Here is a 56980-nt window from a genome sequence, read left to right on the forward strand (position 1 = left end):
AAGGAGACCATATAATGCGTATCGATCAACAACTCGCTGAAAAGTGGATCAAGCCGGGTTCTAGCGTACTCGACCTTGGTTGTGGTGACGGTGAACTGCTGGCACAAATGAGCAAAAAGCACGATATTCGTGCATACGGATTAGAAATTGATCAGGAAAAGATTGCAATTGCAGTCAGTCGCGGGTTAAATATCATCCAGCAAGACTTAAACCTCGGCTTAAGCCGCTTTGCTGACCAGTCTTTTGACAATGTGGTCATGGCACAAGCTTTGCAAGCTGTAGATGCGCCTGACGTATTATTACGTGATATGGTGCGTGTGGGGAAACAGGCCATTATTACCTTCCCGAACTTTGCGCATTGGAAGACTCGTTCTTTCTTGGCAATCAAAGGGAGAATGCCGGTTTCTGAAGCCTTGCCGTATATGTGGTATAACACCCCGAATATCCACTTATGTACATTTCGTGATTTTGAAGCACTTTGTGCGGAAAATAATATCAAAATTATTAATCGACTCGCTGTGAATGGGAATCAAGAAGATAGTTTGCTGAGCAAGCATCTCCCTAATCTATTTGGTGAAGTCGCAATTTATCGAGTGAGCGCGCTATGAAAAAATTATTATTAAGTACGACGCTACTGGCGGGACTTTTTGGCATGCAAGCCCATGCAGATTATGTTGCACCTAGTCCATCTGTTGCCAGTCAAGCGGCTCAGTATTCCATCATGGATATCAACAGTCTGACCAAAGCAGCGAAAGCTGGTCAGGCCGGTGCACAGTTTTATCTGGCCACCAAATACCAGTATGGTAAAGACATTCAAAAAGATGAACGACAGGCTTTTGCCTGGTATAAAGCTGCTGCGGATCAAGGTCTGGCAGTTGCACAGCTGAATGTTGGCCGTATGCTGGCCGATGGTATTGGCACCAGAAAAGATGAAACGCTGGCACGTCAGTATTTTGAAAAAGCCGCTAGCCGTGGCGATAACCGTGCCAGCTTTAACCTGGCAATGATGGAAGAGAAAAAGAAAAACTATATGGGTGCTTACCAATGGTATGAACTGTCTACCCGTGATGGCATGCTCGACAATAAGGTGATTACGCTATCGGAAGGCAGAAAAACTGCCTTGGCGGCGAATTTAACCCAAGAGCAGATCCGTCAGGCACGTGACCGTGCCGACAGATGGATTCAGGCACAATAAGCTGAATGGTATAAATAGCACCTTCGGGTGCTTTTTTATTGCCGCAAATTCTTCATCCATTGCTAAAATAGCACCCATTCTTTATCTAATAATGAGTTTTTGACATGGCTGCAACTGACTGGTTATCCCAAGGTACACTGGTATTGGCGAGTAATAACAAAGGTAAAATTGCCGAGTTTGAAAAACTGTTTGCCGAGCTGCAACTGCCGGTTGAAGTCGTGGCCCAGGGAAAATTGAATATCGAAGATGCGATCGAAGATGGTCTAAGCTTTGTCGAAAATGCGATTATTAAGGCACGTCATGCTTCTAAAATTTCCGGAAAACCTGCTATTGCAGATGATTCAGGCATTTGTGTGCCGGTTCTCGGAGGCGCTCCCGGCATTTACTCGGCTCGTTATGCCGGTGAGCATGGCAACGATGCCGCCAATAATGAAAAACTGCTGGCCGATCTCAAATCCTTACGCCAAGAGGGTGAAGCAATTGAGGGTATGTTTGTTTGTGTACTGGCACTGGTCCAACATGCCGAAGATCCCTTACCGCAAGTCTTTCAGGGTATCTGGCACGGGGAAATTCTGGAAGCTGCGCGTGGTGAAAATGGTTTTGGCTATGACCCCTTGTTCTGGTTACCAGAACTGGGAATTTCCAGTGCAGAAATGAGCAAAGAAGAAAAGAATAAAATCAGTCATCGTGGTCAGGCGATGCAGTTGTTCAAGGCAAGTTTGGCGAAGTAAGTTCCGCCTCTCATTACCCCCTCTCCCTTTGGGAGAGGGCTGGGGTGAGGGATTTTTAAAATACACCTCTCCCTAACCCTCTCCTTAAAGGAGAGGGAAAATCATCCTTCTAAAGCTTTTACATCCTCTCTAACTCTCTCTAGGGGTGAGAGAACCTTTTTATGTTTTTATAATCCCGGCATCAATACATGCACGACTGCCCCATATAAGGCAATCAAGATCGCGCTGGCCAAAGTCCCCGAAGCAATATATTTGGCGGAATGGCCTGTTCCCTGATAATGGGTTTCCAGTGCCACAATATTGGCCGCAGGCGGCAATAAAAAGAACATCAGCATTACCGCATAAGTCAGCGTCTGCTGCGGAATAGGTAAATAATAAGCGGCAACACACAGCAAAACCGCAAACAGCCCTCTATAAAAAATCAGTTGCAGACTACGCATTAAATCGAAGCGGCTGATCCGCACATTGCTCAGCCACATTCCCAGCACACACATGCCGCTAAAAGTCACCAGCACTTTATTGGCCTGATACAGTATCTCTATCCAAGGCACTTGCTGCCAGTGACTCAAATCCCAAAATGATAATAGAGCTGCCACCGACAGTGCCACCACAGGTGGTGAGAGCAGTACATTTTTTAAAATATAGCCACTATCTTGTCTGGCTTCACTGACTGCCATTACCGCACAGACATTGCCAAACAAGGAACCACCGATGTATAGGGCCACCACGGTACTGGTCGCTTGCGGGCCAAAAACTGCCAGTGCAAAAGGAATCCCCAGCCACGCCCCGTTTAAATAGCTCAAACATAAGGCACGCAGTTTATTTTTCAGGGTGAAATAAAACAAGGCAAAGAATACGCAGGAACAGAAAAAGCTGAAGGCAATCAGCCACAAACTGCCCTCTTGGTAAAACACCATATTGTAGATAATCAGTACTGGAATCAGTACTCGCGCCAATAAAGCAGCCAAAAAAGGTCGAATCGGTTTTAAATATTGCACCCCCCAATAACCAGTCAAAAAAGACAGGAGGGGAAGAATCAAGGCCATGACAATGCTGCTGAGATTTTCATATCAGGCTGTATGCTAGCACAGTATGTTTTTCATTGAATTACGAAATTTTTTATATGAGTGATTCATTCCCCTGCTGCCGTGTCGGCAAACTGTCATCAAAGCGTCACTCCACTGTCATACAAGCCTGCTGAGATAGGTGCATGAAATATAGAGGATAAACTAATGGCAGGATTATCAATTTGGCATGTGCTGATTTTTGCAATTGTGGTGATTTTATTATTTGGCACATCCAAGCTTAAAAATCTGGGTAAAGACGTGGGCGGCGCGATTAAAGACTTTAAAAAATCAGTCAAGGATGAAGAGGCTGAACAGGCCAAGCTTGCAGAGCCACGTACCATTGATGCCCAGGTCAAAACCTCTGAACATTCAACTAAAAGTTAAGAGTTCGTTATGCTCAATATTGGAATGACCGAGCTGCTGATTTTCGGAATTATTGTACTTTTGGTTCTTGGGCCAGACAAGCTTCCGGAAGCAGTACGTTTTGTCGGAACATGGTACGGCAAGATCAAGCGTATGGTGAGCAATGTTCAGAATGACCTTGATCGTGAATTACGCCTGTCCGAATTGCGTGAACAGATGCAAGCTGAAATGCAACGGATTCAGGAGCTGGAAGCCAGGATGCAGGCACAAATGGCAGATTTACAGCAGCCGATTGCAGCTGATCAACTAAAAATAAAACCTCAGTCTGCTCAGCCCTTGCTCAGCTATCAGCCGGTGCAACAGCCCGTATCCTTCGTGTATTTACCTCAAACTCAAAACGTAATGTCTAAACCTTGCTATACAGATATAAAGGTGGCCGTATGACAACCTTGCCAACTACACCAGCTTCCAATGATGCTGCAGCGCTGAATCTGGAACAGATGCCAATCACCCAGCATTTGGTGGTATTAAGAAAGCATCTTTTTAAAGTGGTTGTGATCCTGATTGGCCTGTTTTTCTGTCTACTGCCCTTTGCCAATCAGACTTATCAAAGGCTGTCTGAACCACTACGGGCACAATTACCCGCCAGCTCGACCATGATTGCCACGGATGTCACCGCAACCTTCATGGCACCGTTTAAGCTGAACTTCTTTGTCGCGCTGATGATCGCGATGCCGTTTATTTTGTATCAGCTCTGGAGCTTTATTAAGCCTGCACTGTATGCCAGGGAAAAGAGTCTGGCCTTGCCACTTTTGGTCGGCAGTATCGTACTGTTTTATACCGGCATCAGCTTCGCCTATTTTGTGGCATTACCTTCGATACTGCATTTTTTTATCAGTGTTTCGCCGGAAACTGTGGCCCCGATGACCGATATCAACAGTTATCTCAGCTTCTGTTTAAAGCTGTTTCTGGTGTTTGGTTTTACCTTTGAAATCCCCATTATTACCCTGGTTCTGATCCTGATTGGCGCAGTTTCAACACAGACGCTGATCGAGAAACGGCGCTTTATTATTGTAGGCTGCTTCTTTGTGGCAATGTTCGTCACACCTCCAGATGCCCTGTCGATGATTATGCTGGCTGTTCCCATGTGGCTACTGTTTGAACTGGGTTTACTGGCAGGAAAACTGATCGAAAAACGTCGTTTAAAGACCGAATAATAACAACCCGCCAAAACAAGAACTCATCTATCTGTTCAGGCAGCCTTGGCTGTCTTTTTATTTTATATAATTAATAAAACACTGATTTATTTAATTTTAATGTCATATTTTCTTAAGATTACTGTCACATCCCAAGCTTAAGGTATTGAAAACTTCTACACCACCAAGCACTTACTTTTTAATTGGGACTTTAAAATGAAAAACGAAGATATGATACCTTGCCAGGATCTGGTTGAAGACAGTAATAATTCCAATAATACCCACTTCCAAACGATCCTGAATCAATATATGAACCGCCGTAGCTTTATTGCAAAAACAGGCAGTGGTGCCATGGCATTGGCATTTGCTGCGTCGGTCAGTGGCTGTTCAGATGACAATGACGATGATACTTCTGTACCAGAAACACCACCAGCCAATGAAAAACCAGTAGATCAGCACGCCTGGAGCGATCTGGCGCAACGTCCAAGCAAGTTCTCGTTTAAAGCGGTCAAGAAAAACACCCAGAACTTTTTTACGGTGCCAGAAGGCTATGAGTTAAATGTACTCTATGCCGTCGGCGATCCAATCAATAGCAGTGTGCCAGAAAAATTGGATACAGAACTTCCATCAGGCGCTTCTTATCAGTTCCGTGCCGGGGATAACCATGACGGCATGTCCTTCTTCGGTATGGATCCACAGAAAAAAAATTATGCTGCAAAACAGTCACAACAAGGTTTGTTGGTGCTGAACCATGAGTATCTGCAACAATCGCAGTTACACACGCCAGGCGGTACGATTACGGTAGATGGTAAACGCCCTGAAGACCAGATTTTACGTGAAGTGAATGCACACGGGGTATCGGTGGTCGAAATCCAGAAAGACCCGAACACCCAGGCCGTCAAAATCAACCTGAACTCACCATTTAACCGCCGTATTACCGCTGCCACTGAAATGGAATTACGTGGTCCGGCACGCGGTTCAGACCTGATGAAAACCCGTTTTTCGCCTGCAGGCACCCTGACGCGCGGTACCTTTGCCAACTGTGGTAATGGTTATACCCCGTGGGGAACTTATCTGACCGCGGAAGAAAACTGGAGCGGCTATTTCTCCCGTGACGAAGGCGATGTACGTACAGATGCCGAACAAGTTGCTTTGTCGCGTTATGGTCGTGGCGGTCCGGCAACCAGCCAGTATCGCTGGGATAAAACCGATGCTGAACTGACGGGTGAGCGCGATCTGTATGACCGCTGGAATATTACTGCACAGGCGGATGGCAGTGCCCTTACTGACTATCGCAATGCCATGAATACCTGTGGTTTTATTGTTGAAATTGATCCGTTCAGTGCCAGTGCCCGTCCGGTAAAACGTACTGCCTTGGGTCGTTTTGCCCATGAAGATTGCCGTTGCAGTAATCCTGTACCCGGTCAGCCGCTCGCATTCTATATGGGGGATGATGCAACCGGTGAATATATCTACAAATTTGTATCGGATGCAAAATGGGATCCTAAAGACGTCAACGGCGGTTATGCAGTCGGTGATAAATATATGGATCAAGGCACCTTATATGTCGCCCAGTTCAAGGAGGATGGTACCGGTCAATGGCTAGAACTCAGCCATGGTAAAAATGGCCTGGATGCATCAAATCCGGTGTATCCATTTAAAGACCAGGCAGATATTGTCGTGCATGCACGTCTGGCAGCCGACTATGTTCAAGCCACTAAAATGGACCGTCCGGAATGGGTAGCAGTAAACCCGGAAAATGGCGAAGTCTATGTAACGCTGACCAACAACGGTAACCGTGGGCGTGCTTACCCGACTGATGCGGCCAATCCGCGTAGCTATATTGATTTCAAGGGTTCAAGTGCCAGCAACTCAGGCAATATGAATGGTCATATCATCCGTTTTAGTGAAACTGAGAATACGGTCAATGCCACTGCATTTGCCTGGGATATCTTCCTGTTCGGTGCAGAAGCACGTGCTGCATCCAACATCAACCTGTCAGGTCTGGATGATCTAAATGACTTCTCCAGCCCGGATGGCATGTGGTTCGATCCGCGCGGGATTCTGTGGATTCAGACCGATGATGGTCAGTATACCGATGAAACCAACTGTATGATGCTGGCAGCACTGCCAGGTAAAGTAGGGGATGGAACCAAAGCGCTTGCTGCCAGCACCAAGGCAGAAGGACAAGCAACCTTTGTTGGTGCCAAGCTGAAGAATGATCGGGTTCGCCGTTTCCTCACCGGCCCATCAGGCTGTGAAATTACCGGTGTGACCATTACCCCGGACTACAAGGCGATTTTCGTCAACGTTCAGCATCCAGGGGGTACATGGCCAGCCAACCAAAGCGAGCGTTATAGCCGTTTAGGCAAAGTACCTCGCTCTGCGACTGTGGTGATTACCCGTAAAGATGGCGGTGCTATTGCGGGTGAAGCTTTGGAGCAAGCGACAGCATAAACAGCGATTGTGAAAAAATGCCGGCAGATGTCGGCATTTTTTATATCTGACACTTATTTTAGTTTGATTATTTTTTCAATAATTTGGCCTGCGGTCGCACCTTGTTGTGACTTTTCGATCCAGTGCCATTGTCCCTGCTGCATTCTCAAAAAATTGGAGCAACGGGTACCATAGGCCGGACTCTGGATAAAAGTCGAAGACAGCAGTTGTTCCATTTCCACTGAGATACCGGTATCTGGCAACAGCTCCGGAATCACCTTGCGTTCATCTTCCAAAATATCCCAGACTGCATGACACAGCTCCGCTTCTGCAATCTTTTGTTGTTGCAGCATCGGTAATAGTTCCTGGGTAAAGCGTTTCCGCAAATGCCGGGTCTTGTACCAGTCTTCACTCATCAATCCGTTTGAAACGACATAGACCCCATGGGCCAGTACGTGCGGTGCTTCCCCGCGATTGCTCATATACACCGCCTGCTGCTGGTCTCCCACAAACAGGTTAAAACCAGCATAATCACACTGTCTCTGTTCCAGATCTTGCGCGAAACGAATCGGAGTTAAGTCAGAATTTAAAAAGTCTTGAATAATATGTCCACGTGAAGTTGGATAGTATTTTTTGTCCTGTCCGTCGCGGAAATTGGTGATCACCGCCCATCTTCCTGAAGCCGTAATGCCCATCCAGGTACCACCAGACTGTAAATCTTGTCCAGCAATAATCGGACTATTTTCCCATTCATATAAGCCATGCGTGGGACGTTGATAAAACTCGTCACGATTTGAAATCAGACATACTGGGGTCTGATCCAGAACCTGCCAAGCCAGTGCCACAATACACATAATTGATGCCCTCGATCTTTACACATTGAATGTACAACATTTTTCTTTGCTTTCAGCTAAAATCTGTGCAAAACAGAATCACAAGGAACAGGAATGCTCACCTATCCAAACATTGATCCCGTTGCGATTTCGCTCGGGCCTTTGCAAGTCCACTGGTATGGACTCATGTACCTCCTGGCTTTTCTATTTGCCTGGGGACTGGCAACCTATCGCGCTAAACAGCGTGGCTGGACGCCAGATATGGTCTCGGATCTGATTTTCTTTGGTGCTTTGGGTGTAATCATTGGTGGCCGTGTAGGCTATGTTTTATTCTACGGTTTTTCCCAGTTCCTGGCCGATCCTTTATGGCTCTTCCAGATCTGGACTGGCGGCATGAGTTTCCATGGTGGCTTCCTCGGTGTGATTCTGGCCATGTTGTGGTGGTGCAAGAAATATAAGATGACCTGGTTCCAGACCCTGGATTTTATCGCACCTTGCGTGCCGACAGGGCTGATGTTTGGCCGGATTGGTAACTTTATTGGCGGTGAACTGTATGGCCGTCAGGTGACCGATCCAAACTTTGCCTGGGGCATGATTTTTCCGACCGATCCGCTGCAACTGGTGCGTCATCCATCTCAACTCTATCAGGCATTGTGTGAAGGTCTGATCCTGTTTATTGTGCTGTGGTGGTTTAGTTCCAAGCCGCGTCCGCGTATGGCAGTTTCGGCACTGTTCCTGATCGGTTACGGCTTGGCACGTTTTGTGGTCGAGTTCTTCCGTGAGCCGGACAATGGCCAGCTGTTTATTGGCTGGATGAGCAAGGGACAATTCCTGAGCCTGCCAATGATCCTGATTGGCTTGTGGATGATGTGGTATGCCTACCAGAAGAAAATTTATGACTGGGGTCCACAAAAAAACAGCTAAGAAAAGAGCTGAATTTAGCGAGGCAGAGGCCTTGCTTTTTTATATCCAAAATATGCTAAAGTGCCGATTATCTCTTCTATTCTTTCATTATTATGCTTGAGTTCTGGTTTAATCCGCAGGTATCTGTTTTCAAAAAACTGTTGATCTTTATTGTGATTGCCATGGCAGCTGCAGGCTTGTACTGGATGGAGCCGCTGCCCTTAGATGCGATTCTGATGTTTGTGGGTACCGGCATTGTTTTTCTGATTTGCCGTTACTGTAAAATCCACTTTGCCAGTAAAAATCCGACTGGTTTGCTGTATAGACTCCTGACCTGGATTCCAATTGCCTTATTGCTTGCTTTAGTTTTTATGAACATGCAGCAGGGTGAAATCCTGATTCCAGGCGCGCAGGGTATTGCCTTTATGGCTCTGGCGATTTGCCTGTTTTCTCCCCTGTCCCTGCTCAATCAGAACAAATCAGATTCGGGTTCACCCCATGCTTGAGTTCTGGTATTCAGAACGCTGTAGCCGTCAAATCAAGCTGATGGTCATTATTGCGACCTGTATCTTGATTTATGCAGCATCAACTGTGGCTCAGTTAGGTTCGGTATTTGTTGGCGTGAGTTTAGCGATTGGAATTGCTGTGCATTTACTGCACCATTCCCGTCTGAAAATTTCGAAGTCCAATCCCTATGCAAATGGCTTTAATGCCTTGAGCCGGGTCATTCCAATCATTGCCTTAATTACCCTATTCGGCTATTTGCCCGAGCAACATGCGCAATGGACAAAATTTGCTTTGGGTCTGCAATGTGTTGGTTTTACCGCGATTGGACTATTTATAGTCTCAGTCTATGAAAACCGTGCGAAACGTTTCAAAGAGTGAACTTTGCACAGTTTTTTAGAAGTATGTTTCCAGACGATAGTAACTATAGGTCAGGTTTTTGGTGCGATAGATTGCATGACTATTCTGCTTGAAGTCTGATACCCAGGCAGTTCCTGAATATGCTGCAATGTGTCCATATTTATGATTTGAGGTACGATCAATAATATAGATATCACCTTTTTTAGGGCGGTCAAAAGAAGCATTAATTTTCTTATAACCCAATTGCATCAGGGTATTTCCCCAGTCTGCAGCGGCGACCGGATGATTCACGATTTTGGCACCCGAAGATTGCAGCCCGACACGAATACTGCGCGCGCATTTTTGGGTACTGGTTCGACGGGTAATACCCTGCAAATAGCTTGTGAATTTCTCGATATTGATACGATGACCGTTGCTTGAACTTACGGCTTTATGGATAGAACCTGTTGAAGGTTTTTTGGGATTTTGTTCAGCCTTAGAACGTAATATGATGTTCGCTTGAGCAGGTGCATGTATTGCACTCATGTCCATTGGTTGATCATAAACCATGCTTTACCTTTTACTCCACGCCGTAAATATCGGCTTTCATTTGTTAATGAACGGAGAATACTAGCCGGTTAAATGTTATTTTTCACATTCAATATGTAATAAAATTTTTCTATTGTTCGTTTAATGAAACTAAACTATTATTTTTTTTCGTATTATTTTTAGGAAATTTTTTATAAAAAATAAGATTTAATTTAGTTTTTTTTAATATTAATCCCCTCAAATTAAATTATTACAATCTCAGATTTCCTCCTATATTTATTCTCTTAACTATTTATAGGCAGCGCTATTACCAATTTTACTTATCGAAAAAAAGGATAACAATTTTCTACAGGATTACATCGCTTTAAGCCTTAGCTGATGTATTAGATTGATTCAGTACAAATCATTGAAGTGAACGGAGAAGAAAAAAATGACTCAGGATTTAGCCACTGTTTCTAATTTTGATCTGGAACATTATTTAGGAACCTGGTATGAAATCGCGCGTTTGCCGATGAAGCACCAACCTGAAGACAGCACTGATATTTCTGCAGTTTATAGCCTGAATGAAGATGGTACTGTTCGGGTCCAGAATCGTTGTCTGGATGGTGCTGGAAAGCTGGATGAAGCAATTGGAGAGGCCAGTATTGTTGATGCAGAGCATGGCAAGCTGGAAGTCAGCTTCTTGCCTGAGGGTTTGCGCTGGGTGCCTTTTACCAAAGGAGATTACTGGGTGCTCAAACTGGATGAACAGTATGAAACTGCTCTGGTCGGGGAGCCGCATATGAAATATCTATGGCTACTACATCGTAAACCAACGCTGGATGAAGCCACCAAACAGCAATATCTGGCCTATGCACAATCACTGGGTTATGACCTGTCTGATCTGATTCATACCGTTCATACGGGCCAACCCACCGCTTAAAAAAAATAAATTGAACCATTCAAAGGCATCTCTCAAGGATGCCTTTTTTACTGCGCTTACTCTCTGGTTGAATCAGTTTTATCGCTATGCGGAACTACTAAAAAAAATGTTATGATGAACGCAATTTTGAGTTGCTCAGTTCAAAGAAAAGCAATTTTCAACAAATTTTAAGAGAGACCTATGCGCCAATATCTTGACCTTCTACAACATATCCTCGACCACGGCGGCGATAAAGGCGACCGTACCGGAACAGGTACACGCTCGGTATTTGGTCATCAGATGCGCTTTGATCTTTCTAAGGGATTTCCCCTACTCACCACCAAAAAAGTTCATTTCCGTTCTATCGTGATTGAACTGTTGTGGTTCCTGAAAGGTGATACCAATGTAAAGTATCTTCAGGACAACAAAGTCACGATCTGGGATGAATGGGCAACTGCGGAACAGACAGCGCGTTTTGGCCGTCCTGAAGGCGAACTTGGTCCGGTATATGGTCATCAGTGGCGTAACTTTGGCGCAACCAAAAATCCAGATGGCAGCTATAAACAGGACGGTTTTGACCAGATCCAATGGCTGATCAATGAAATCAAGACCAATCCAAATTCACGTCGTCTGATTGTCTCTGGCTGGAATCCGAATGAAGCGGGTCAAGTGGCATTACCACCTTGTCATACCCTGTTCCAGTTTTTTGTGCATAACGGCAAACTCTCTTGCCAGCTGTACCAGCGTAGTGCTGATGTGTTTTTGGGCGTCCCGTTTAACATTGCCAGCTATGCCCTGCTGACGCATATGATTGCGCAGGTCTGTGATCTGGACGTCGGTGATTTTGTCTGGACCGGTGGCGATACCCATTTATATGCCAACCACTTTGAACAAGCACAATTACAATTAAGTCGTGAGCCACTTGGCCTGTGCCAGTTAAAACTGAACCCTGAAGTCAAAGACCTGTTCGATTTTAAATTTGAAGATATTGAAATTGTCGGTTATGAATCACATCCAGGTATCAAAGCACCTGTCGCTGTTTAATATTCTTTATTATAAAGTTCCCCCTCTCCCAGGAGAGGGCTAGGGAAAGGCCTTTTACCATGCATGACGCCTCTCCCTTGCAAAATATATTCCCGGGCCTAAAGCATGAAGGCAGTCAATATAGATTTTTAACCTTTCCTTCGTACAAGTAAAACATTACACGAAGAACTTTGGGTTTGATGAGAAGGATTCAATACATGTCATTTCAAGATTTAGAAGTTGTACACGTCGTGGCAATGGATCAGCAGCGCTGTATTGGCAAGGACAACGACCTGCCTTGGCATATCTCCGCAGATCTTAAACATTTCAAGGAAATCACTCAGGGCGGCGTAATTGTGATGGGTCGCAAAACGCTTGAATCCATGGGCCGTGCCCTGCCCAAACGTGTGAACTGGGTGATTACCCAGGATGCCGACTGGTCTTTTGAAGGCACTAAAGTTGCGCATACGATTGAGGATGCCTTGAACCAGGCTGTAGCAGATGTAAAAGCCTCGGAAAATCCGAAGTCCATTTATATTATTGGCGGCGGCGAAATATTTAAACAGACCCTGGATATCGCTGATCGTCTGGAACTCACCCATGTCGAACTGGATGTAAAAGGTCATGCCTATTACCCGGAGATTCCGGCCGAGTTTGAAAAAGTTGCATCAGAACAACATATTGATGACAAATCCGGTATTGCATTTGAGTTCGCAACATACAGAAAATAAAGCCTATTTTCTATAAAAGATTGAGCATGCAAGGACGCAAAAAACCGGAAAAGCATTGGAGCCTGTGGTTACTCGGCAGTCTGTTTAGTTTATTTGTCCTGTGTTCAAGCTTGTGGTTAAGCCTGATGCTCTGGGTACAACAGCCTTTGGGTAAAATTGGCAGCATAATTCTGATAGGTCTTTGGCTCACATTTGCACTGGTTGTTCTCGGAATTTATTTTACTCGGCATCTGATTTCCCGCCAGGTGGATACCGTACTCTATCTGCTGGCCTTTCTGTTCAGCTTGTTGGCTTACTTCAGCATGGAGCCACGTCAGGATCGTGACTGGAACCCTGAAGTTTCCAGGCTGCTCTCCTATGAACAGCGAGGCAATCTGGTCACCCTGCACAATATCCGTAATTTCGACTGGCAACCGGATGGCCGCTATACTGAGCGCTGGGAAAGCCGCAGTTTTGATCTGAACCAGATTACCGGAGTGAATATCATCACGTCTTACTGGATGGGACCAAAAATTGCTCATACTCTGGTCAGCTTCGATTTTGCTAATCAAAAGCCACTCACCTTTTCGATTGAAATCCGCAAGGAGAAGAATGAGAATTTTTCAGCGATAGGTGGCTTTTTCCGAAAATATGAATTGAGTCTGGTGGCATCGGACGAAAAGGATATCATTTATACTCGCAGCAATGTCCGCGGCGAACAGGTCTATTTCTTTCCGGTAAAGATGCCACAAGCTCAAGCCAAAGCATTATTTGTGGAATATCTCCATCAGGTCGATGCACTGGCCAAACAGCCGAAATGGTACAACACCCTGACCAGTAACTGTACTACGCTGGTCTTTGATATGGTGCAGGCAGTTTCGCAACAACAATTGCCCTCAGATTATCGGTTACTTGCCTCCGGCTATTTACCGAACTATCTTTATGATCTGAAAGTACTGGATCAGTCCTGGGATATGCATACCTGGTATCAGCGAGCACACGTTAATCCACGGGTGAAACAGACCGCCGAGCTGTCCAGTCAGGATTATTCACATCTGATCCGGCAGGGCCTGCCAAAACCAGACATGTGATAACTCTACAGTAATATCCACTTCAATAAAGATACAAAATCAACTGGAACCTTAATCATTTTTTTGTTTAGATACAAATGGCTAATCTATGATCAGGGTATCTCTCATGCTAAAAAAATTAACTGCCATCGCCATTTTAGGTTCGGTCTTAACGGTCATGGGTTGTGAAACTGTCCCATCTACCGCCACCACACAAACCGCGAATCATTTACAACTTTTGCAGAATCGCACTTGGATCGCTACCCAGATTGGCAATACTGAAATCAAGACAGTACCAGCAGCAAGCAATATTCCAAGCCTGCAATTTGATGCCAGCACCCAGCGTGTTTCAGGTTCAGATGGCTGTAACCGGATCATGGGCAGCTATACAGCGGGTAAAGACACCTTGAATTTGAGTCAAATGGCCACTACACGCATGGCCTGTATGAATAATGGTCAACTAGATCAAAAATTTAATGAAGCTTTAAGCAAAGTGACGCATTATCAAGTATATGGAAAAACATTGAAACTGTTGGATCGACATGGCAACTTGTTAATCCAGCTGGAAAGTGCGGTTCAGCCACGCTAATAAGCCTCCTACAAAAAGCCTGCATTTACAGGCTTTTTTATCTTTCATACTGGTGGGCTAGAATTAAACCATCAGCCTATTTCAATTGAATGAGGAATCAACCATGCAACAAGCACTTTTCGGTGGTGGATGCTTTTGGTGTACTGAGGCGGTATTTTTACAAATCCAGGGAGTCCAGCAGGTTCTGAGTGGCTATGCAGGTGGCCATACGACTAATCCCAATTATGATGACGTGTGCGGGGGTGAAACCGGACATGCTGAAGTGATTCTGATCGATTTCGATGAAAACCAGATCAGTTATACACAGTTACTTGATGTATTTTTTGCAACCCATGATCCAACAACCTTGAACCGTCAGGGCAATGACGTTGGCACCCAATATCGTTCTGTGATTTTTTATCTGAATGATGAGCAACAACAACAGGCACAGCAGGCGATTGATGCCCTGAAAGCCGATGGTATCAATATCGTGACTGAACTCAGCCCTGCCCCGACTTTTTATCCTGCAGAAGAATATCATCAGAACTTCTTTGCCAAGAATCCCACTCAAGGCTATTGCAATTTTGCCATTCCACCAAAATTGAACAAATTACGCAGTAAGTTTACAACCTTGTTAAAAACTCATTAAGTTTCATGAAAAATAGGCATAAAAAAAGCGACTGCAATCAGTCGCTTTTTTTACTCACTGAATCTTAGTTATCAGTTGCAAAAGCGATATCGCTGAGTCCGGCTCCACTCGCGCGCGACATGACTTGCGCCACCGCATCATAACGTGATTCTTTATCTGCTTTCAGCACAATCGTCGGCTGACGTTCAGACTGTCCGGCTTCATTGAAGCGGGTTTCAAGCTGCTCTAACGTCAGTACATCGCCATTCCAGGCAATGTCACCTTCTGCATTGATACTGATGGTGACATTTTCAGGCGGCAGATCGATAATTTCCGCAGTAGTTTGTGGCAAGGTTAATGGAATTGACGGGTTCGCAACGGTTGCTGTCACCAGAAAGATGATCATCAATACCAACATAATGTCGATGAGTGGAATGAGGTTCATCTCATTCATGCCTACATCGTTGTCTTCACCCAGTTGAAAAGCCATTAAGCTTGACCTCCCACGAAACTTTGTTGCGTAATCTGCGCATCAGATTTTTTTGCAGCAGATTCCTGTTGCAGCATGGTATCAATCAACAGACCATGCGCCTGATCTTGCAGTTCATGTGCCAGGCCACGATTCATACGCACACAGATGTTATATGCCAGTACCGCAGGAATCGCGACGGCCAGACCCAATCCGGTCATAATCAAGGCCTCACCGACTGGGGTTGCTACTTGTGCAAGGCCAGCCTGACCACTTTTACCAACCGCAACCAGTGCATGGAAAATTCCCCATACCGTACCGAACAAACCGACAAAAGGTGAAATTGAAGCAATTGTACCAAGAACCGATACACCTTTTTCGGCATTGGCTTTCTCTGCTGAAATCTGGCGTAACAGCGCCTGTTCTGCCACTGCCTTACGCTGTTCAAAGCCCAAAGGAGCCAGTTTGGTTTTCAGTTTTTCCAATGCCTGAGATAACTGAGCATAGGCAATCTGTTTCAATTGGCGAGTGCCCATCAAACGCAGCACAAAAATGGTCCATGTCGCAATCGACATTGCCAATAACACAAAATACAGCGTTTTACTGACTGCATCAGCGTGTTGCCAATAAACTGAAAAGTTCATATTCGAACTCCTAATGGGTTAGCCGTTATTTAACCTGAAAATCGAAAGGCTGTTCCACACGGGTTGGATAAGCCACACCATTTTCAACATATTTGGTGAGTTGTGCACGACGTACCGCTGCTTCTACTTTGCGCGTTACTGCCGGGCTACAATCTGAGTTTCGTGCAGTCGCGGAGACCACTTTGCCCTGTTCATTTGCTGCCACGTCCACTACTAGCGAACAGGCTGATTTTAATTCACTCGAAGATAATGAAACTTTCGGTGAACGCTTCCAAGAAACACCTCCGCCAATCGATACACTTTTCGGTGATGGAGGTGCAGCAGGTGCAGGGGGCGCCACAGGTGCAGGTGGTGCAACTGGAGCGGGTGCCGGTTTTACTTTAGTTTCAGTGACCACGGTTGGCACTACCGGAGCCGGAGTCGGTTTTGCTTCAACTGGCGGTGCTGTGACTACTTTAGGCGCTTCCACCTTTTTCACCTGTTCAATTTTTTCTACTTTTTTGGGTGGCGGTAGCAGCGGTTTTTCTACAATTTTGACTTCTTTTTTAGGCTTAGGTGGCTCTTTTTGTGGCTCGGCCTTTGGCTTTGGCGGTAAAGGTTTCGGTGCCTCCTGAAGTTTGACAAAGCGCACTTTTAAGGGCTGCTTATCAATGGGTGTCAGTTCAGGCGCTTTCATCTGGCTGATCGCATATAACACCCCCACATGCCCAACAAGTACAGCCGCAACGATAGAGATGATTTTCTTTTTCATCTGATTCGGCGGTGTAGGCATTTGGGGCGCAGCAACTTGACTCATTAAATCTATTACCTTGAGGAGATGATGTGAAACAAACTATCAAGCTCATCGGTTAGCACAATTAAAGTATGCCAATAATAAATGAGAAGTGTTTTCATTTGCAACTGCTAATCTTAGCTTTGACTGATTTTTTTTGCATCAAAACAAAAAAAGGCACACTAAAAGTATGCCTTTTTAAAATCCAATGCAAGTCTTATTGGAACACGACAGTCTTGTTACCATCGACAATAATACGGTCTTCCAGATGCCATCTGACCGCACGGGCCAATACATTACGCTCTACATCTTGACCCAGTTCACGTAACTGTTCAACAGTAAAGTCATGGTTCACGCGCTCCACATCCTGCTCGATGATTGGTCCCTGATCCAGATCAGCTGTCACGTAGTGGGCAGTTGCACCAATCAGTTTGACACCCTTGTCATAAGCCTGCTTGTACGGATTGGCACCCACGAAAGCTGGCAGGAATGAATGGTGGATATTGATCACTTTCATTTCCCACTTGCTGACAAACTCTTCATCCAGAATCTGCATATAACGCGCCAGTACCAACAGGTCATTGCCCTGCATCAACTGGTCAATTTCTTCATAAGCCTCACGCTTGTTGTCTTTGGTTACTGGCACCACTTCAAATGGAATACCAAAGTTTTCAACTGCTTCGCGTAAGGTCTCGTGATTCGATACCACTTTGGTAATTTCACAAGGTAAACCACCACGTGCATGACGCCATAATAGTTCCAGCAAGGCATGATCAACCTTGGACACCAGAATACCGACTTTCTTCACATCACTGACCAGAGCCAGACGCCATTGCATGCTATAGCGTTCCGCTACATTCGCTGCAAAAGTCTGGATAATGCTTTCTTTGCGACTTTGAAGATTATCTAATTCAAATTCAACGCGCATGAAATAACGTCCGCCCTGCGCTGCTGTCGCATATTGGTCAAGCGCAGTAATGTTAGCACCTTGATGATACAAGAAGCTTGAAACAGCCTGCACGATGCCCGGCTTGTCTTCACAAGTAATCAATAAACGTGCGGTGTTAGCAGTCGTCATATTCATGTTGGTTTAAGTCACTAATCAGTTAAATTAAAAAATAAGCCGAGTATTCTAGCGCGTTTCTTGGATATTCTGAATAGTTTGTTCAGATTCAGCGTCTTTAGCAGCCGACAGGCTGGCAAAAAGTTCGGAAGAGCCCAGACTATTCAATAACCCTTCATAGGTTTGACGACTTTCGCCACGCAAATAGGCCCCTTCCAAGAATACCATCTGGCGCAGTGCCTGCCAGACCCATTTTTCTTCCAGCGTATTGGAATCGGTCAGATGGCCTGACATATACAGGAAGTTGGTCCAGTTGGTCAGTACAATCCACAGGTTGATGATCAGGGCTTCAATTTCTGAATCGGTCATTTCCATCAGGCCTGCATTGACAAAGCCTTTATAGATTTTCTGGCCCTGCTGCATCACCTGTCCGGCAAAGCGGGGATACAACTTACGAAAATCTTCGTTATTTTCTACCAGATGATAGACATCCCGATGCAGGAAACGATAAGCCCATAGCTGACTACTCAGTACCTGAAAGTAATGCACCTTGTCATTGGCGTCCAGCGCACGGTCATCCGGCAAGGCCAGCATCTCCAGCGTTTGCTGCTGGTACTGTTCCATCAATTCTTTAATAATTTCATTTTTATTGCGGAAATGATAATACAGGTTGCCTGGGCTCATGCCGAGTTCAGCCGCAATGTGATTGGTGGTGACGGACCGTTCGCCACGCTCATTAAACAGCTGCAAACTAAGCTGCAAGATACGCTCTTTAGTTTTTAAGGTTTTGGTTTGGGACATCCTAAAATAACCATTCAGTTCGTGCATTAGCAGGCTAACACACAAAGTCACTTGACTAATTAGAGTATTTGCTCTAAAAATTAATTAATCGATTTTTGAATATGGTAGTGCGGCATGAACAGTCACACAAAAACAACATCAATGACACCACATTTCTTTGATAGCCAGTACCTCAATGAAGTCTTGGCACAACAAAAACACGCTTACTTACACTACCCTCTGCCAACTGCAAAGGAACGTATCGATCGTTTAGCTCGGCTTAAGCGTATCTTAGTTAAGTATCAAGATCAATTTGCTGAAGCAATTAATCAGGACTATGGTAACCGTTCGATCGGGGAAACCAAAATTGGTGAACTGCTCACCTGTCTGGAACATGTCAAATATTACAGTAAAAACCTGACCCGCTGGATGAAACCCTCCAAACGTCATGTCGGCATTATTCACCAGCCAGCCAAGGCATGGGTACAATATCAGCCTTTGGGCGTAGTCGGAATTATTGCACCGTGGAATTATCCGCTGCTACTGTCTATCGGTCCGCTGATCTGCGCTCTGGCTGCAGGTAACCATGCCATGATCAAGATTTCCAGTGCATCGGCTGCCTTTGGTGCAGTGCTGGAAAAAGCCCTGGCCGAAGCCTTTCCGAAAGAATTGGTCGCGGTGGTGAATGGTGGCGGTGTCATCTCGGATGCATTCTGCCGTTTGCCGTTCGATAAGTTAATTTTCACCGGCTCGACGGCAGTCGGTAAAACCGTGATGGCGGCGGCTGCCGAAAATCTGGTGCCAGTGATTCTGGAACTCGGTGGTAAATCACCGGTACTGGTGCATCCATCCATTGATCTGCGTGATGTGGCTCAGCGTGTCGCCGTTGGCAAGCTCTGGAATGCTGGCCAGACCTGTGTGGCACCCGACTATATGTTCCTGCCACGTGGCAAGACGGCTGAATTTATTGATCATTTTAAGGCTTGCGTAGAAAGCATGTATCCGGATATCACCCATAACCAGGATTACACTTCGATTATCAATGACAAACAATATAATCGTCTGCAAGGTTATCTGGATGATGCACGCGAGCAGGGTGCGCAAGTCATTGAAATTAATCCGCGCAGTGAAAATTCGGCTGATCTGCGCAAGATTGCACCGACCATCGTGACCAATGTCACTCCAATGATGCAGATCATGCAGCATGAAATCTTTGGCCCACTGCTTCCAATCATGGAATATGATCAAATTGATGATGTCATCGACTTTATTAATAGCCGTCCGCGTCCACTTGCTTTATACTACTTCGACTTTGATCAGGCGCGTGCTGATTATGTCGCACAGCGTACCCATTCAGGGCATTTTGGGCAAAATACGGTACTGACCCATGTTGCACAGGACGACTTACCATTTGGGGGTGTCGGTGCATCAGGTATGGGTAAATACCACGGTCCAGAGGGCTTCTTCAGTTTGTCGCATGAACGCTCAGTAATGTCGAATCCAAAGCTGTATAGCTTGAAATACATTCTGCCGCCGTTCAATAAACCGATTCACAAGCTGATTTCGAAGACCCTTCTCCGCTAAATGATCAAGGCATGAGCTATCGATATAGTTCGTGCCGCGTTTTGACGGAAATCGCTTGTCTTTTAAGCGCATTTTTGATATAAAACGCCCCTTGAATGATTTCAATCCGTTTATTTTTGACTGGCCATACAGATTTGCTGTTGGCTAAATCAATGGAGTTACACCATGTCTAAGGTTTGCCAAGTTACCGGCAAGCGTCCAGTCGTTGGTAACAACGTCTCACACGCCAACAACAAAACTAAGCGCCGGTTCGAGCCGAACCTGCACCACCACCGTTTCTGGTTAGAAAGCGAAAAACGTTTTGTACGTCTTCGTTTAACCACTAAAGGTATGCGTATTATCGACAAATTGGGCATTGAAAAGGTTGTTGCTGACCTGCGTGCTCAAGGTCAAAAGATCTAAGGAGTCTGAACCATGCGTGATAAAATTCGCTTAGTTTCTTCAGCTGGTACAGGTTATTTCTATACCACGACTAAGAACAAACGTACTATGCCGGAAAAAATGGAAATCAAAAAATTTGATCCAAAAATCCGTCAACACGTAATCTTCAAAGAAGCTAAAATCAAATAATTTTAGTTTCTTTAAAAAAGCGGCCTTTTCAGGTCGTTTTTTTTTGCACTTTTTTTATCCGGCTTGATAAACTTTCTGAATGTTTTGGCATTTTTTGTGCTTATTTCCCAATAAACCTAACTAAAGGAGTATTTAGTGCCACATGATGTAGAGCTCATTATATTACTCGCTGTTGGTTTTGGCTTAGCTTTAGTCTTTGGCTATCTCGCAGCACGACTGCGTCTTCCCCCTTTGATCGGCTATTTGATTGCCGGTGTGCTGATTAGTCCTCATACGCCGGGTGTGGTCGGTGATATTCATCTGGCCAACCAGTTGGCAGAACTAGGCGTCATGTTCCTGATGTTTGGTGTCGGGATGCATTTCTCTCTGAACGATCTGATGCAGGTACGCCGGATTGCCCTGCCTGGTGCAATTTTACAGATTGCTGTCGCTACCCTACTCGGGGTAGGTGTCTCAATGCTGTGGGGCTGGAACTTTGGCTCAGCACTGGTCTTTGGCTTAAGCCTGTCCTGTGCCAGTACCGTGGTTCTACTCAAAGCGCTCGGAGATCGTGGCCTGCTGGATTCGATCAATGGCCGAATTGCAGTTGGCTGGTTACTGGTCGAAGATCTGGTGATGGTATTGGCGCTGGTCTTGTTACCTGCGACTGCAGTGCTACTCGGTGGTCAGGCCCTGGAAGGTGCAAGCGATGAAAATATCTGGCTCACCTTAGGCATTACCCTACTTAAAGTCGCAGGCTTTATTGCCTTCATGCTGATTATTGGTAAGCGCTTGATTCCAATGATCATACAGGTAGTGGCACGTCTTGGTTCACGTGAGCTGTTCACCTTAACCGTGGTGGCTGCTGCTGTTTCTATCGCCTTCGGCGCTTACAAGATTTTTGGCGTTTCTATGGCTCTGGGTGCGTTTTTTGCCGGTATGGTGGTAAAAGAGTCTGATTTCAGTCATCGCGCCGAAGAGGAAACTTTGCCACTGCGTGAAATTTTCTCGATTTTATTCTTTGTCTCCGTCGGCATGCTGTTTGATCCGCGCATCTTGCTGGAACAGCCCTTACATGTACTGGCAGTAGTGGGCATTATCATGATTGGTAAGACTATTGCAGCCATGGCACTGGTACTGTTCTTCCGTTATCCGATCAATACCGCTTTGACCGTCGGTGCTTCTCTGGCACAGATTGGTGAGTTCTCCTTTATTTTGGCTGCACTCGGTGTTTCGCTCAATCTGCTTTCGCTGGAAGGTCAAAACCTGATTCTGGCAGGTGCCTTGATTTCAATCACCCTCAACTCTTTCGTTTTCTCTGCGATTGAGCCGGTACAGAAATGGATTCGGGAACGCTCGACTCTGGCCCGCTTACTGGAACGCAGTGGTGACCCTTTGGCAATGTTACCGGATGAAGTCTCACAGGATTACCTGCGCGATCAGGTGGTCATTATTGGCCATGGTGAGGTGGGACGTCGCATTACCCGCTCATTGATGGAAGAGAACATCAAGGTGGTGATTGCCGAAGAAAACCGTGACATCGTAGAAAATCTGCGTAAAAAAGGTATTGCTGCGGTTTCCGGTATTGCCACTGAAGCTGGCGTTCTCATTCAGGCGCATATTCAGCACGCGCGCTTACTGGTCATTTCCCCTATGGATATTATCGATATCCATAAAATTGTCGACATTGCCAAGACTTTGAATCCGCAAATTCAAGTACTGGTCTGTGCAGAAAGTAAGGAAGAAGCTGAAGCGATCCGTCGGGATAATATTGGTGAGGTATATTATGCCAAAGAGGAAATGGCAAAAAATATGAGTAATCATATTTTAAACCAGATTGAAATCGCGCATCAGCATACGCCTTCTCATTAAAATTTTTCTTTGAATTCCTCCCTATAAAAAAGTTGCCAGATCCGGCAACTTTTTTATAGGAAAGCAGGCACTGAAGCTCTTTCTTGTACTTATAAATCCGCATCACTGCATTTCTGATAAAACCAAAAAAGCACACTGATCGTGTGCTTTTTAAATGGGTTTTAACGATTAACTCATATACTTTGGCTCTTCATCCACAACCTCAGCCTGCCATTCATTGACCTGCTGTTCCAGCAAGCCATATAAGGCCGCCTGAATCATCTGCTGCGCAACAAAAGGAGTCTGCTCTCCAAGTAGAGCTTTTACCTCGTCATTAAACTGAATCATCACCAAAGGCTGTTTATGTGAACCTGCATTGCGTAAAGCCAATGCGCCACCTTCAAGTTGAACGAGTTCTAAAATCGCGTCTTGATTACCAAATAAGTCTTTCAACTGTTCTATAGACATATATCCTCCACGTTCAACATGGCGGCAAAGAGCTGAATGCACTTTGCATCATTAGAGTAATTGATATAGGGTTAAAAATTGTAATTTCAAGTACAGCCGATCTGATTAAAATTCAATCATCTCATTACGAAACCCATCAATTAATTGGGTCAGGTCACGATGCCACTCTCTTAATATAGCAGTATCAGGTAACCATGCTTGTGGAGACTGTGTGACTTTAATGATGAGATTTGAAGAAGTTTCGTCTTCAGGTTCTGGGGTACTTGGTTCTGGCGCATACTGGCATAAACGATAGGCGCGTTTCAGTTCAGCAATGAAACCGCTTTTAGATAAATGCTGTAGCACAGTGACTTCTGGCGAAATCTGGCCTTTGGCCGCCATCAGTTCTTCAATTGATTTGAGGGTTGGATTAGGATCATTCAGGCGATAGTAACGTACCAGTTCCTGTAAAAATGCTAACAAGGCACCATGCAAATGAAAAACAGTTGCCTCACGCTGTGCTTGAGCCTGTTGTACATGTTCGGTTTGCTCTGCCTGCTGGCAGGAAAGACGGGCAAAATACAGTTTTTGATTGGTACGGTCCGCATGATAGCGAGCAACACGGGTCATCGAGATTTCCTAAGGGTTAAAACAAATTTTGGCTTTTATAAAGTAAAAGGTTCGCCTGCATTTCGCAATCAAAAGATGTTTAAACTGAATTCATCCAGATCCGACTTCAAAGCATTAAGCCCACTGAGCAAATTGAAATATCCTAAATTACAGCCATAAAAAAGGAGCATCATCTGCTCCTTTTTCTATTTACGCCTGTGGCTTTTCTTCAGCCTGTTTGACACGAATACCTGTGCCATGTAAGCGTAAAGTATTCAAGCCTTTAATGGCTTTGACTGCTTCACGGCCATGCGGCATTTCTACAAAAGCAAAACCTTTTGATTTACCTGTTGCTGCATCCAGCACCAAAGTACAGGTCTCCACTGTGCCATATTCCTGGAACAGTTTCAGTAATTCGGCTTCTGTGACTGTACGTTCTAAATTACGAACTAAAATTTTCATCTGACAACCTTAAGAAGATAGGCAAAAAATATCAAAAAGCACGCGCCTACTCTACTTTTTGCATGAAACAACTTTGCTATAGTTTAATCGAGATCAATGCCAAAATCTAAATTAATCGACTTGCGTTCAATCAAGGCACTTTTGACGGTTTGCTGCCGGGTTTTGTAATGAGTTTCCGTGGTGCATAACTGCCGGGTAAGATCATTCAGGAAATAGCTCTCGACTTTACGCCCCTGCTCATCGACCGTTTCCCGCGCCCAATGATTTAGGTTCTGTTTGGTCAGAATCAATTCATTTTTAGCCCGGGTCAATGCTACATACAGCACACGACGCTCTTCTTCGACATCATCAAAATCACCTTGGGCACGTGCATGCGGATAATTCCCCGGCGTGACATTGGCTACATAACATACATTTTGCTCGGTGCCTTTGGCTGAGTGAATGGTAATCAGCGTCACCACATCATGATCGGACTGACGTTCAATTTCCGAGATTGACACCGGATCCAGTACATATTCCTCTAAAAATTCACTCAGCTGCGAATGCTTGGACGCCAGCTGTTTGACCAGTTCAAAATCACTCTGGCGACGTGACCAGTCCTTTTTATAGTTTTCCGCCAGTTGAGATTCAATCGCCTGAATCGCAAGACTGACACAGGCTTGTACCTCACCTTTGAGCACATTCATCTGCTGCATAATCAGAATGGTTTCTAGCGGTATCTTGCCAAACTGTTCTAATTTCTTTGCAATCTGATCCATTTCAGGTTCAGCCAATAGCTGCTGTGACAGCTTGCTGGCACCTACATCACCTACACCATTCCACAGGGTTAAGAAACGCATCCAGGCAATATCATCCAATGGATTGGCGACCACCCGCAGCATGCTGAGCAAATCTTTGACATGCGCCGTTTCCAGCAGCTTCATGCCACCAATAAAGCGATATGGCACATTGGCCGCGATACAGGCCGCTTCAATATGCCGTGCGGCAAAGCTGGAACGAACCAGAACCATATGCTCGCCCCATTTGCTGCCTTGCAGATAATGGCGTTCTTTAATATCAATCGCAATCCATTTGGCTTCATCAAACTCATTCGGGAAGATATGCATACGCGGCTTAATGCCTTCTCCCCGATACGCTTCCAGACGTTTATCATATTTGATTTCAGACTGATCGAGCAGCCAGTTGGACAGATCCAGAATTTCCTGGGTCGAGCGGTAGTTTTTTTCTAATTTAAAAATTTGCGCATCTGGCACACGTTCTTTGAAATGGTGAATATTTTCAAAGTCTGCACCACGAAAGCCATAAATCGACTGGGCATCATCACCGACACAGAACAGGCTGATCCGGTCTTTGAGTGGCTCCAGCAAAGCCCATTGCAATGGATTGGTATCCTGCATTTCATCCACCAGCATATGTCGGCATATAGAAGCGACATAGTCGACCAGACCTTCGGACTGTGCCAGCGCCGTGGCAACTATCGCCAGAATATCGTCATAATCCAGAAAACTTCGCGCCTGCTTACGTGCTTCATATTCTTTCATGATTTCGGCAATCTGGTCCTTTAAGGTCAGATATTCCGGCATCTGTTTTTCCAGCGCCAGACTGAGTTTTTGCCGGGTGTTCCGAGCAAAGGAATACAAATCACATAATTCCTGAGGCTTAGGCAAATGATTGGGGTTCTTCTTGTCATCACGACCGCGAATCAGGCGGAACATCATCAGCTGATCATCACGATCAATAATCGAAAACTGTTCCAGACCAAAAGCTTTCGGAATACGGCGCAGCAGATACATACAGAAGGTATGAAAGGTCGAGGCTCGCAGTCCCTTGGCTTGTTCACCAAGTGCCAGTTCGACACGCGCCACAATTTCACTGGCAGCCCGGCGGGTAAAGGTCAGAATCTGAATCTGGTTGGCAGGCACGCCCTGTTCAATCAAGTAAGCTGCACGTGCCACGATGGTCTTGGTTTTGCCACAACCTGCCCCGGCCAGCACCAAACTGTGTTTTGCTTCTGTGGTCGCTGCTTGCTTTTGTTGGGGATTTAATTCATCAATCAGGGTGGCTAAACTCATAGTGTCTCAATGTACTAGGGAGAAAGATAGTTTAACAGAGCAGGCTAGATTCTGGGTGTTCTGCTGTTATTTTCCTTTTGATTTATTGTAGAACTCTTTTTTTGTTTCATGCATTTAAATACAACTAAGTTGATGTTTTACATTTGATTTTATAAGTTAAATATTGGTATAAAAATTGCTCAATAAATCTCGTATTTTTTAATAAAAACAAGGATGCTGCAACTTGCATACAACCTATAAAACACTCAGCGCTTTGATCATGAGCTTTGGCATGTATTCAAATTTACATGCAGAAACAGTTTCTATAGAAATGACACCCGAAGTCTGCTTAAAAGACCTTGAATATACCGCCCACCTCATCCTTGAAAATGATGCAGGGATTATTGCCAAAAGATGGACCACCTACCCTGAACAGATTCAACAGATTTTCAATCAACAAAAAGAAAAACTTCAGGGTGTAAAAACCGTTGTGGAGTGTCAAAAAATTATTCGACCTTTCATGAAATCCATTCGAAATGGTCATTTAGGTATTAGTATTCATCCAGATGCACAAGCAGCACAACAGCAATCTTCAGACACGCAAGTACCAATTGAAGTGATAACAGAAAATAAAGCTGAGAGAGTTACCACAAAAAAACTATCTGATTCCACCACCTTACTAACCATTTTATCTTTTGACTATGCTCTGTATGAAAAAATTCAGCAGGTGGTATCCAGTAATCAAGATAATCTTTTAAAAGCACCGTATTTGATTATTGACTTGCGTAACAATGGTGGCGGCAGTGACCAAACAGCTGAAGTATTATATAAGATTTTAGGGGAAGCGAAGTACTGGAATACCTCTCCACAAATTTATGCCTCCTCTACCAATATTGACGGATGGGAAGCATACAAAAGCTTTTTAACAGATGAAGATTCACTGACTCATCTCAATAAAACAATTAAAAAAATGCGTGAACAGCAAAATCAATGGGTCAGTATGAGTTCATACAAAGAATCGCAAGAGGTGGTTACAAGCAAAGATATTTTAGCAACACCGCAAAAGGTGGTAATCTTGATCGATAAAAATTGCGGTAGCTCATGCGAACAATTTGTATTAACTGCGCAGCAAAATCCTCGTGTGGTCACGATGGGGCGGCCAACCTATGGCGCTCTTGATGCCTCAAATGTGATGGAAAAGACCTCGCCTTCCAAGCAACTTCAAATTTACTATGCATCAACCTATATTCACCGCCCTGCAGGTAAAGAAATTGACGGCCTTGGCATCCCGCCAGCCATCAAACTACCAAAACCACAAAACCAAGCTGAATATAGTGCCGAAATTCAACTTGCACAGCGTTATTTAGAACAAGGTCTATAATGACTGTGATGTCTAGCTTTTAAACCTATTGTACTAAATCCAAATCAGCACAAACTTTCGAAACTGCTAATTGCAGATTTACTTCTGCATTTTTTAAGGCTTCTTCTAAAGGACAATCTGGTGGATTAATACCAATAATCTGGCTAAATCCTGATTCAAACAGATCCTCAATTCCTTCACCGACTAGACCCGCAAAAGCAATCACAGGTTTATTCAATTGTTTGGCCACTTGTGCCACCCCAAATGGTGTTTTACCGAATTTGGTTTGAAAATCAATTTTACCTTCACCAGTCAGGACATAATCTGCCTGAGCTATTTTCTCGCTCAATTGAACCTGTTCAATCATCAGTTCCACCCCGGAACGAATAGAGGCAGCGGTGAATGCCATTAAACCAAAACCCAGTCCACCGGCTGCACCCGCACCTGCAACATGACGATGATCATGGCCAATCTGCCTAGCGGCTACATCGGCAAAATGACCAAGGTTTTGATCCAGCTGCTTGACCATTTCCGGCATTGCCCCTTTCTGTGGGCCAAAGATTATCGATGCACCATGTGGTCCACACAGCGGATTATTGACATCTGATGCAATGATTATTTCAGTATCTGCTAAACGTGGATCCAGTCCAGATAAATCCATTGATTTGACCAGATCTAAGTTTCCACCACAGACCTGAATTGGCTCACCTACATGATTTAAAAACCGCACGCCCAGTGCCTGAGCCATCCCTGCACCAGCATCATTGGTAATACTGCCACCCAGCCCAATGATGATTTTTTTCACTCCCAGATCCAATGCCTGTTTAATCATCTCTCCTGTGCCATAGGTTGACGTGAACATCGGATTACGCTGTGAAGGTGGTAATAAATGAATGCCATTGGCCTTGGCCATTTCAATCACGGCGGTTTGACCTGCGTCCATTAAACCCCAATAGGTATGAATACGTTGCTCAAACAGTGGCCCGGTCACTTCACATGGAATTTGCTGTCCCCTTAGGCTTGAAATTAGCGCATCGACAGTTCCTTCACCACCATCAGCCATCGGTACCTGTATGATACAGGCATCCGGAATGACTTTCTGGATACCCCGCTGCATTGCTCCACATGCCTGTTGAGCACTCATACTTTCTTTAAAGGCATCTGGTGCAAGAACAAAGATTTTTGACATATAGCGACGATCACTCTTTTTGGTATCTCTACAGTATCAAAAAGAGTGTATATAATGCTCTTAAAACAAAGGATTAAACCTTAGAAGAACTTTTCGGAACCTCACGGCGAATATAGGAAGCAAGCATCAGGTAGTTAATACCCTGAAATAAAATATCAACGGCTAGAAACAAGCCCAACACCCAGAACGGAGCATCTGGTGTCCGCAAGATCATGATTCCGGCCAGGAGAGTCAGTATGCCGGAAAACAGGATCCAGCCCCATCCCGCCATTGGCCGGAATACAAAGGCATTTATTAAGCGGATGACTCCTGCAATAATCAGGATAATGGCCAGAACATTGGTTAGAACGATCGCGGTTTGCACGGGTGTGGTAAAAGCAAAATATCCGGCGACTAAATACAGCAGGCCAAATAAGGCCCAGAACCAGCGCATACCGCCCTCAAAAATCTTGAAGGATGCGATAATATGTAAGACCCCACCGACCATCATCAGCACGCCAAATATAAATACTGCAGATAAGGTTGCCACAGGTAAGGTCGCCAATAAGATCAAACCAAAAATAACCAGCAAGATACCAAAGAGCAGATACCATTTCCGGTTTCGATGTAAGGAATCGAATACAAGGTCATTACCTACTGTTTTCATTTTTATTCTTCTTGATGCTGTTCGTTTAATTTATCTTAAGCGATTTAATTGACCATACTGTATAAAAAATGCAACTTTCATGTCATGACTTCAAGCTGGCAACAGCTATGGGGTCAGTGACAAGGAGGTTGTTATTCTTTCCACCCAAGTTCAATGGCTGTGATCGCATTAATTAATGTCTGCTCTAAAGCATCTGGCATTTTGCTGGTCGTTTGAGAAGTGGGAATATGACCTGCCATCAGCTCTGCTTTGGCTTGCGGAAACAAAGGTTGCTGATCTGGAAATGCATAACCCACCGGATAAAGCGGCTGTCCTGTCGCTAAATCATATTTGTCCGAGGCCCCAAAAGCATGCAGCAACTCATGTACCAAGACAATTTTATTCTGTTCAGCCTGTTTTTTGGAGGCAAATAAATTGACTGATCCAATCCGGCCTTTTTGCAAGGCAGTTGAATGCCTTAATTGCTTGGTTTGTGCAGGATCATAATAATTTAAATATAAAGTCACACTAGGTGAACCATCAGTACTTTGATGCTGTTTCCAGGCATAAAAACGGAATTTCAAACTCCATAAAACGGTATCGATGAGTGAGGCCTGCTCAGGGACTTTCGGCGGTAAAGCGTTAAGTTCACGACCTAAATTAAAATAAAAATAAGTTGGCTGACCACGATATTGCTGTGCTGCTTTTTCCAGATATTCCCTGGCTCCATTCAGATCCTGACCCGACAGTTGCTGGATATATTGCTGTGTGGTCGGCAATCCATCAGCATTAATCGGATGTAGCAATACCATAACCGGTTTGGACCAGTTCTGATTTTGGTCCCGATAGGCATTGACTGCAACAATCAACAAGATGATTAATAAAATCAGAATCCGAATCTTTTTCCACATGGCAGTTACACGCTCTGTTTTTTTATTTTTCTTAAATACATCTGGCTCATTTCAATCTTGGTTTCAAAAAGATTTAGAGTTTTAATTAAACCTGACAATTTGGCTCTACCATAGTTACGAGAATCAAAATCAGGTTTTACTGCACTGATATACTGCCCGACCATACTTAAATTCGCCCAACCATTTTCATCCGCATTATCTTTTACAGCTTTATAAATCAGATTCAGCGTAGCCCGATCCATCCCTTCAGGAAGATTTGAATTTTCCTTAGGTGGAGTCACCATCTTATGGTCTAAAGATTTGTCAGAGCTTACTCCTTTCTTCGGGGAAGTATTAGCGAGTTCATCCTCTTCCTGCTGCTTGATATCAATGTCTGCAATCAAGTTTTCCACATAAATAAACTTATCACATGCTTTTTTAAAAGCTTCTGGAGTCGTTTTCTTTCCAAAACCATACACACTCAAGCCATTTTCACGGATTCTTGAGGCTAAAGGAGTGAAATCACTATCACTGGAGACGATACAGAAACCATCCAAAGCACCTGCATATAACAAGTCCATGGCATCAATAATCAGGATCATATCCGTGGCATCTTTACCCTTGGTATAGGCGAATTGTTGTACCGGAGTAATAGCAAGTGGAAGTAGCACATCTCGCCATTTCTTTAAAGTTTCGCTACTCCAGTCCCCATACACACGTTTGACACTGGCAATGCCATATTTCGCGACTTCTTCTAAGACTGATGAAATGGCATTGATGGAAGAATTATCGGCATCAATTAATACAGCAAACTTTTTGGTCTGAATATCCACATTTACCCCAAAATATTATTTTTAATTTTTTCTATAAATGATTCTGACATAAAAAATGCCGACTTTCGTCAGCATTTTTTCAATCTTGAAGTTTAGGCTTCCACCCATTTTCCGTCCTGATAAACCAGAGACCATTTGGTCTGCTTGCCTTCAGCATTTTCTGAACCAATATATTGTGACTGGTTCTTACGGCTAAATTTCACCAGCGTTGGATTCCCTTCAGGATCAACATCCGGTGCCTGCAAGATAAACTGGTATTTCGGGTCGAGCTGGTCGGCCACAGTACGCAACTCTGCCACTTTCGGTGCACGGGTTTCACGGACTTTCGGAAACTTGCTTGCTGCCAGGAACAAACCGGCTGCACCGTCACGCAGCACAAAGAAATCGTCATGCTTGGTAGAACGCAGATGTTCCATCTTGATCGGATCAACGCGTGGTGGTGCAGGCTGACCATTTTTCAGAACTTTGCGGGTATTGTCACAGCTGGTACAGGCAAAGTATGGACCAAAACGTCCCGTCTTCAGCTGCATTTCACCATCACATTTATCACATGGAATGCTCGGACCATCATAGCCCTTGATCTTGAACTCACCTTCTTCCAGCTCATAACCATCACAATCCGGGTTGTTTCCACAGATATGCAGTTTACGACCGCCATCAATCACATAGCTGTCCATTGCAGTGCCACAGACTGGACAACGTTTTTTTGACATCAGGTCTGCAGTTTCTGCCGCATCATCATCTGACAAGGCTGCCAGAGATTCAACCGGAGTTAGGTTTAGCGTGCCTTTACAACGTTCTTTGGGTGGCAGGTTATAACCCGAACAACCCAGGAATACACCCGTTGTTCCGGTACGGATCTGCATCGGACGGTCACATTCCTTACAATGTACCGCATCGACTTCCACAGGCTGATTGCGGCGCATGCCGTTTTCACCCTGTGCCGTGGTCAAACGCTGCTTGAAGTCGCCGTAGAAGCTGTCTAATAGCTCTTTCCAGTTACGTTCACCATCTGCGACTTTATCAAGCTGACCTTCAAGGTCTGCGGTAAAGTCATAGTTCATGAGGTTATTAAAGCTTTCATCCAGACGATCCGTCACGATCTCGCCCATCTTCTCGGCATAGAGACGACGGTTGTCCAGTTTCACATAACCGCGATCCTGAATGGTCGAGATAATCGCAGCATAGGTCGAAGGACGGCCAATGCCTTTCTTCTCGAGTTCTTTCACCAGCGAGGCTTCAGTAAAGCGTGCCGGTGGCTTGGTAAAATGCTGAGAAGGATCGAGCTTTTCAAGCTTTAATACTTCACCCACTTTCACAGCAGGCAACAGCACATCATCATCCGACTTGTTCTGACCGCGTACTTTAGTGAAACCGTCAAACACCAAGGTACGACCTTTGGCTTTGAGTTCTACCCCATTAGCATCCACTAAAATCGTTGATGATAAATATTCTGCAGGTGTCATCTGGCAGGCCACAAACTGACGCCAGATCAGGTCATACAGACGCTGTGCATCACGCTCTACACCGGCAAGACTATCGCCTTTGAGTGCGACATTCGATGGACGAATGGCTTCATGCGCTTCTTGAGCACCGGCTTTATTGCCATAACGGTTCGGCTTGGCAGGTAAATATTTTTCACCAAATTCAGATTCGATATGACCACGTACCATATTGACCGCATCATCACTCAAGAAGGTGGAGTCGGTACGCATATAGGTAATGAAACCGGCTTCATACAAACGCTGCGCCAGCATCATGGTTTTCTTCACCGAGAAGCCCAATCGGGTACTGGCGGCCTGTTGCAAGGTTGAAGTGATATACGGTGCGCTTGGATTGACCTTGGTCGGTTTATCTTCACGACTGATGACTTTGTATTCGGCATCTTTGATCAGGTTTAAAAGCGCATCAGTTTCATCTTTGTTGCGCAGTTTGAGCGTCTTGCCATTTTGCTTGACTGCTTCAAGACGAATATCATCTTTTTTCGTCTTGGTATCGGCAAATACCTGCCAGTATTCTTCAGGAATAAAAGCACGAATTTCACGTTCACGCTCAACCACCAGCTTTACTGCAACCGACTGTACCCGACCTGCGGACAGCCCCCGGGCAATTTTTTCCCACAGCAATGGCGAAATCATAAAACCTACCACGCGGTCGAGGAAGCGGCGTGCCTGCTGAGCATTGACTTTGTTGGTATCCAGACGTGCAGGATGCTTGAAGGCATCCTGAATGGCATTTTTGGTGATTTCGTTAAACACTACACGCTGATAACGCGAATCATCACCACCGATGACTTCTTTTAAATGCCAGGCAATCGCTTCCCCTTCCCTATCCATATCCGTTGCCAGATAGACTTCATCGACTTGCGATGCCAGTTTCTTAAGTTCGGCTACCACATGTTCTTTGCCCGGAAGGACTTCATATTTGGCTTTCCAGTCATGTTCCGGATCAACCCCCATGCGGTTAATCAGGGCCAGTTGTGATTTTTCAGCTTTTTCTGCATCTGTCAGTTTGGTACGTGTCGTCGGCTTTTTCTCTGTCGATTTTACAGAACCGCCTGTCGGCAAGTCACGTACATGACCCACCGATGATTTTACGATGTAGTTCGGACCAAGGTACTTATTGATTGTTTTCGCTTTTGCAGGCGACTCCACAATCACTAGGGCACGCTTACTTCCAGCGTCGGGAGACTTCGCTGTGCTGCTTTTTGATGTGGACCGAGGAGCGTTCGCCATAATTAACCGTTAATCCTGTTTATTTCTAAATTAAAGTTCAGCCAAAGCATGTAACAGTGCCTTGATGTCATCAAGTTGTGTTGCTCTAAGGTCAGATTCTTCATCCCAATACATGCCGACACAGTTGGCCTGCATATCAATAGCATAAATGCCTTTTAATGCAATGGGAAAATCTTTAAATTTCTCATCACCCTGCACAATTTCGAGTTTATTATCGACAACACGGGCGCGCATCAGGGGCAAACGGGCTTCCGGCATCAACACACTGTAGTACGCAACCATACTGGCACGGCTTTCAGTCGCCTTCGGGATTTTGGTCCAGTCTGGTGCCACTACCAAACGTGGATGCAGACCCATTTTACGGGCTTTGTCACGCATCAGTCCCAGAGCTTTTTCCCGAGGACTTACACGCAACCCGAAAATCGACCCTATAACGAAAATGATGATGACCACCGTCACCCAGATTCCAGTGTTTTCCATAGTTCAACCTTTATGTTCTATTATTAGAGTTGCATAAGCAGAATATAAAACGCAAGTTTGCACGATGAAATTAATTCAGGAACATTTCATGACTATATAAAATTTCATGACCATTCCAGTAAATATAACCTTTCTCGATCAGCTCCTTAAGCAGCAAGCGGATATCCGATTTGGGAAATAACTGCTCCAGTAAATCACGTAATTCATAAATATCTTTGGGTTTATTACCCTGGAGTTCACGCAGTTTACGCGCCACTTCGAGTTGTACCGGATCAATCCGGCCAAAGTTCTTGAACAGGTCCTGCTGGGCCGACTGGATCGATGACTTGAGCGATTCAGATTCAACAGGAACCTCATCAACTTTTAGCTGGGAAATGACCTGATCCAGTTTTGGATTTTCAACCGGACTTTGTTCATCTAAATCGAGTTGCAGCCATTGTTTCAGGACTTTTTTCCGGAAGCTGATTTGCTCGTCATAACGTTTGACGATTTTCAGGTTAATCAACATGCCGACCACATGCTGGGCTTTTAGCGGCATCACTTGCAGAATATTCGCTACTGAATTTTTCAGGCTTTCCACTGTATGGGGCTTGCCGCTCATTTTCCCTAATGCATCACAGTATTTTTTCACCAGTTGCAAGGCGGGTTTGTTCTTGATGGCGTCCAGACTAGGAAGATGATTCTTAGGTTGATCTGTTGGAATGCTTATCTCATCAGGCTGGATCTGAATCAGGTGACACGGAATATCAGAAGCCTGTAGCATCTGCTGCAACATCTCGCTGCTGTCCATCGCCGAAATCAGCTCAACCTCGGATTCCGGCTCTAATAGCGCCATGAGCTGTCCGACGATCACGGCATATTCATATTCTTTCTGAGGTGACTCAGGCGTGTCCAGTACTACAACCTGACCACTACTCACCCAGCCAGCCAGCTCGGTTAAATCCTTTAAGGAGAATTCAAATTTTCCGGCACAGCTAAACAGGTATAAAGTCGAGTAATGCGCCACAATCTCACGCATTAACTTAGCTGTGGGGAAATTATTTTCGAGATCGAGTAGAACAACTTTTGGGTGCATGGGACGCAATTCCGGAATGTACCTGAGAGCCATTATTAGAGTAGGAAGTGAGTGAAAGGTCAAATAATTTTACGGATAATCTGCCGATGGCACTGCTATAGACCTATTTTGACAGAGTCTCCACCCTCAGGATAGGAAATGCCTGCAAGCAAGCTTTTTTACAAACGGGAATATGGGTGGCTAACAGGAAAATTTCTTTTACGTCTGATGATTACACTGCGCTTTACTAATTTTATATACTCATGCAAAACGACTTAAAGTCTGATTCAAAAAAATATTCCTCTTTTCTGAGACTTATAAATTGGTCTATCTTTATTTTTGATTAAAAAAACCCTTAGATCAGCTAAGGGTCATTCTTGTAATTAAATCATTGCTTGCAAATTAATAATGCGGTGGCCGATCTGCAACTGGATCAAATTCTGCAATACCTTTAGACAGATCGGAGGACTCAACACGTTGATATAACAGCTGCATTTGCTGTTTCAGGTCAGCAATTTCCAGACTCTGTTTGGCCACCTGATCATTCAACTGTTCAACTAAATCGTCTAAAAATGCAATTCGCACTTGCAAATCTTCAATGGGTGCGGAAAATGACGCCTGATCATTTAGATTTTGTTGTTTAGTCATTTAAAGTCCTCACTGGGGGATTTCAGGAAACATTATGGCCTATATTACCCTTAGGGATGTCCAACTTGCGTTTGGTGGACCTGCCCTGCTCAACGGCGCGAATTTTAACTTGGAACGCGGCGAACGAGTGTGTTTGATTGGCCGTAATGGTGAGGGTAAGTCTACCTTACTTAAGCTGATTGAAGGAAGCTTGCTGCCGGATAGCGGTGAAGTTTCCTTACAAAATGGCATTACCATTTCCATGCTGGCACAAGATGTACCGATGGATTCAGGTAAAGTGGCTGATATCGTGGCAGACGGTGCCGGTGAAGCTGCCGAAGTGTTGCGTGCCTATCATGAAGCCAGTGAAGCCTGTGTGCTAGGTGACATGGACGCCTGTGAGCGTATGGGGAACCTGCAACACAAAATGGATCAGCTGGATGGCTGGGCACTGGAAACCAAGGTCAATTCGATTTTAAGTAAAATGGGACTGGACCCGGAGGCAGATCTTGCCGATTTGTCTGGGGGCCGGAAACGTCGTGTCCTGCTAGCACGTGCTTTACTTACCCAACCCGATGTCCTGTTACTGGATGAACCGACGAACCATCTGGATGTAGAAAGTATCGAATGGCTGGAAAAATTTCTGCTCGATCAGAATAATTTAACCTTACTATTTATTTCACATGACCGTGCCTTTGTCGATAGCATTGCCACCCGTATTGTGGAGCTGGATCGTGGTCAACTGCGCAGTTATGAGGGTAACTATTCACGTTATCTAGACCTGAAAGCGCAGCAAATGGAAGCTGAAGAAAAACAAAATGCGCTATTCGATAAAAAGCTTGCTGAAGAAGAAGTCTGGATCCGTCAGGGCATTAAAGCCCGTCGTACCCGTAATGAAGGCCGTGTGCGTGCCCTGAAAGCATTGCGTGAAGAATCTAAGGCACGTCGTTCACAGCAAGGTAAAGTGACGATGGCAACTCAGGATGCCAACCGTTCAGGCAAACTGGTGTTTGAAATTGAGAACCTGAGTGTGAAATTCGGTGACAACACACCAATCATCAATAACTTCTCTGCACTTGTACTGCGTGGCGATCGTATCGGTCTGGTCGGCGATAACGGTGTGGGTAAAACTACACTCATTAAAGCCATTCTGGGTGAGATAGAACACGGCGGCACGGTGAAGACCGGTACGCAGCTTGAAGTGGCCTATTTTGACCAGTTACGTAATGCGCTGGACCTGGAAAAATCAGTGAAAGATAACGTATCAGAAGGTTCTGACCATGTGGATGTGAATGGTAACCGCCGTCATATCTATAGTTATTTACAAGATTTCCTGTTTTCGCCAGAACGTGCCCGTACACCAGTCAAAGCTTTGTCGGGTGGTGAGCGTAACCGTATCCTGTTGGCGAAACTGTTACTCAAACCATCAAATCTGATTGTGATGGATGAGCCAACCAATGACCTGGATATGGTAACACTAGAGTTACTTGAAGAAATGCTCAGTGGCTATACAGGCACCTTACTGTTGATCTCGCATGACCGGGCCTTCATGGACAATGTGGTGACATCCACTTGGGTCTTTGATGGTAAGGGCAATATTGACGAATATGTTGGCGGTTATCAGGATTATCTGGAACAGCGTCCAGACCAAACTGTAGTTGACCAAAAAAGTGCCGTGAAAAAGGCCATGGCCAAAGCGGAAGCCGAGGCGGCGCCAGTTGCTGCTAAGAAAGTTAAGCTTAGCTACAAGGACCAGCGCGCACTTGAGCAACTTCCGGCTGAAATAGAAGCGCTGGAAAAAGAGCAGACCGAGATCAATGTTCAACTGGCTGATGGCGCTTTATTCGTAACCGATTCTGATAAAGCTCTGAAACTTTCTAACCGTTTGTCAGAAATTGATGAGCTATTACTGGAAAAATTAGAGCGCTGGGAAGAGCTGGACAATATGAATAACGGCTAAATATTCTACTAGTCTTTATTAAAGCATCTGTATTCGGACAGATGCTTTTTTATTTCAAGAATCTTCTCTGTTAGACTGCTGCTAATCTTTTAGCCCTATGTTGTTCTATGAGTACCCAGCCTGCATATCAACCCGGTGAATTTCAATGGTCATTCCTGTTACCTCAATACTGGGGTAATTGGCTAGGCATTATTTTCCTGATGATTCTGGCAATCTTACCCTGGGCCATTCAGCACCGTCTGGCTGTCTGGCTAGGCAAGCTTTCCTTTAAATACCTTAAATCGCGCCGTGAAACCACACTTCGCAATCTGCAGGTTTGTTTTCCGGAATGGTCTGCAGAGCAGGTACAGGACAATGCACGTCAGGTGTTTATTGACCAAATGCTGGGTTTGTTTGAGACCTTAAATGCCTGGTATAGCCCGAAATGGTTTCAGGGTCGTGTCAGTATCGAAGGCCTGGAACATATTCAGCAGGCACAAGCTAAAGGCCAAGGCATGCTGCTCTTAGGTACACATTCCACCTTGCTGGATGCTGGCGGTTATCTTTGCGCACAGTATTTTGAACCAGATGTGGTTTATCGTCCGCAGAACAATCCTCTTTTGGACATGCTGATTTATCGTTGTCGTGCCACAATTTATGCTCATCAGATTGATCATGACGATATGCGTGGTCTGGTACGCAACCTGAAAAATGGCCATGCCATCTGGTACAGTCCGGATCAGGATTACGGGTTAAAACAAGGGGTGATGGCACCATTCTTTGGCGTCCCGGCAGCAACTGTCACCGCACATCGTCGTTTACTGAAAATGACTAAAGCGGCTGCCATTCCTTTATATTTTTATCGTCATGGCGATATCAAAAATCCTCGTTACCATGTGCTGATTGAACCGGCACTGGAGAATTTTCCTGGTGAAAATGAAATCGAGGATGCGACTCGCGTGAATCGGGTGATCGAGCAGCAGTTACGCATCGCACCAACCCAGTATATGTGGTTCCACCGCCGCTTTAAGACCCGCCCTGAAGGCTATAAATCAATTTACTGATTCGGTTTAATCCCAGGGTTTTAAACCGTAACTTAAAATCCTGGATCACTTTACAGTTTTCAGTGACAGGCCACTGATTCAGAAAGTAGCGCTGAAATACGCTGTTTCATTGACTGCGTTTTCATGAGTAATTAGGGATTAATATCTATTACTCTCAAAATACGGCATTAAATTAAACAAATTATTCTTATCATCAAGAATATATTATAAAAATAAGCACTTAAAATAACTTAACCCGAGCTCTACATCCTGTAAAACTCGGGTTAATGAGGTTGTGCTTCCACATATTATAATTAGTTCTGCTTATTTGTGATTTCCCTTTCATCATCATGTCCATGATGTTTTCATTCAGCTTCGTCTTCCTTATGAGAATATCCTTTCTCGACTCCTTGTGCTGATAAACCTAGAATACCCAGATTCCATGGCTTTTCCCATTCGCAAGAAGCGCAAACTCCTGTAAGCAATATCGTACACTTTTCTTCTAAAAACCTAAGAAATTTTACCGCCTTCTTTATAAGCCATCGCAATTTCATCAGTCACTGTTTTTTCCTCTTTCTCTGCTTTCTGAATCCCCTCTTTGATAGCTTCTTGGGCTTCTTCTTCATCATCTTCGGTCTGCTCTAATTCTTCCTGAATATGCTCGAACACCCGACCAGTTTGTAAAATCAGAAACACCGGAAAATGATCAGAGCCTACATGGGGGAGACGCTCCATATGTACTAGGGCAAAATCGGTACTATGAAAAACATGATCGAGCGACCAGCGGAAAAAAGGATAATCGGCATGAAAAGTATTTACATAATGACGTCCCACCCGGGGGTCCAATAGTCCGCTGATGCGTTGAAACAGCCGTGTGGTACGTGACCAAGCCACATCATTCAGATCACCCATGACGATACAGCTTTCATCCAGATCTTTAATCTGATCACCCACAATCAACAATTCGGCATCACGCAAGGTGGAATCCTTGGCCTCGGTCGGGCTCGGTGGTTTTGGATGCAGACAGTAAAGTCGTACCGGCTGTCCCGAGCGTAAGATCACAGTGGTATGAATTGAAGGAATCTCGTCACTTAAAATAAACTTGACTTGAGTATTGCTGAGTTTGAGTTTGCTATACAGGTGCATGCCATACAAGTTATCCAAAGGCACGGCTACACGATAAGGATAATCTGCTTCAATCACCGCCAGTTCATTTTGCCAGGTTTGATCCGTTTCCAGCGTTAAGACCAGGTCTGGCTGATGGGTCTGGATCTGTTTAATCAGCAGATGATATTGGTTATTGGTGGTCAGCACATTTGAAACAATCAGGGAGATTTGTCGCTGCGGATCCAGCTGATCCTGTTTGACCTGTTTGACCTGGTTTTTCCAGACAAAGGTATAGGGCAATACCATTTTTAGCTGATAGGCCAAGGCAGCAATCAGACCAATAAAAAGTAGCTGGTTAAACCAGGTCCAGGGATGCTCAAGCACTAAAAACAGCACAAAGGTGATAAAGCCCACGGCCAGAATTTGTAACCTTGGAAAATCCGCACCTCGAATCCACCATTGGTCACTCGGGATCAGTGACCAGAAACTTAACCAAATGACAATGATTGCCATAATTTGGATAACCCATATCATAAGTGCGCTCTTTAATAAGTTGTTATTTTTTCTAAAAGAAAAGTGACGTTATCAATTTTGTATGTATCATAAAGTAGATATTTTTCTCAAGAATATTGATGTTTTGATTGTGTAGCACTTGCAGTCACCTCCCTTTTTGATACACTCGAATCCCTTTTGATTTTTTTAACGCACCGAGGCAAAGTGACATGAAAGTAGGTCTGGTCGGTTGGCGCGGGATGGTTGGTTCCGTCCTTATGCAACGTATGGTTGAAGAGAATGATTTTGCTCATTTTGAGCCCTTCTATTTCTCTACCAGTAATGCGGGTGGTGAAGCACCGGCATTTGGCGGTAAGACTGCCCCAGCACTTATGGATGCGACAGACATCAATAGTCTGAAGCAAATGGATGTCATTATTACCTGCCAAGGTGGCGACTATACCTCTGAAGTTTTCCCGAAACTGAAAGCGGAAGGCTGGAACGGTTACTGGATTGATGCAGCATCCACCTTACGCATGGATGATGAAGCGATTATCGTACTTGATCCGGTCAACATGAACGTGATCAAAGATGGTCTGGTCAAAGGCACCAAGACTTTTGTCGGTGGTAACTGTACGGTTTCCCTGATGTTGATGGGCTTAGGCGGTCTGTTCCAGAACAATCTGGTGGAATGGGCAACTTCTATGACTTATCAGGCAGCTTCCGGTGCTGGTGCGCAAAACATGCGTGAGCTGATCAATGGTATGGGTTATTTATATAACAATACCAAAGAGTTGCTGGATGATCCACGTTCTCCAATTCTGGATATCGACTCCAGAATTGCTGAACTACAACGTGGTGAAGGCTTCCCGTCTGCAAACTTCGGCGTACCTTTGGCAGGTTCATTGATTCCTTATATCGACAAGCAGCTGGAAAGCGGCCAGTCGAAAGAAGAATGGAAAGGCCAGGTTGAAACCAACAAGATTCTGGGCAACCAGCAGATCGTACCGATTGACGGTCACTGTGTGCGTATTGGTGCTATGCGTTGTCACTCTCAGGCATTGACGTTGAAACTGAAAAAAGATGTACCTTTGGATGAGATCGAAGACATCATTGCAGGTGCCAATGACTGGTCTAAAGTGATTCCAAATACTCGCGAAGCATCCATGACAGATCTGACTCCTGTTGCTGTAACAGGTACTTTAAGCGTTCCAGTCGGCCGTCTGCGCAAGCTGAATATGGGTAAAGAATATCTGGGTGCGTTCACTGTAGGTGACCAGTTACTTTGGGGTGCGGCTGAACCATTACGCCGTATGCTGCGTATTCTGATTGACTATAAGAACGCTTAAGTTTCCGTCAGGAAATAAAGCCCTAAGCCGATCTTTATTGATCGGCTTTTTTGTGTAACTATTAAGTAAGTATTTTACAAAAAACAAACATCCCGTTAATCTATAATTTTCGCTATGCGATAATGACTGAGCTCACAGATGACTGTATATAACAAATTAAAGCTTGCCATTTTAGCCATTGTTGCTTCACAAAATATTCATGCGATAAATGTAGATCCAGTACAAATCCAGTCTGCACCTGGGGAATTACTTTATGCAGAAATGACCTTCCGGCAGTCTGATATCAATTTACCCATTGAGGTCAGTCTGGCTTCGCCTGAAGATTTAATGTCAATTGGTGCATCGCATCAGCCACCGGGTCATCTGAACTTTTTTACCCGGCGCAGCAATAATGGCACAGGTGTCATTACCATTACCTCTTCACGACCAATGACGGATCGGGAACTTAATATTATTGTCAAAATCAAGGAAGGTAATGCTGCACGCCTGCAACATGTGCGTACCATTTTAAGACCTAAAACCGATTTGTTACAGGCGAGCCTGAAACAGAATGAACGTCCGCTTGCGCCAGTTGTAGTAGTCAGTGAAAAAGATATTGCGCTGAACTTACCCGTAAGCAGCCATTACAATACGGCAGCCTCCACATCCCTAAACAAGCAACCGGTTTTACAAAAGCCGCTGGCATTACAATCGACAACACCCCCTGCCTTATCGAACACTTCGATTCCTAAAACTGCATCGTCTGCGCCAACTGTCACGACAGCAATTCATGCTCAGACGGTCGCTCCCGTGCTTAAAAACGAATCTGTCACGGCATCCCAGACCCAAGCTTCAGATGCCGTACCAAAGCCCGCTACTGCAGCATCAACTCCAAGCAAATCAGCCAGTATGTTGCCAGAAAATCAAACCACGTCAGGGCAAAATAAAGGAGCTGTACAGAAAGCTGTAGAATCCGGTTCTGATCACCAGACAGCCTCCAGTGATCCTTTGGTGAAGAAGTTTGCTGAGGAGCAAGCCAGAAAAGCTGCTGCTTCTGCCCATCCGGTGAAAACTCCACCTCCAGCAACTGCCAAGGCTAAACCAGTCCAAGCAACTTCAAACCAGGTTAAACCGACTTATGTGGTTCAATCTAATGAGTCATTGTGGGGGATTGCTTCAAGAATTGCCGAACAGCAGCAGCGTCCGGTCAATGAAGTCATGCAGCAAATTAAAAAAGACAATGAGCATGCCTTTATTGGTGGAAATGCCAATCGTCTACGTAAGGGTGCAGCACTCAACTTAAACTCGGCCCATACCACACCTGCACCCATTAAAGTCTCTGCAGCATCTCAGACAGAGCGACCTTCCACGCCCGCTGCCAAAACAAAATACCGTTTAAATCAGGCAGAAATGAGTCTGGTGGCTGAGAACCAGCACAATTCTGGACAGCTTTCTGCAAACCAGAACACAGAACACAATCAAACTTCAAAGGAATTGTCATTAAAAGTTATGACAGCCCGAGAAAAAACCGTTAAATTACAGAGAAACGTAACTGAATTAGAATTGGCACTCAATCAGAAGGATCACAGAATTCAGTTATTAAATGCGCGTCTGGCCCAGCTACAACAACAGCTCAAAGCCCAACAAGCAGATAAAAAGCCAATTAATTAAAAAGTTACACATGACGATTTATTGGGATAGGCGAACTTAAACTACTCTATCCCCAAGGGGTAAAACATGCTGATTTATGTGATTCCATTAGTGATATTGATCATCGTATTAATTGTCTTTAAAAAAAGACAAGATGCTCAAGAATCAGATAAAGCAAAAACTAAAACGGTAAAAGCGAAAAAAACTGGCTCTGCATCAAAAGCAGCCCCACAAAAAACCAAAGTGGTTGAGCCAGTCGCGGTCGCAAAAAAATCAGCAACACCATTATCAGCAGAAACACGCAAGAAAATTGAAGGCCTGATTCAGGAACGTAATTTTTTTGCAGCTGAAGCGCAGATCAATCAGGCATTGAACCGGGATAATTCCCAGCATGAACTCTATCTGTTGTTATTGGATATTCATATCTTACAGCAAGATGATTTTGCGATTACCCAACTGATTAATCATATTCGTGTTCTGAAAATCGATGAACTTCTCTCTCAGGCTGAAGAAAAAAGAAGCGCCTATGAAAGAGACAAATCGATTAAACCAGATCCAGTTTCTAAGTCTGTTGTTCCCGCATCGAATATAAGTGATTTTGATGAATTGAGTCTTACATCACTTCCTGTGGATACAAAAGCTGGTTTAGCATTCGAGCAACTACAACAAGAAAGTGCGCCAGTTAAAGAAGAACCAGCACCTCTTGAATTTAATTTTAAGCCGAGTGCTGCGCCTGCCTCAACCAGCGCAACAAAGACTGAGCCTGAACAAGACAACAGTTTTGACTTTAATCCAAAGAGTAGCTTTACTCAGAGTGTGCCGACTGAATCAGCACCAGTAGAGGTTAATGAAGTTCAGTTTGACTTTGAATCTTTTAAAGTAGAGCCAACAACGTCAGAAATTTCTTCTGTAGCTTCTGATCGTCTAGAAACAGATTCTGAAAATAAAACGAATCTTAATCAGATTCCTGATCTTGATCTCAATTTAAGCACTAATAATGAACAGTTACCGGCTAGCGATGAAGAAATCAAGCCTCTAGATTTTTCATTCTCACTTGACACACCTGTACCAGCAGCTGAGAAAATTGCGGTGCCAGAGACTGAGTTTGATCTGTCCAGTTTGACAGCTGCAGCACCTGTGACAGAACCAACGCCACAAACTAATCTATCAAGCATAGATTTTAAATTAGATCATTTAGAAACCACGCCAGAAGCACCTGCTGTCCCAGCAATGAATTTCGAGAGTTCTGCAGCGGTCAACCAGCATGATCCGCTGGTGCAATCTTTCCCGGAATTACTGGATGTTAATGAAGCAAGTCTTAACCTCGACCTTGCCCAGCAATATATTCAGCTCGGTGCCTATGCTGCTGCCCGTGAAATTATTGCAGAACGAGAAACTGAATATACAGCTGATCAGAAACAACGAGCAGAGCAATTACTGAATCAAATCGCATCCTGATGCATTTCGATTTAAACTAAAGCAGGCAAAAATTGGCTGCTTTTTTTATGATAAAAAATATTGCATTAATTTATATGGGCGGCACATTCGGCTGCGTGGGAGATCCTCTCGCACCAATGCCTGCTGATTTATTTATTCCTAAACTCGAAGAGATACTTGCAGAGCAGTATTTCGTCGAATACCATCAGGCACCCGTCATTAAGGACAGCAGTGCCTGCACGGCAACCGATTGGCTGCAACTGGTACAGTTTATTCAGCAACTGCAATCCCGGCAGATCCAGCATTTTGTGATTATTCACGGTACAGATACGCTGAGTTATGCCAGTGCAGTTCTCGCACACCTGATTGCAGACTCAGCACACGTGGTGCTGACCGGTAGCCAGTACCCGCTGCTGACTGCTCAAGGGGATCAACAGCGCGAATTTAGTGATGCTCTGGATAACCTTAGATTTGCATTAGATTCGGTCAGCAGCTGTAGCGCCGGGGTCTACCTGGCATTCCATCATCGGTTGCTACATGCACAAACTGCCCTCAAACAGCATACTACCGAGCTCAATGCCTTCTCCGGTCTTGATGCCAGCATTGCCATCCCAACCGGTCAGACATGCTATCAGGTCAGGGCAGAAGATATTGCAAAAGCGGCTGGATTTAACTGCATGAGTATCATGATGCAGCCGATCGATCTGGCTCAGCAGCTGAATAATCTAAATACCTTATTGGCGCGACCACCCCATTTTTTATTTCTGCAAGGTTTCGGTACTGGCAATCTTGCAGTCAATGATGCCCTGATTGCGTTCCTTGATCAGCTGTATGATCGGGGTTGTATTTCTGTCTTGACCACCCAAGTTCCTTTTGGTGCGACAGATCAGCGCTATGCCATTGCAGAATGGGTCAATCACTGCAAAATTTTACTGAATGAAAGTTATGGACATGCGGATCTGTATGCAAAAGCCCTGAAAATGTATTTACAATACGACACTGTAGAGCAATGGCATCGTCATTGGTACGATCAATAAGGTTTGAGGTCATTATGCAGCGTTTTGCGGTGGGAATTGAGTTTTGTGGAATGCATTATCGGGGATGGCAGACTCAACAGCCGGGAGTTGCAAGCGTACAGGAAACCATTGAAAAGGTCCTGAGCAAAGTTGCCGATCAACCCATTAGCCTGCATGGTGCCGGCCGTACGGATGCGGGTGTACATGCCACCAATATGGTGGCGCATTTTGATACCGATGCCCTGCGTTCAGAACGTGGCTGGCTGATGGGCTGCAATAGCCAGCTACCTAAAGATATCTCGATCCAGTGGATCAAGGAAATGGATCAGAGTTTCCATGCCCGATTTAAGGCACAGGCGCGCCGTTATCGTTATGTGGTCTATAATCATCCTGTCCGTCCTGCCTTGCTGCATAAACAGGTCACCCATGTCTATGCACCGCTCGATGTCGAACAGATGATACGGGCCGCAAAAAAGTTTGAAGGCACACATAATTTTGAAAGCTTCCGCGCTGCCGCCTGTCAGTCCAATCAGCCAGTCCGCCATGTCAGTCATTGCCGTCTGATCCGGCATGGTCAATATCTGGTGCTCGATATTCAAGCCGATGGTTTCCTGCACCATATGGTGCGAAACATTATGGGCTGCTTACTGGAAATTGGTCAGGGGATGTATGCTGCCGAGCATATTGATACTATTTTCGCGGCAGAAGACCGTAAAGCTGCTGGCGTGACCGCACCAGCAGATGGTTTATATTTTATTCATGCCGACTATCCGGCGCAGTTTGAATTACCGGAATTACCCTTAGGGCCACATTGGCTGAATATGCCGGAATAGTTTTTAAATTTTTTAGAATATTTACCTCCCCTAACCCCTCCTGAAAGGAGGGGAATTCCTCCCTTTTTTAAAGGGAGGTTAGGAGGGATTTTTAACGCTGCTTGCGCTTTCTATATTCCACCGGTGTTTCATTGGTCCAGCGCTTAAAAGCCCGGTAGAAGGTGCTTGGCTCGGAAAAACCGGTCAGATACACAATTCGTTCAACACTTTCATTGGTATTTGCCAGTAAACGCTTGGCCAAACGACAGCGATAATCCGACAGAATCTGCTGAAAACTGGTACATGCCTCACTCAGTTGCGTTCTCAACCGCCGTGGCGTGATATTTAGTTGTGCAGCTACAGTTTCCAGCGTGGTGTCCCCACTTTCCAAAGTAGAGCCAATCGCACGGCGCACTTCACCAACCAGGTCATATCGTGCCAGTTCCTGCAGCTTTTCAATGGCCAGTTGCTCATGCAGCTGTAATAGCTCAGGTTCAGCCTGCCATAACGGATATTCCAGAATACTTGGGTCAAAATACAGACGGGTTTCTTTCTGGCCCAGACTCACGGGACACTCGTAAACCCGGAAGTATTCCTCATCAGGAGCTCCTTTGGAAAAATTGAAATCAATATAAATCGGTTCAAAACGCCCTTCAGTAATAAACTTAAAAAACCGGAGTACACCTGACATGGCGCATTCAGTAAAATGACGATTCACCAGACTTTCAGCAAAAGGCTGTTCACCATTGGTTAAATAGCAGCGATCATCTTCGATCACTAACTTGGCAGCAAATGCATCACTGATCAGTCGCTGATAGGCCAAAGCACGTTTCAGTCCTTCACCAAAGTTTTCAGATGAAACAAACAGGTGTTCAATGACCTGACCACGATAAAGTGGCAAGTGCTCACCCAGATGCAATCCAATGTCCGGGTCCTTGCTAACTTCCTCTGCGGCTACCCAGAAGGCATACTGGGCGCTTAGCGGCGTACGGTCATTGGCCTCGACCTGATTTAAAGCAACTCCTGCTTTGGTCAAAAGTTCTTCTGTTGGCAACCCTGCACGACGAATCGCCTGATAGCCCAAACGTAATACGACTGATGCATCCGTTAGCTGACTCACTCAAAAGCCTTCCTTGTATGTACTTCATTTATACTTAAAAAGATTAATTTTAGATTAACTGTGATTGACCAAACTGACAACAGAAACTGGTGTCTTTTTAGTTAAAAAATTATCGTGACAGTTCGCTTATTTTACTGGCAGATGATCAGTCTAACGCCCGTTTCATCTTGTTTTTTACAAAAAAATTGACTATAATTTGCGCCTTCCCAATTTATTCATTCAGGTAGGCTATGGCCAATAAAGAGGAACTCATCGAGTTCGAAGGCGTTGTCACCGAGACGCTTCCTAATACTATGTTCCGTGTACGTTTAGAGAACGGTCACGAAGTGATTGCCCACATCTCTGGTAAAATGCGTAAACACTATATCCGTATTTTAACTGGCGACAGTGTGAAGGTTGAAATGACACCTTATGATTTGACTAAAGGTCGTATCACCTATCGTGCACGCTAAGTTTTAGCGCAAGCAAAAGCCACTGTTAGTGGCTTTTTTTATGACTTTAATTTACCCACGAATAAATCAATTTGACACGGGCTAATAATTTCTGGATTATTCATTTAATTAAAATACATGCATAAAAACAATGAATATGAAGTGCTTAATCCTGCTTTCCAGCTTGTTTCTCGTTGCCTGTGCCACTGGCGGCAATCAGCATCTGCATCAGTCCCTCCAACCCTATGTCGGTCAAACTGCAACACAGGTTCGCAGTCAACTTGATCTTCGTGCCATGGGATTCAAAACCTCGCAGAAACCGATTCAAACCACAGAATCTCTCAGCTACACTATTTTTCGGGATATGAATATTCCAATGGGCACACCGAATATTAGTCAAAGTATTTCAATCGGTGCACCCATGCCACCCCCCTCAAATGGAGGTTATATCATCGAGATGAAATGCCAAATCTGGTTTGACTTGAAAGATGACATTGTTCAGGAGATTCGCTATACCGGCAGAGCTTGCTGACTTTTCTCCAGTTAAGTTCAGAGCCTGTATCGGATTAAATAAAGACATCCAAGCTCATTACGCTACCCCTTTACCGTGTGTCAAATTACAACAATCACCCTGCCATTTTCTGCCTAAACTAGTCTTCAGTCAGTCCTGTGCAGGAGTGAATTATATTATGTTGTTATCTTCTCATCGACTATCCGTGATTCTCCTGGGTGTATGCATCGGCATGACCGGTTGTACACACTCTCCAACCACCACCCCGACTGAACGGGAAGCTTACTTGCAGCAGTTTATTGGTCAAAGCAGTCAGTTTATCGATCAAAATCTGGATCTGAAACGCCTGGGTTATCAACAGGTCAGTGGCCCCATACTCAGCGCCCGGCAATTAAGCTATGTGGTACAACGTCCTATTTCTATTCCTCTGCCTTCAGCAGGGAATGGACCCGTCCCTATCCCTATCAGCCCTGCAGACAGTTATGATGTTGATCTGAAATGTAAAATTACTTTTTTACTAAAAAATAATATTGCAACAGCTGTCCGTACTTCAGGTCGAACCTGTTAATTATTTTCAGATTCGAAATTCCAGCCATTAAAAAACGCAGCCTTGAGCTGCGTTTTTTAATCAAAACTGCCTTAACTTAATGCAGCCACTACCGCTTGACCCATTTCAACCGTACCGACTTTTTGCATGCCTTCAGACATGATATCTGCCGTACGCAAGCCTTGATCCAAGACCTGACCAACTGCATCTTCAATCGCTTTTGCAGCTGCTTCTTCACGGAAGGTATAACGTAGCATCATTGCGACGGAAAGAATCGTCGCTAATGGATTTGCCAAGTTTTGACCGGCGATATCTGGTGCAGAACCATGACAAGGCTCATACATGCCTTTGCCATTTTCATCCAGAGATGCCGATGGCAACATACCGATTGAACCTGTGAGCATCGCTGCTTCATCCGACAAGATATCACCGAACAGATTCGAGGTTACAATCACGTCAAACTGCTTCGGTGCACGTACCAGCTGCATCGCCGCATTATCGACATACATATGCGATAAATTAATTTCAGGATATTCAGCATCTTTTAGCGCAGTCACTGTCTGTTTCCACAGTTCAGTTACTTCAAGCACGTTGGCTTTATCCACTGAACATACTTTACCACCGCGCAAATTGGCCATTTCAAAGGCGACTTTGGCGATACGCTTGATTTCAGACTCTGAATAGACGTCGGTGTTATAGCCTTGCTTCTCGCCATTTTCCAGTTCACGGATACCACGTGGCTGACCGAAGTAAATTCCACCTGTTAATTCACGCACAATCAGAATATCCAGACCTGCGACGATTTCAGGTTTTAAGCTTGAAGCATCAGCCAGTTGCGGATAAAGAATCGCTGGGCGCAAGTTGGCAAACAGGTTCAGTTCACTACGCAATTTCAATAAACCACGTTCCGGACGGATTGAACGCTCAATCGTATCCCATTTTGGACCGCCCACGGCACCCAGTAGAATCGCATCAGCTTTTTTAGCCTGCTCAGACGTTACGTCTGGATACGGTGAACCATGCGCATCAATAGCTGCACCACCGAGCAAGCCCTGTTCCCATGTCAAATCAAGATTAAATTTTTCATTTACACGAGTCAGCACCTGCTCTGCCGCTTTGACAATTTCAGGACCGATACCGTCACCAGCTAAAATCAAAATTTGTTTAGACATGAGATTTTCCGTTTAAAACGTCAGATTCAGACCTGACAGAGGTTAAATTTTCTTTTCTACAAACTCTGCAATCCCGGTGACTGCATTATAGGGTTTGCAAAAACGACGAATGGTTTTTTGCTCTTGTACCAGATCTACGCAGAGCGGATCCGGTGCCGAAGCATTTAATAAACTGCTGCTACGCGCACTACGGTTACGGAACATCTTTAAGCTATAGCGGTTATTGGCATGAAAGCGATGGAATACATGCAAGGTTTCTGCTTTATCCTTACTGATTGGATAAAAACGCACGACCAGTTCATGCTGTCCTGCTGGCACGGATAGATAAACTGGATTGGCCTGATTTAAGTTTTTAGCCTGCAAGCGTACCAGTTTCTGCTTCAATGCTTCAGCACCAATGCGGCCATTGTCGGCATGGACGATAATGGTCTGGTTGAAACGCTCAAACTGGCAATCAGCTGTCCCTGTACAGTAAATCAGGACATTATTTTTGCTCTCAGTACTTGCTTTGGCATGCTTGAGTTTCATCGTGTCAATGCTTTGACATGCAGCCAACATCACCGATACCGTACTTAAAGCAAGCCACTGTTTCCAATAATTCGCCATAATGTCTGTCTTACCCAATCAAAAAACCTAATAATCTTTCGATATTAGCAAGAGCCTCGCAGTCACGCTATGACAATTTTTGCTGATTTATTCGTGAATTTCGGCAAATACCCAAGGGCGTGATTGTTTGGTTTTTTCCTCATAGGCACGGATATCATCCGCTACCTGCAAAGTTAAGCCAATATCATCAAGACCATTCAACAGGCAATGCTTGCGAAATGGATCCACTTCAAACTTAAAGCTTTCGCCCGTAGGGGTACGAACTTCTTGTGCCTGCAAGTCAATGGTCAACTGATAGCCTTCAGCTGCTGCACACTCCTTAAATAACTGCTCAACAATATCTTCAGCCAAAATCACAGGCAACATACCGTTTTTAAAACAGTTATTAAAGAAAATATCAGCAAAGCTTGGCGCAATTACGGTACGGAAACCATATTCGCTCAAAGCCCACGGCGCATGTTCACGGCTAGAACCACATCCAAAGTTGGCACGTGAAATTAAAATAGACGCACCCTGATAACGTGGCTGGTTCAAGACAAAGTCCGGATTGATCGGACGAACTGAATTGTCCTGACCTGGATGACCTTCATCCAGATAACGCAATTCATCAAATAAATTTTCACCGAAACCGGTACGTTTGATCGATTTCAAAAACTGTTTTGGAATAATTAAATCTGTATCGACATTGGCACGGTCTAAAGGTGCAACGATACCTTGTTCAACGGTATAAGCTTTCATGTCTGTGCTCCTACGTACCAATTAAAATGAACGAACATCAACAAAGTGACCTGCAATCGCAGCAGCGGCTGCCATGGCTGGACTCACCAGATGAGTACGACCGCCATTGCCCTGACGACCTTCAAAGTTACGGTTCGAAGTCGACGCACAATGCTCGCCTGGTTGTAACTTGTCGGCATTCATCGCCAGACACATTGAACAGCCGGGTTCACGCCATTCGAAGCCCGCTTCGACAAATACTTTGTCCAGACCTTCCGCTTCTGCCTGGGCTTTGACCAGTCCAGAACCAGGAACCACCATCGCCTGTTTGATTGAAGATGCGACTTTGCGACCTTTAATCACTTCGGCTGCAGCACGGATATCTTCAATACGCGAGTTGGTGCACGAACCGATAAATACACGATCTAACTGGATGTCTGCTAATGCCTGACCTGCATTTAAGCCCATATATTGATAAGCACGGTTCCAGTCATTGCGTTGTACATCATCTTTGGCTTGTTCTAAAGTCGGTACTGCTTGAGAGACCGGAATCACCATCTCAGGGGAAGTACCCCAAGACACTTGTGGCTCGATTTCTTCACCTTGCAATACAACAACCGTGTCAAAGTATGCGTCATCATCTGAATGTAAAGTATTCCAGTAAGCAACAGCCTGATCCCACTGCTCTGCAGTCGGCGCATACGGACGGCCTTTAACATACTCAATAGTTTTTTCATCGACAGCCACCATGCCGACACGGGCACCGGCTTCAATCGCCATGTTGCACACAGTCATACGACCTTCAATAGACATGTCACGGAAGACCTGACCACCAAATTCAATCGCGTGACCAGTACCGCCTGCTGTACCAATTTTGCCAATAATCGCCAAGACCACATCTTTTGGTGTTACGCCCTGACCTAATTTGCCATCAACACGCACCAGCATGTTTTTCATCTTCTTTTGAACCAGGCATTGGGTCGCCAATACATGTTCAACTTCGGATGTCCCGATACCATGCGCCAAACAGCCAAAAGCACCATGGGTTGCCGTATGCGAGTCACCACACACCACGGTCATGCCCGGTAAGGTCAAGCCCTGCTCCGGCCCGACCACATGCGCAATGCCCTGACGGATATCGTTAATATCAAATTCAACAATATTAAAGGTCTTGCAGTTGTCATCCAAGGTTTGCACCTGGATGCGCGAGGTTTCATCCTCAATTCCGGCTACGCCCTGCTCACGCTCTTTTTTCGAGGTCGGTACGTTATGATCCGGTGTAGCAATGTTGGCACTTAAACGCCATGGCTTGCGCCCGGCCAATTGCAACCCTTCAAATGCCTGTGGCGAGGTTACTTCATGCAACAGGTGACGGTCGATATAGAGTAAGGCAGAACCATCGTCACGTTGCGTTACTAAATGGTCATCCCACAACTTGTCATATAGTGTTTTTGCATTTTGCTTTTGTACTGTTTGGGTCTCGCCTGCCATGTCGATATACTCCACTGGACTGGGTAAATTCTTTCTCTGATTTTGATTATATCGCTGCAATCACATAAATCTAATTTATCATTTTTATTAGTTAAAAAACTTTTTGGAATATTTTAAAAAGTGAATTAAATCAGACTTTCAGATTATTTCTATTTACTTCTATAAATCTAATTTTCCGATCATTTTATAAAAAATATTCGTTTTTACAAATTAAATGAGAATTATTATTATTTATTCATCGGCAGAGATAACTTATTTCGAGGAACTTCGACATGGCACATATTCAACGTTTTGTAGACAACAATCAGCGCATGTTTAAAAAGACTTTCAGCTATTACATCATGCACATTACTGTGGCGATGATTGTGGGCTACTTGGTGACCGGCAGTTTAACCATGGCCATTGCCTTGAGTTTGTTAGAACCCACCGTACAAGCAGTTGCTTTCTTCTTTCATGAAAAAATCTGGGAGCGTAATAACCAACAGCAGAATGAGGACATTACCGTCTAAGATCTTCTGTCGGGGTTCCTGATGAAAGACCGTCTGCAGAGGCGGTCTTTTTTTTAACTTCTTAAAAATACAATACGTTGAAAACGTTTAGTAATTCAGCAACCTAATATAAATAAACTAATTTTACTTTGATTTATTCTTAAAATATAACAATAATAACCTTAAGCATAAAAATTCTTTATAGGTGATTAAGATGAATCTCGCAGCCTTTGAAGCCTTTGTAAAAGTCATGGAAACCGGTTCGATATCTCTGGCTGCAGATCAGCTTTTTATTACCCAGCCTGCCGTCACCAAACGTATTCACAGTCTGGAAGAATACTTTGGAGTCAAACTGTTTGAATCTGCCGGACGTGGCGTACAGGCCACCCATGCGGCACATTCCCTGTTGCCTAAAGTGAAAAACTGGCTGAACGAGCTCGGTGATATTCATTATACCTTGAGCCATGAACAGGCTCTGGTACAGGGTAAACTGAAAATTGGTACCAGTCATCATATTGGCCTGCATCATCTTCCGAGCCATTTGCGCCGTTATGTCCAAGCCTATCCGGACGTGACCCTGGATGTGCATTTTGTCGATTCCGAACAGGCACATGAACAGGTGATTGCCGGTGATCTGGAACTGGCATTTTTAACCCTGCCGCCACGGGGTGATGCACGCCTGAATTACGTGACCATCTGGAATGATCCTCTGGTCTTTGTGGTGGCACCGTTTCATCCGCTGGCACAGCAAAAAAATCTGTCTCTGGAAGATTTGCTCGAATATCCAAGCCTGTTGCCCTCTTCACAAACTTATACCTCGCAGATCACCTTGGCAGAGTTTGAAAAACAGGGTATTAAACCGAAAGTCAGCATGAGTAACAATCCGCTGGAATCGATCCGGATGCTGGTATCGATTGGTTTGGGCTGGTCTGTGCTACCAAAAACTTTAGTAAATCATGACCTGCACCAACTAGACATTAATCTGGAAATGAACCGCCGTTTGGGCATGGTCTGGCATCCTGGTCGTACGCAGTCCAAAGCGGCACAGGCTCTGGTTCAGCTCATGCAAGACAGTGCTCTGCCTATTTAGCCTATTTAAGTTAAGCTGTAGCTGAACATGCTGCATCAAGCACGATGCAGCATTTTGTTACCTAAATACCCCCCATTTGGCGATATCTTTCGAGTATTTTTAAGACAATTCCATTCTTTTGCGATGCAGAAGGATGCTTAAAACTATTCCATGGAGCCTGACGGATGCAGCTCGATTTTGCCTTAAAACCCCATTCTAAAGATAAAAAAAGTACCAGCAGCCCATGGCTTTCGGCTAAACCGATGCTGCTACCCACGCCGGCGCTTGATTTTGCCGATGAACAGACCGCCCGACAGCACTTACGTGAATATTTTCTGAATACTTTTGACACCTATGAGCAACTGTTTGAATGTCTCAAGCATGAAGATGCTTTTTTCATTAAACCGATTACCTTACGTCATCCGCTGATTTTTTATTTTGCGCATACTGCCACTTTTTTTGTCAACAAACTGCTGCTCAGCAAACTGATCAGCGAACGCCTGAATCCGCATTTTGAAAGTATTTTTGCAATCGGTGTGGACGAGATGAGCTGGGATGATCTGGATAAAGTACATTATGACTGGCCCAGTGTGCAGGAAGTCCGCAATTATCGTCATCAGGTGCGTGCCCTGATCTTGAACATTCTTGAACATGCCCCATTGACTCTGCCCTTAAACTGGCAAAATCCCTGGTGGACCATCATCATGGGCATTGAGCATGAACGGATTCATCTGGAAACTTCTTCCGTACTGATCCGCCAGCATGCTCTGGAACATGTACGCCAGCATCCGCAGTGGCGTGCCAATATCATTACCGGCATGGCTCCGGATAACAGCTTGCTGCCTGTGCCTGAAGGTGAGATCCATCTAAAGAAAGATTTTAACGATCCATTTTATGGCTGGGACAATGAATACGGCCAGCATAAAGCGCAGGTAGCGGCTTTTGCAGCTTCCAAATATCTGGTATCCAATCAGGAATTTCTGGCTTTTGTCGAAGCTGGTGGCTATCAGATCGAACACTACTGGAATGAAGAAGGTCTAGGCTGGCTGCAATTTTCCCAAGCTGCTTACCCCTGTTTTTGGCGCAGAACTGAATCGGGCTGGTCACTGCGACTGATGCTGGAAGAGGTACCGATGCCTTGGGATTGGCCTGTAGAAGTGAATTATCATGAAGCCAAGGCCTTTTGCCAGTGGAAATCGCAACAGCTGGGGAAAAATATTCGCTTGCCGACCGAAGACGAATGGTATCGCCTGTATGCGATTTCAGACCTGGATCCACATTTACCAAGTCCTGAACAGGCCAATATCGAGTTGAAATACGGCACCAGCTCCTGTCCGGTGGATCATTTCAAGCAGGGTGATTTTTACGATATTCAGGGCAATGTCTGGCAGTGGACTGAAACCCCGATCTATCCATTTCAGGGTTTTCAGGTGCATCCGTTTTATGATGATTTCAGTACACCGACCTTTGACGGTCGCCATAACCTGATGAAAGGTGGCTCCTGGATTTCGGCGGGCAATGAAGCTTTATATAGTTCCCGCTACGCCTTCAGACGGCATTTCTTCCAGCATGCCGGTTTTCGCTACGTCGCCTCTGATCAGGCACTGCAACATTTCCCTTCGAACTATGAAAGCGACCAGCTGGTCTCCCAATATCTGGAGTTTCAGTATGGCACTGAATATTTTGGTGTCACCAATTTTGCCAAAACACTGGTCCATCTGGCGCAACCTTATTTTCAGCAAACCCCATGTCATCGTGCCTTAGATATTGGCTGTGCCACCGGCCGCGCCAGCTTTGAACTGGCACGCTATTTTGATCAGGTGACCGGTCTGGACTTTTCTGCACGCTTTATTCAGCAGGCAGTTTATTTGGCCCAAGGCGACAGAGTACGTTATCAACTGCCACTAGAAGGTG

61 protein-coding genes (2 of these 61 only partly in view) are annotated in these 56980 nt (G+C 44.9%); 35 read left to right on the top strand and 26 right to left on the bottom strand.

The window, feature by feature from the left end:
• From metX to rdgB, 4 genes are all read left to right on the top strand, one after another.
• A protein-coding gene (metX, locus tag VXP95_RS01710) for a homoserine O-succinyltransferase MetX (RefSeq protein WP_064094823.1) crosses the window boundary here: on the top strand, window positions 1–15 show its final stretch. 1146 nt of this gene lie to the left of the window's left edge; 15 of the gene's 1161 nt are visible here — the last part of the coding sequence; its start codon lies off the left edge, out of view; the stop codon is at window positions 13–15.
• Window positions 15–608: a methionine biosynthesis protein MetW gene (metW, locus tag VXP95_RS01715; protein WP_004278415.1), complete on the top strand. Its 594-nt coding sequence runs from the start codon at window positions 15–17 to the stop codon at window positions 606–608. The genes metX and metW overlap by 1 nt, the downstream gene beginning before the upstream one ends.
• Window positions 605–1195: a tetratricopeptide repeat protein gene (locus VXP95_RS01720; RefSeq protein WP_191730370.1), complete on the top strand. Its 591-nt coding sequence runs from the start codon at window positions 605–607 to the stop codon at window positions 1193–1195. Before metW ends, VXP95_RS01720 begins: the two co-directional genes overlap by 4 nt.
• A 104-nt stretch (window positions 1196–1299) precedes the next feature.
• Entirely contained in the window at window positions 1300–1926 is a 627-nt protein-coding gene (gene rdgB, locus VXP95_RS01725; protein ID WP_416711269.1) for an RdgB/HAM1 family non-canonical purine NTP pyrophosphatase, read from the top strand.
• Window positions 1927–2093: 167 nt separating this feature from the next.
• Here rdgB and VXP95_RS01730 read toward each other — a convergent pair whose 3' ends face one another.
• Window positions 2094–2972, bottom strand: coding sequence for a permease (locus VXP95_RS01730; protein ID WP_416705518.1), 879 nt, complete (start codon window positions 2970–2972; stop codon window positions 2094–2096).
• Between the two features lie 186 nt (window positions 2973–3158).
• Here VXP95_RS01730 and tatA point away from each other — a divergent pair, with 186 nt between their 5' ends.
• The 4 genes from tatA to VXP95_RS01750 all read left to right on the top strand — a co-directional run bounded on the left by tatA (window position 3159) and on the right by VXP95_RS01750 (window position 7009).
• Entirely contained in the window at window positions 3159–3377 is a 219-nt protein-coding gene (tatA, locus tag VXP95_RS01735) for a Sec-independent protein translocase subunit TatA (RefSeq protein ID WP_416711270.1), read from the top strand.
• A 9-nt stretch (window positions 3378–3386) separates the two neighbouring features.
• The gene (tatB, locus tag VXP95_RS01740) at window positions 3387–3800 is read left to right on the top strand and encodes a Sec-independent protein translocase protein TatB (protein WP_416711271.1); all 414 of its coding nucleotides are present in this window, start codon (window positions 3387–3389) and stop codon (window positions 3798–3800) included.
• Complete coding sequence (tatC, locus tag VXP95_RS01745; protein ID WP_416705517.1) at window positions 3797–4573, top strand: twin-arginine translocase subunit TatC; 777 nt, start codon at window positions 3797–3799, stop codon at window positions 4571–4573. Before tatB ends, tatC begins: the two co-directional genes overlap by 4 nt.
• Window positions 4574–4768: 195 nt before the next feature.
• Entirely contained in the window at window positions 4769–7009 is a 2241-nt protein-coding gene (locus tag VXP95_RS01750) for a PhoX family protein (protein WP_416711273.1), read from the top strand.
• Window positions 7010–7062: 53 nt separating this feature from the next.
• On the opposite strand, the gene VXP95_RS01755 is transcribed toward VXP95_RS01750, so the two are convergent.
• Window positions 7063–7842, bottom strand: coding sequence for an NRDE family protein (locus VXP95_RS01755; protein WP_416705515.1), 780 nt, complete (start codon window positions 7840–7842; stop codon window positions 7063–7065).
• 93 nt (window positions 7843–7935) lie between these two features.
• On the opposite strand from VXP95_RS01755, the gene lgt reads away from it, so the two are divergent.
• The 3 genes from lgt (at window position 7936) to VXP95_RS01770 (ending at window position 9609) form a co-directional block, all read left to right on the top strand.
• Window positions 7936–8745 (top strand): prolipoprotein diacylglyceryl transferase, encoded by an 810-nt coding sequence (lgt, locus tag VXP95_RS01760; RefSeq protein ID WP_064094832.1) that lies wholly within the window; start codon window positions 7936–7938, stop codon window positions 8743–8745.
• Between the two features lie 92 nt (window positions 8746–8837).
• Entirely contained in the window at window positions 8838–9230 is a 393-nt protein-coding gene (locus tag VXP95_RS01765; protein ID WP_416711274.1) for a hypothetical protein, read from the top strand.
• Window positions 9223–9609, top strand: coding sequence for a hypothetical protein (locus VXP95_RS01770; protein ID WP_144724541.1), 387 nt, complete (start codon window positions 9223–9225; stop codon window positions 9607–9609). The genes VXP95_RS01765 and VXP95_RS01770 overlap by 8 nt, the downstream gene beginning before the upstream one ends.
• A gap of 15 nt (window positions 9610–9624) precedes the next feature.
• Here the strand turns inward: VXP95_RS01770 and VXP95_RS01775 are convergent, their stop codons facing one another.
• Window positions 9625–10137 carry a CHAP domain-containing protein gene (locus tag VXP95_RS01775; protein WP_416680435.1) on the bottom strand — a complete coding sequence of 171 codons (513 nt, stop codon included), beginning with the start codon at window positions 10135–10137 and terminating at the stop codon, window positions 9625–9627.
• A 409-nt stretch (window positions 10138–10546) separates the two neighbouring features.
• On the opposite strand from VXP95_RS01775, the gene VXP95_RS01780 reads away from it, so the two are divergent.
• The 6 genes from VXP95_RS01780 to msrA all read left to right on the top strand — a co-directional run bounded on the left by VXP95_RS01780 (window position 10547) and on the right by msrA (window position 15037).
• Window positions 10547–11038 carry a lipocalin family protein gene (locus tag VXP95_RS01780; protein WP_416711275.1) on the top strand — a complete coding sequence of 164 codons (492 nt, stop codon included), beginning with the start codon at window positions 10547–10549 and terminating at the stop codon, window positions 11036–11038.
• A 180-nt stretch (window positions 11039–11218) separates the two neighbouring features.
• On the top strand, window positions 11219–12061 hold the full coding sequence (thyA, locus tag VXP95_RS01785) for a thymidylate synthase (RefSeq protein ID WP_144724539.1): 843 nt from the start codon (window positions 11219–11221) through the stop codon (window positions 12059–12061).
• Window positions 12062–12258: 197 nt separating this feature from the next.
• Window positions 12259–12771: a dihydrofolate reductase gene (locus VXP95_RS01790; RefSeq protein WP_416711276.1), complete on the top strand. Its 513-nt coding sequence runs from the start codon at window positions 12259–12261 to the stop codon at window positions 12769–12771.
• Window positions 12772–12797: 26 nt separating this feature from the next.
• Window positions 12798–13841 (top strand): DUF4105 domain-containing protein, encoded by a 1044-nt coding sequence (locus VXP95_RS01795; protein ID WP_416711277.1) that lies wholly within the window; start codon window positions 12798–12800, stop codon window positions 13839–13841.
• Between the two features lie 106 nt (window positions 13842–13947).
• The gene (locus tag VXP95_RS01800) at window positions 13948–14409 is read left to right on the top strand and encodes an META domain-containing protein (protein ID WP_064102240.1); all 462 of its coding nucleotides are present in this window, start codon (window positions 13948–13950) and stop codon (window positions 14407–14409) included.
• A 103-nt stretch (window positions 14410–14512) separates the two neighbouring features.
• Entirely contained in the window at window positions 14513–15037 is a 525-nt protein-coding gene (msrA, locus tag VXP95_RS01805) for a peptide-methionine (S)-S-oxide reductase MsrA (protein WP_416680440.1), read from the top strand.
• Window positions 15038–15101: 64 nt separating this feature from the next.
• Here the strand turns inward: msrA and VXP95_RS01810 are convergent, their stop codons facing one another.
• The 5 genes from VXP95_RS01810 to VXP95_RS01830 all read right to left on the bottom strand — a co-directional run bounded on the left by VXP95_RS01810 (window position 15102) and on the right by VXP95_RS01830 (window position 18765).
• Window positions 15102–15506, bottom strand: a complete 405-nt coding sequence (locus VXP95_RS01810; RefSeq protein ID WP_416680442.1) for an ExbD/TolR family protein — start codon at window positions 15504–15506, stop codon at window positions 15102–15104.
• Window positions 15506–16129: a MotA/TolQ/ExbB proton channel family protein gene (locus VXP95_RS01815; RefSeq protein WP_064094843.1), complete on the bottom strand. Its 624-nt coding sequence runs from the start codon at window positions 16127–16129 to the stop codon at window positions 15506–15508. Before VXP95_RS01815 ends, VXP95_RS01810 begins: the two co-directional genes overlap by 1 nt.
• 25 nt (window positions 16130–16154) lie before the next feature.
• Window positions 16155–16925 (bottom strand): TonB-dependent receptor, encoded by a 771-nt coding sequence (locus VXP95_RS01820; RefSeq protein WP_416680444.1) that lies wholly within the window; start codon window positions 16923–16925, stop codon window positions 16155–16157.
• A 193-nt stretch (window positions 16926–17118) separates the two neighbouring features.
• The gene (purU, locus tag VXP95_RS01825) at window positions 17119–17985 is read right to left on the bottom strand and encodes a formyltetrahydrofolate deformylase (RefSeq protein WP_064094845.1); all 867 of its coding nucleotides are present in this window, start codon (window positions 17983–17985) and stop codon (window positions 17119–17121) included.
• A 48-nt stretch (window positions 17986–18033) separates the two neighbouring features.
• Window positions 18034–18765: a TetR/AcrR family transcriptional regulator gene (locus VXP95_RS01830; protein WP_064094846.1), complete on the bottom strand. Its 732-nt coding sequence runs from the start codon at window positions 18763–18765 to the stop codon at window positions 18034–18036.
• 114 nt (window positions 18766–18879) lie between these two features.
• Here VXP95_RS01830 and VXP95_RS01835 point away from each other — a divergent pair, with 114 nt between their 5' ends.
• From VXP95_RS01835 to VXP95_RS01850, 4 genes are all read left to right on the top strand, one after another.
• Entirely contained in the window at window positions 18880–20328 is a 1449-nt protein-coding gene (locus VXP95_RS01835) for a coniferyl aldehyde dehydrogenase (protein WP_064094847.1), read from the top strand.
• 165 nt (window positions 20329–20493) lie between these two features.
• The gene (gene rpmB / locus VXP95_RS01840; protein ID WP_000048256.1) at window positions 20494–20730 is read left to right on the top strand and encodes a 50S ribosomal protein L28; all 237 of its coding nucleotides are present in this window, start codon (window positions 20494–20496) and stop codon (window positions 20728–20730) included.
• Window positions 20731–20742: 12 nt separating this feature from the next.
• Window positions 20743–20898, top strand: a complete 156-nt coding sequence (rpmG, locus tag VXP95_RS01845) for a 50S ribosomal protein L33 (protein WP_001205031.1) — start codon at window positions 20743–20745, stop codon at window positions 20896–20898.
• Between the two features lie 135 nt (window positions 20899–21033).
• Window positions 21034–22749, top strand: a complete 1716-nt coding sequence (locus tag VXP95_RS01850) for a cation:proton antiporter (RefSeq protein WP_144724533.1) — start codon at window positions 21034–21036, stop codon at window positions 22747–22749.
• Between the two features lie 168 nt (window positions 22750–22917).
• On the opposite strand, the gene VXP95_RS01855 is transcribed toward VXP95_RS01850, so the two are convergent.
• From VXP95_RS01855 to VXP95_RS01870, 4 genes are all read right to left on the bottom strand, one after another.
• Window positions 22918–23196: a hypothetical protein gene (locus VXP95_RS01855; protein ID WP_064094849.1), complete on the bottom strand. Its 279-nt coding sequence runs from the start codon at window positions 23194–23196 to the stop codon at window positions 22918–22920.
• Between the two features lie 105 nt (window positions 23197–23301).
• Complete coding sequence (locus tag VXP95_RS01860) at window positions 23302–23805, bottom strand: DUF6586 family protein (RefSeq protein WP_064094850.1); 504 nt, start codon at window positions 23803–23805, stop codon at window positions 23302–23304.
• Window positions 23806–23994: 189 nt separating this feature from the next.
• Window positions 23995–24246, bottom strand: a complete 252-nt coding sequence (locus VXP95_RS01865) for an RNA recognition motif domain-containing protein (RefSeq protein ID WP_416711279.1) — start codon at window positions 24244–24246, stop codon at window positions 23995–23997.
• 83 nt (window positions 24247–24329) lie between these two features.
• On the bottom strand, window positions 24330–26318 hold the full coding sequence (locus tag VXP95_RS01870; RefSeq protein ID WP_416711280.1) for an ATP-dependent helicase: 1989 nt from the start codon (window positions 26316–26318) through the stop codon (window positions 24330–24332).
• 223 nt (window positions 26319–26541) lie between these two features.
• Between VXP95_RS01870 and VXP95_RS01875 the strand changes: the two genes are divergently transcribed.
• Window positions 26542–27678 carry a S41 family peptidase gene (locus tag VXP95_RS01875; RefSeq protein WP_416705504.1) on the top strand — a complete coding sequence of 379 codons (1137 nt, stop codon included), beginning with the start codon at window positions 26542–26544 and terminating at the stop codon, window positions 27676–27678.
• Window positions 27679–27703: 25 nt separating this feature from the next.
• On the opposite strand, the gene VXP95_RS01880 is transcribed toward VXP95_RS01875, so the two are convergent.
• The 8 genes from VXP95_RS01880 to VXP95_RS01915 form a co-directional block, all read right to left on the bottom strand.
• Entirely contained in the window at window positions 27704–28846 is a 1143-nt protein-coding gene (locus VXP95_RS01880; protein WP_179993118.1) for a glycerate kinase, read from the bottom strand.
• Window positions 28847–28919: 73 nt separating this feature from the next.
• On the bottom strand, window positions 28920–29492 hold the full coding sequence (locus tag VXP95_RS01885; protein ID WP_179993119.1) for an HdeD family acid-resistance protein: 573 nt from the start codon (window positions 29490–29492) through the stop codon (window positions 28920–28922).
• Between the two features lie 131 nt (window positions 29493–29623).
• Window positions 29624–30382, bottom strand: a complete 759-nt coding sequence (locus tag VXP95_RS01890; RefSeq protein ID WP_180010920.1) for a hypothetical protein — start codon at window positions 30380–30382, stop codon at window positions 29624–29626.
• Window positions 30383–30387: 5 nt separating this feature from the next.
• A complete protein-coding gene (locus tag VXP95_RS01895; RefSeq protein WP_064094856.1) occupies window positions 30388–31194 on the bottom strand; it encodes an NYN domain-containing protein in 807 nt (268 codons plus the stop codon).
• A 92-nt stretch (window positions 31195–31286) separates the two neighbouring features.
• Window positions 31287–33929 (bottom strand): type I DNA topoisomerase, encoded by a 2643-nt coding sequence (gene topA, locus VXP95_RS01900; RefSeq protein ID WP_416680458.1) that lies wholly within the window; start codon window positions 33927–33929, stop codon window positions 31287–31289.
• A gap of 30 nt (window positions 33930–33959) precedes the next feature.
• Window positions 33960–34409 (bottom strand): ammonium transporter, encoded by a 450-nt coding sequence (locus VXP95_RS01905; protein ID WP_144724526.1) that lies wholly within the window; start codon window positions 34407–34409, stop codon window positions 33960–33962.
• 70 nt (window positions 34410–34479) lie between these two features.
• Window positions 34480–35484 carry a hypothetical protein gene (locus tag VXP95_RS01910; RefSeq protein WP_416705501.1) on the bottom strand — a complete coding sequence of 335 codons (1005 nt, stop codon included), beginning with the start codon at window positions 35482–35484 and terminating at the stop codon, window positions 34480–34482.
• A 381-nt stretch (window positions 35485–35865) separates the two neighbouring features.
• A complete protein-coding gene (locus VXP95_RS01915) occupies window positions 35866–36111 on the bottom strand; it encodes a SlyX family protein (RefSeq protein WP_144724524.1) in 246 nt (81 codons plus the stop codon).
• 34 nt (window positions 36112–36145) lie between these two features.
• On the opposite strand from VXP95_RS01915, the gene VXP95_RS01920 reads away from it, so the two are divergent.
• Window positions 36146–38050: an ATP-binding cassette domain-containing protein gene (locus tag VXP95_RS01920; protein ID WP_416705500.1), complete on the top strand. Its 1905-nt coding sequence runs from the start codon at window positions 36146–36148 to the stop codon at window positions 38048–38050.
• Between the two features lie 107 nt (window positions 38051–38157).
• Entirely contained in the window at window positions 38158–39093 is a 936-nt protein-coding gene (locus VXP95_RS01925) for a lauroyl acyltransferase (RefSeq protein WP_416680465.1), read from the top strand.
• Between the two features lie 489 nt (window positions 39094–39582).
• Here the strand turns inward: VXP95_RS01925 and VXP95_RS01930 are convergent, their stop codons facing one another.
• Entirely contained in the window at window positions 39583–40713 is a 1131-nt protein-coding gene (locus VXP95_RS01930; RefSeq protein ID WP_416711282.1) for an endonuclease/exonuclease/phosphatase family protein, read from the bottom strand.
• Window positions 40714–40901: 188 nt separating this feature from the next.
• Between VXP95_RS01930 and asd the strand changes: the two genes are divergently transcribed.
• The 5 genes from asd to truA all read left to right on the top strand — a co-directional run bounded on the left by asd (window position 40902) and on the right by truA (window position 46935).
• A complete protein-coding gene (gene asd, locus VXP95_RS01935) occupies window positions 40902–42020 on the top strand; it encodes an aspartate-semialdehyde dehydrogenase (RefSeq protein ID WP_144724520.1) in 1119 nt (372 codons plus the stop codon).
• Window positions 42021–42158: 138 nt separating this feature from the next.
• Window positions 42159–43670: a hypothetical protein gene (locus VXP95_RS01940; protein WP_416711284.1), complete on the top strand. Its 1512-nt coding sequence runs from the start codon at window positions 42159–42161 to the stop codon at window positions 43668–43670.
• Window positions 43671–43736: 66 nt separating this feature from the next.
• Entirely contained in the window at window positions 43737–45107 is a 1371-nt protein-coding gene (locus VXP95_RS01945) for a fimbrial protein FimV (protein ID WP_416711286.1), read from the top strand.
• A 47-nt stretch (window positions 45108–45154) separates the two neighbouring features.
• Window positions 45155–46123 (top strand): asparaginase domain-containing protein, encoded by a 969-nt coding sequence (locus VXP95_RS01950; protein ID WP_416711287.1) that lies wholly within the window; start codon window positions 45155–45157, stop codon window positions 46121–46123.
• Between the two features lie 14 nt (window positions 46124–46137).
• The gene (truA, locus tag VXP95_RS01955; protein WP_416680475.1) at window positions 46138–46935 is read left to right on the top strand and encodes a tRNA pseudouridine(38-40) synthase TruA; all 798 of its coding nucleotides are present in this window, start codon (window positions 46138–46140) and stop codon (window positions 46933–46935) included.
• Between the two features lie 91 nt (window positions 46936–47026).
• Here the strand turns inward: truA and VXP95_RS01960 are convergent, their stop codons facing one another.
• Window positions 47027–48034: an AraC family transcriptional regulator gene (locus VXP95_RS01960; protein WP_064094868.1), complete on the bottom strand. Its 1008-nt coding sequence runs from the start codon at window positions 48032–48034 to the stop codon at window positions 47027–47029.
• Between the two features lie 230 nt (window positions 48035–48264).
• Here VXP95_RS01960 and infA point away from each other — a divergent pair, with 230 nt between their 5' ends.
• The 3 genes from infA (at window position 48265) to VXP95_RS01975 (ending at window position 49544) form a co-directional block, all read left to right on the top strand.
• Complete coding sequence (gene infA, locus VXP95_RS01965; protein WP_001284370.1) at window positions 48265–48486, top strand: translation initiation factor IF-1; 222 nt, start codon at window positions 48265–48267, stop codon at window positions 48484–48486.
• Window positions 48487–48616: 130 nt separating this feature from the next.
• Window positions 48617–48997, top strand: coding sequence for a hypothetical protein (locus VXP95_RS01970; RefSeq protein WP_416680479.1), 381 nt, complete (start codon window positions 48617–48619; stop codon window positions 48995–48997).
• A gap of 157 nt (window positions 48998–49154) precedes the next feature.
• A complete protein-coding gene (locus VXP95_RS01975; protein ID WP_416711288.1) occupies window positions 49155–49544 on the top strand; it encodes a hypothetical protein in 390 nt (129 codons plus the stop codon).
• A 71-nt stretch (window positions 49545–49615) separates the two neighbouring features.
• Here VXP95_RS01975 and leuB read toward each other — a convergent pair whose 3' ends face one another.
• The 4 genes from leuB to leuC form a co-directional block, all read right to left on the bottom strand.
• Window positions 49616–50695, bottom strand: a complete 1080-nt coding sequence (gene leuB, locus VXP95_RS01980; RefSeq protein WP_311204565.1) for a 3-isopropylmalate dehydrogenase — start codon at window positions 50693–50695, stop codon at window positions 49616–49618.
• A 42-nt stretch (window positions 50696–50737) separates the two neighbouring features.
• Entirely contained in the window at window positions 50738–51301 is a 564-nt protein-coding gene (locus VXP95_RS01985; RefSeq protein WP_416680481.1) for a hypothetical protein, read from the bottom strand.
• 87 nt (window positions 51302–51388) lie between these two features.
• Complete coding sequence (gene leuD / locus VXP95_RS01990; RefSeq protein WP_416680482.1) at window positions 51389–52039, bottom strand: 3-isopropylmalate dehydratase small subunit; 651 nt, start codon at window positions 52037–52039, stop codon at window positions 51389–51391.
• Between the two features lie 21 nt (window positions 52040–52060).
• Entirely contained in the window at window positions 52061–53509 is a 1449-nt protein-coding gene (leuC, locus tag VXP95_RS01995; protein ID WP_064094874.1) for a 3-isopropylmalate dehydratase large subunit, read from the bottom strand.
• 272 nt (window positions 53510–53781) lie between these two features.
• Between leuC and VXP95_RS02000 the strand changes: the two genes are divergently transcribed.
• From VXP95_RS02000 to ovoA, 3 genes are all read left to right on the top strand, one after another.
• The gene (locus VXP95_RS02000) at window positions 53782–54018 is read left to right on the top strand and encodes a DUF2061 domain-containing protein (protein WP_005107971.1); all 237 of its coding nucleotides are present in this window, start codon (window positions 53782–53784) and stop codon (window positions 54016–54018) included.
• Between the two features lie 193 nt (window positions 54019–54211).
• Window positions 54212–55087, top strand: coding sequence for a LysR family transcriptional regulator (locus VXP95_RS02005; RefSeq protein ID WP_064094875.1), 876 nt, complete (start codon window positions 54212–54214; stop codon window positions 55085–55087).
• 164 nt (window positions 55088–55251) lie between these two features.
• Window positions 55252–56980 carry the 5' portion of a 5-histidylcysteine sulfoxide synthase gene (ovoA, locus tag VXP95_RS02010; protein ID WP_416711289.1) on the top strand. 446 nt of this gene lie beyond the right edge of the window, so only the first 1729 of its 2175 coding nucleotides appear in the window; its start codon is at window positions 55252–55254; the stop codon falls past the right edge of the window.

It is taken from the genome of Acinetobacter sp. 226 (genome assembly GCF_048147925.1).
Taxonomy (GTDB): domain Bacteria; phylum Pseudomonadota; class Gammaproteobacteria; order Pseudomonadales; family Moraxellaceae; genus Acinetobacter; species Acinetobacter pecorum.

Coding starts and splice junctions, on each gene's coding strand:
- metW (WP_004278415.1), top strand. CDS start 15: ATGCGTATCGATCAACAACTCGCTGAAAAGTGGATCAAGCCGGGTTCT.
- VXP95_RS01720 (WP_191730370.1), top strand. CDS start 605: ATGAAAAAATTATTATTAAGTACGACGCTACTGGCGGGACTTTTTGGC.
- rdgB (WP_416711269.1), top strand. CDS start 1,300: ATGGCTGCAACTGACTGGTTATCCCAAGGTACACTGGTATTGGCGAGT.
- VXP95_RS01730 (WP_416705518.1), bottom strand. CDS start 2,972: ATGGCCTTGATTCTTCCCCTCCTGTCTTTTTTGACTGGTTATTGGGGG.
- tatA (WP_416711270.1), top strand. CDS start 3,159: ATGGCAGGATTATCAATTTGGCATGTGCTGATTTTTGCAATTGTGGTG.
- tatB (WP_416711271.1), top strand. CDS start 3,387: ATGCTCAATATTGGAATGACCGAGCTGCTGATTTTCGGAATTATTGTA.
- tatC (WP_416705517.1), top strand. CDS start 3,797: ATGACAACCTTGCCAACTACACCAGCTTCCAATGATGCTGCAGCGCTG.
- VXP95_RS01750 (WP_416711273.1), top strand. CDS start 4,769: ATGAAAAACGAAGATATGATACCTTGCCAGGATCTGGTTGAAGACAGT.
- VXP95_RS01755 (WP_416705515.1), bottom strand. CDS start 7,842: ATGTGTATTGTGGCACTGGCTTGGCAGGTTCTGGATCAGACCCCAGTA.
- lgt (WP_064094832.1), top strand. CDS start 7,936: ATGCTCACCTATCCAAACATTGATCCCGTTGCGATTTCGCTCGGGCCT.
- VXP95_RS01765 (WP_416711274.1), top strand. CDS start 8,838: ATGCTTGAGTTCTGGTTTAATCCGCAGGTATCTGTTTTCAAAAAACTG.
- VXP95_RS01770 (WP_144724541.1), top strand. CDS start 9,223: ATGCTTGAGTTCTGGTATTCAGAACGCTGTAGCCGTCAAATCAAGCTG.
- VXP95_RS01775 (WP_416680435.1), bottom strand. CDS start 10,137: ATGGTTTATGATCAACCAATGGACATGAGTGCAATACATGCACCTGCT.
- VXP95_RS01780 (WP_416711275.1), top strand. CDS start 10,547: ATGACTCAGGATTTAGCCACTGTTTCTAATTTTGATCTGGAACATTAT.
- thyA (WP_144724539.1), top strand. CDS start 11,219: ATGCGCCAATATCTTGACCTTCTACAACATATCCTCGACCACGGCGGC.
- VXP95_RS01790 (WP_416711276.1), top strand. CDS start 12,259: ATGTCATTTCAAGATTTAGAAGTTGTACACGTCGTGGCAATGGATCAG.
- VXP95_RS01795 (WP_416711277.1), top strand. CDS start 12,798: ATGCAAGGACGCAAAAAACCGGAAAAGCATTGGAGCCTGTGGTTACTC.
- VXP95_RS01800 (WP_064102240.1), top strand. CDS start 13,948: ATGCTAAAAAAATTAACTGCCATCGCCATTTTAGGTTCGGTCTTAACG.
- msrA (WP_416680440.1), top strand. CDS start 14,513: ATGCAACAAGCACTTTTCGGTGGTGGATGCTTTTGGTGTACTGAGGCG.
- VXP95_RS01810 (WP_416680442.1), bottom strand. CDS start 15,506: ATGGCTTTTCAACTGGGTGAAGACAACGATGTAGGCATGAATGAGATG.
- VXP95_RS01815 (WP_064094843.1), bottom strand. CDS start 16,129: ATGAACTTTTCAGTTTATTGGCAACACGCTGATGCAGTCAGTAAAACG.
- VXP95_RS01820 (WP_416680444.1), bottom strand. CDS start 16,925: ATGAGTCAAGTTGCTGCGCCCCAAATGCCTACACCGCCGAATCAGATG.
- purU (WP_064094845.1), bottom strand. CDS start 17,985: ATGAATATGACGACTGCTAACACCGCACGTTTATTGATTACTTGTGAA.
- VXP95_RS01830 (WP_064094846.1), bottom strand. CDS start 18,765: ATGTCCCAAACCAAAACCTTAAAAACTAAAGAGCGTATCTTGCAGCTT.
- VXP95_RS01835 (WP_064094847.1), top strand. CDS start 18,880: ATGAACAGTCACACAAAAACAACATCAATGACACCACATTTCTTTGAT.
- rpmB (WP_000048256.1), top strand. CDS start 20,494: ATGTCTAAGGTTTGCCAAGTTACCGGCAAGCGTCCAGTCGTTGGTAAC.
- rpmG (WP_001205031.1), top strand. CDS start 20,743: ATGCGTGATAAAATTCGCTTAGTTTCTTCAGCTGGTACAGGTTATTTC.
- VXP95_RS01855 (WP_064094849.1), bottom strand. CDS start 23,196: ATGTCTATAGAACAGTTGAAAGACTTATTTGGTAATCAAGACGCGATT.
- VXP95_RS01860 (WP_064094850.1), bottom strand. CDS start 23,805: ATGACCCGTGTTGCTCGCTATCATGCGGACCGTACCAATCAAAAACTG.
- VXP95_RS01865 (WP_416711279.1), bottom strand. CDS start 24,246: ATGAAAATTTTAGTTCGTAATTTAGAACGTACAGTCACAGAAGCCGAA.
- VXP95_RS01870 (WP_416711280.1), bottom strand. CDS start 26,318: ATGAGTTTAGCCACCCTGATTGATGAATTAAATCCCCAACAAAAGCAA.
- VXP95_RS01880 (WP_179993118.1), bottom strand. CDS start 28,846: ATGTCAAAAATCTTTGTTCTTGCACCAGATGCCTTTAAAGAAAGTATG.
- VXP95_RS01885 (WP_179993119.1), bottom strand. CDS start 29,492: ATGAAAACAGTAGGTAATGACCTTGTATTCGATTCCTTACATCGAAAC.
- VXP95_RS01890 (WP_180010920.1), bottom strand. CDS start 30,382: ATGTGGAAAAAGATTCGGATTCTGATTTTATTAATCATCTTGTTGATT.
- topA (WP_416680458.1), bottom strand. CDS start 33,929: ATGGCGAACGCTCCTCGGTCCACATCAAAAAGCAGCACAGCGAAGTCT.
- VXP95_RS01905 (WP_144724526.1), bottom strand. CDS start 34,409: ATGGAAAACACTGGAATCTGGGTGACGGTGGTCATCATCATTTTCGTT.
- VXP95_RS01910 (WP_416705501.1), bottom strand. CDS start 35,484: ATGCACCCAAAAGTTGTTCTACTCGATCTCGAAAATAATTTCCCCACA.
- VXP95_RS01915 (WP_144724524.1), bottom strand. CDS start 36,111: ATGACTAAACAACAAAATCTAAATGATCAGGCGTCATTTTCCGCACCC.
- VXP95_RS01920 (WP_416705500.1), top strand. CDS start 36,146: ATGGCCTATATTACCCTTAGGGATGTCCAACTTGCGTTTGGTGGACCT.
- VXP95_RS01925 (WP_416680465.1), top strand. CDS start 38,158: ATGAGTACCCAGCCTGCATATCAACCCGGTGAATTTCAATGGTCATTC.
- VXP95_RS01930 (WP_416711282.1), bottom strand. CDS start 40,713: ATGATATGGGTTATCCAAATTATGGCAATCATTGTCATTTGGTTAAGT.
- asd (WP_144724520.1), top strand. CDS start 40,902: ATGAAAGTAGGTCTGGTCGGTTGGCGCGGGATGGTTGGTTCCGTCCTT.
- VXP95_RS01940 (WP_416711284.1), top strand. CDS start 42,159: ATGACTGTATATAACAAATTAAAGCTTGCCATTTTAGCCATTGTTGCT.
- VXP95_RS01945 (WP_416711286.1), top strand. CDS start 43,737: ATGCTGATTTATGTGATTCCATTAGTGATATTGATCATCGTATTAATT.
- VXP95_RS01950 (WP_416711287.1), top strand. CDS start 45,155: ATGATAAAAAATATTGCATTAATTTATATGGGCGGCACATTCGGCTGC.
- truA (WP_416680475.1), top strand. CDS start 46,138: ATGCAGCGTTTTGCGGTGGGAATTGAGTTTTGTGGAATGCATTATCGG.
- infA (WP_001284370.1), top strand. CDS start 48,265: ATGGCCAATAAAGAGGAACTCATCGAGTTCGAAGGCGTTGTCACCGAG.
- VXP95_RS01970 (WP_416680479.1), top strand. CDS start 48,617: ATGAATATGAAGTGCTTAATCCTGCTTTCCAGCTTGTTTCTCGTTGCC.
- VXP95_RS01975 (WP_416711288.1), top strand. CDS start 49,155: ATGTTGTTATCTTCTCATCGACTATCCGTGATTCTCCTGGGTGTATGC.
- leuB (WP_311204565.1), bottom strand. CDS start 50,695: ATGTCTAAACAAATTTTGATTTTAGCTGGTGACGGTATCGGTCCTGAA.
- VXP95_RS01985 (WP_416680481.1), bottom strand. CDS start 51,301: ATGGCGAATTATTGGAAACAGTGGCTTGCTTTAAGTACGGTATCGGTG.
- leuD (WP_416680482.1), bottom strand. CDS start 52,039: ATGAAAGCTTATACCGTTGAACAAGGTATCGTTGCACCTTTAGACCGT.
- leuC (WP_064094874.1), bottom strand. CDS start 53,509: ATGGCAGGCGAGACCCAAACAGTACAAAAGCAAAATGCAAAAACACTA.
- VXP95_RS02000 (WP_005107971.1), top strand. CDS start 53,782: ATGGCACATATTCAACGTTTTGTAGACAACAATCAGCGCATGTTTAAA.
- VXP95_RS02005 (WP_064094875.1), top strand. CDS start 54,212: ATGAATCTCGCAGCCTTTGAAGCCTTTGTAAAAGTCATGGAAACCGGT.